The sequence below is a fragment of the Xanthomonas sp. DAR33341 genome, from assembly GCF_003992815.1.
GTDB classification, from domain to species: Bacteria; Pseudomonadota; Gammaproteobacteria; order Xanthomonadales; family Xanthomonadaceae; genus Xanthomonas; species Xanthomonas cissicola.
Map to the genome: position 1 here is coordinate 1 of NZ_QEYV01000023.1, position 55,916 is coordinate 55,916.

51 protein-coding genes, 6 tRNA genes, 1 other RNA gene and 3 pseudogenes (1 of these 61 running past the window's edge) are annotated in these 55,916 nt (G+C 64.2%); 45 read left to right on the forward strand and 16 right to left on the reverse strand.

The genetic code is table 11. The annotated features are described in order from the left end of the window. Positions 1-2 precede the first annotated feature (2 nt). The 4 genes from EO156_RS08610 to EO156_RS08625 are packed head-to-tail and all read left to right on the forward strand — an operon-like array spanning position 3 to position 3,651. Positions 3-1,739 carry a terminase ATPase subunit family protein gene (locus EO156_RS08610; RefSeq protein WP_126936743.1) on the forward strand — a complete coding sequence of 579 codons (1,737 nt, stop codon included), beginning with the start codon at positions 3-5 and terminating at the stop codon, positions 1,737-1,739. Continuing rightward, entirely contained in the window at positions 1,739-2,761 is a 1,023-nt protein-coding gene (locus EO156_RS08615) for a phage portal protein (protein ID WP_126936744.1), read from the forward strand. The genes EO156_RS08610 and EO156_RS08615 overlap by 1 nt, the downstream gene beginning before the upstream one ends. Positions 2,762-2,786: 25 nt before the next feature. Continuing rightward, the gene (locus EO156_RS08620) at positions 2,787-3,032 is read left to right on the forward strand and encodes a Com family DNA-binding transcriptional regulator (RefSeq protein ID WP_053503138.1); all 246 of its coding nucleotides are present in this window, start codon (positions 2,787-2,789) and stop codon (positions 3,030-3,032) included. Continuing rightward, positions 2,950-3,651, forward strand: a complete 702-nt coding sequence (locus EO156_RS08625) for a site-specific DNA-methyltransferase (RefSeq protein ID WP_126936745.1) — start codon at positions 2,950-2,952, stop codon at positions 3,649-3,651. Before EO156_RS08620 ends, EO156_RS08625 begins: the two co-directional genes overlap by 83 nt. A gap of 172 nt (positions 3,652-3,823) precedes the next feature. On the opposite strand, the gene EO156_RS08630 is transcribed toward EO156_RS08625, so the two are convergent. Beyond that, the gene (locus EO156_RS08630) at positions 3,824-4,240 is read right to left on the reverse strand and encodes a GNAT family N-acetyltransferase (protein WP_078585598.1); all 417 of its coding nucleotides are present in this window, start codon (positions 4,238-4,240) and stop codon (positions 3,824-3,826) included. A 427-nt stretch (positions 4,241-4,667) separates the two neighbouring features. Between EO156_RS08630 and EO156_RS08635 the strand changes: the two are divergent. Beyond that, positions 4,668-5,001: pseudogene (locus EO156_RS08635) on the forward strand (DNA methyltransferase); the annotation flags it as partial. Between the two features lie 166 nt (positions 5,002-5,167). Here the strand turns inward: EO156_RS08635 and EO156_RS08640 are convergent. Continuing rightward, positions 5,168-6,067 carry a trypsin-like serine protease gene (locus tag EO156_RS08640; protein ID WP_026007262.1) on the reverse strand — a complete coding sequence of 300 codons (900 nt, stop codon included), beginning with the start codon at positions 6,065-6,067 and terminating at the stop codon, positions 5,168-5,170. Positions 6,068-6,547: 480 nt separating this feature from the next. On the opposite strand from EO156_RS08640, the pseudogene EO156_RS08645 reads away from it, so the two are divergent. Beyond that, positions 6,548-7,092, forward strand: a pseudogene (locus EO156_RS08645) (DNA methyltransferase); the annotation flags it as partial. A 116-nt stretch (positions 7,093-7,208) separates the two neighbouring features. Here the strand turns inward: EO156_RS08645 and EO156_RS08650 are convergent. From EO156_RS08650 to EO156_RS08665, 3 genes and pseudogenes are all read right to left on the reverse strand, one after another. After that, on the reverse strand, positions 7,209-8,330 hold the full coding sequence (locus tag EO156_RS08650) for a RelA/SpoT domain-containing protein (RefSeq protein WP_016851285.1): 1,122 nt from the start codon (positions 8,328-8,330) through the stop codon (positions 7,209-7,211). 1,522 nt (positions 8,331-9,852) lie between these two features. Continuing rightward, positions 9,853-10,050, reverse strand: coding sequence for a hypothetical protein (locus EO156_RS08660; protein ID WP_016851283.1), 198 nt, complete (start codon positions 10,048-10,050; stop codon positions 9,853-9,855). Between the two features lie 215 nt (positions 10,051-10,265). After that, positions 10,266-11,533 (reverse strand): annotated as a pseudogene (locus EO156_RS08665) (PAS domain-containing protein). Positions 11,534-11,778: 245 nt separating this feature from the next. Here EO156_RS08665 and EO156_RS08670 point away from each other — a divergent pair. The 10 genes from EO156_RS08670 (at position 11,779) to EO156_RS08715 (ending at position 21,201) form a co-directional block, all read left to right on the forward strand. Beyond that, positions 11,779-11,863 (forward strand) — tRNA-Leu (locus EO156_RS08670). Between the two features lie 201 nt (positions 11,864-12,064). After that, positions 12,065-13,357, forward strand: a complete 1,293-nt coding sequence (gene tig, locus EO156_RS08675; RefSeq protein ID WP_016851282.1) for a trigger factor — start codon at positions 12,065-12,067, stop codon at positions 13,355-13,357. Positions 13,358-13,449: 92 nt separating this feature from the next. Next, positions 13,450-14,076 (forward strand): ATP-dependent Clp endopeptidase proteolytic subunit ClpP, encoded by a 627-nt coding sequence (clpP, locus tag EO156_RS08680; RefSeq protein ID WP_002806026.1) that lies wholly within the window; start codon positions 13,450-13,452, stop codon positions 14,074-14,076. A gap of 125 nt (positions 14,077-14,201) precedes the next feature. After that, complete coding sequence (gene clpX, locus EO156_RS08685; RefSeq protein ID WP_003483788.1) at positions 14,202-15,488, forward strand: ATP-dependent Clp protease ATP-binding subunit ClpX; 1,287 nt, start codon at positions 14,202-14,204, stop codon at positions 15,486-15,488. A 144-nt stretch (positions 15,489-15,632) separates the two neighbouring features. Continuing rightward, positions 15,633-18,104 (forward strand): endopeptidase La, encoded by a 2,472-nt coding sequence (gene lon / locus EO156_RS08690; RefSeq protein ID WP_003483790.1) that lies wholly within the window; start codon positions 15,633-15,635, stop codon positions 18,102-18,104. 212 nt (positions 18,105-18,316) lie between these two features. Then, the gene (locus EO156_RS08695) at positions 18,317-18,589 is read left to right on the forward strand and encodes an HU family DNA-binding protein (protein WP_002806049.1); all 273 of its coding nucleotides are present in this window, start codon (positions 18,317-18,319) and stop codon (positions 18,587-18,589) included. Positions 18,590-18,600: 11 nt separating this feature from the next. Continuing rightward, positions 18,601-18,675 (forward strand) — tRNA-Val (locus EO156_RS08700). A gap of 28 nt (positions 18,676-18,703) precedes the next feature. Then, a tRNA-Asp gene (locus tag EO156_RS08705) sits at positions 18,704-18,780 on the forward strand. A gap of 94 nt (positions 18,781-18,874) precedes the next feature. Then, positions 18,875-18,951: transfer RNA gene (locus tag EO156_RS08710), tRNA-Asp, on the forward strand. A 279-nt stretch (positions 18,952-19,230) separates the two neighbouring features. Further along, complete coding sequence (locus tag EO156_RS08715; RefSeq protein ID WP_016851281.1) at positions 19,231-21,201, forward strand: peptidyl-prolyl cis-trans isomerase; 1,971 nt, start codon at positions 19,231-19,233, stop codon at positions 21,199-21,201. A gap of 635 nt (positions 21,202-21,836) precedes the next feature. On the opposite strand, the gene EO156_RS08720 is transcribed toward EO156_RS08715, so the two are convergent. Both EO156_RS08720 and gloB read right to left on the reverse strand, forming a co-directional pair. After that, entirely contained in the window at positions 21,837-23,015 is a 1,179-nt protein-coding gene (locus tag EO156_RS08720; protein WP_029828264.1) for a lytic transglycosylase domain-containing protein, read from the reverse strand. Then, positions 23,012-23,779 carry a hydroxyacylglutathione hydrolase gene (gene gloB / locus EO156_RS08725; protein WP_016849285.1) on the reverse strand — a complete coding sequence of 256 codons (768 nt, stop codon included), beginning with the start codon at positions 23,777-23,779 and terminating at the stop codon, positions 23,012-23,014. The genes EO156_RS08720 and gloB overlap by 4 nt, the downstream gene beginning before the upstream one ends. A 12-nt stretch (positions 23,780-23,791) precedes the next feature. On the opposite strand from gloB, the gene EO156_RS08730 reads away from it, so the two are divergent. The 3 genes from EO156_RS08730 to dnaQ are packed head-to-tail and all read left to right on the forward strand — an operon-like array spanning position 23,792 to position 25,671. Continuing rightward, positions 23,792-24,448 carry a hypothetical protein gene (locus tag EO156_RS08730; RefSeq protein WP_003483816.1) on the forward strand — a complete coding sequence of 219 codons (657 nt, stop codon included), beginning with the start codon at positions 23,792-23,794 and terminating at the stop codon, positions 24,446-24,448. Between the two features lie 27 nt (positions 24,449-24,475). Then, the gene (rnhA, locus tag EO156_RS08735; protein ID WP_005913875.1) at positions 24,476-24,928 is read left to right on the forward strand and encodes a ribonuclease HI; all 453 of its coding nucleotides are present in this window, start codon (positions 24,476-24,478) and stop codon (positions 24,926-24,928) included. 8 nt (positions 24,929-24,936) lie between these two features. Further along, the gene (dnaQ, locus tag EO156_RS08740; protein WP_005913877.1) at positions 24,937-25,671 is read left to right on the forward strand and encodes a DNA polymerase III subunit epsilon; all 735 of its coding nucleotides are present in this window, start codon (positions 24,937-24,939) and stop codon (positions 25,669-25,671) included. A gap of 297 nt (positions 25,672-25,968) precedes the next feature. Here dnaQ and EO156_RS08745 read toward each other — a convergent pair whose 3' ends face one another. Beyond that, positions 25,969-26,673, reverse strand: a complete 705-nt coding sequence (locus EO156_RS08745; protein ID WP_003483822.1) for a PP2C family serine/threonine-protein phosphatase — start codon at positions 26,671-26,673, stop codon at positions 25,969-25,971. A gap of 196 nt (positions 26,674-26,869) precedes the next feature. On the opposite strand from EO156_RS08745, the gene EO156_RS08750 reads away from it, so the two are divergent. Then, positions 26,870-26,960 (forward strand) — tRNA-Ser (locus EO156_RS08750). Positions 26,961-27,217: 257 nt separating this feature from the next. Next, a complete protein-coding gene (locus EO156_RS08755) occupies positions 27,218-27,622 on the forward strand; it encodes a DUF6165 family protein (protein WP_003483824.1) in 405 nt (134 codons plus the stop codon). Between the two features lie 183 nt (positions 27,623-27,805). Here the strand turns inward: EO156_RS08755 and EO156_RS08760 are convergent, their stop codons facing one another. Continuing rightward, positions 27,806-28,855: a glycosyltransferase family 9 protein gene (locus tag EO156_RS08760; protein WP_016849055.1), complete on the reverse strand. Its 1,050-nt coding sequence runs from the start codon at positions 28,853-28,855 to the stop codon at positions 27,806-27,808. 20 nt (positions 28,856-28,875) lie between these two features. Here EO156_RS08760 and EO156_RS08765 point away from each other — a divergent pair, with 20 nt between their 5' ends. The 7 genes from EO156_RS08765 to EO156_RS08795 are packed head-to-tail and all read left to right on the forward strand — an operon-like array spanning position 28,876 to position 32,990. Next, on the forward strand, positions 28,876-29,625 hold the full coding sequence (locus EO156_RS08765; protein ID WP_005913881.1) for a 3-deoxy-D-manno-octulosonic acid kinase: 750 nt from the start codon (positions 28,876-28,878) through the stop codon (positions 29,623-29,625). Then, positions 29,625-30,374: an MBL fold metallo-hydrolase gene (locus EO156_RS08770; RefSeq protein ID WP_003483831.1), complete on the forward strand. Its 750-nt coding sequence runs from the start codon at positions 29,625-29,627 to the stop codon at positions 30,372-30,374. The genes EO156_RS08765 and EO156_RS08770 overlap by 1 nt, the downstream gene beginning before the upstream one ends. After that, a complete protein-coding gene (moaA, locus tag EO156_RS08775; RefSeq protein ID WP_016849056.1) occupies positions 30,374-31,405 on the forward strand; it encodes a GTP 3',8-cyclase MoaA in 1,032 nt (343 codons plus the stop codon). The genes EO156_RS08770 and moaA overlap by 1 nt, the downstream gene beginning before the upstream one ends. Beyond that, positions 31,402-31,782, forward strand: coding sequence for a nuclear transport factor 2 family protein (locus EO156_RS08780; protein WP_016849057.1), 381 nt, complete (start codon positions 31,402-31,404; stop codon positions 31,780-31,782). Before moaA ends, EO156_RS08780 begins: the two co-directional genes overlap by 4 nt. A gap of 25 nt (positions 31,783-31,807) precedes the next feature. Beyond that, on the forward strand, positions 31,808-32,305 hold the full coding sequence (gene moaC / locus EO156_RS08785; RefSeq protein WP_026006840.1) for a cyclic pyranopterin monophosphate synthase MoaC: 498 nt from the start codon (positions 31,808-31,810) through the stop codon (positions 32,303-32,305). Continuing rightward, positions 32,302-32,547 (forward strand): MoaD/ThiS family protein, encoded by a 246-nt coding sequence (locus EO156_RS08790; protein WP_016849059.1) that lies wholly within the window; start codon positions 32,302-32,304, stop codon positions 32,545-32,547. Before moaC ends, EO156_RS08790 begins: the two co-directional genes overlap by 4 nt. Then, complete coding sequence (locus tag EO156_RS08795) at positions 32,544-32,990, forward strand: molybdenum cofactor biosynthesis protein MoaE (RefSeq protein WP_016849060.1); 447 nt, start codon at positions 32,544-32,546, stop codon at positions 32,988-32,990. Before EO156_RS08790 ends, EO156_RS08795 begins: the two co-directional genes overlap by 4 nt. Before the next feature lie 380 nt (positions 32,991-33,370). On the opposite strand, the gene ffs is transcribed toward EO156_RS08795, so the two are convergent. Continuing rightward, an RNA gene (gene ffs, locus EO156_RS08800) (signal recognition particle sRNA small type) lies at positions 33,371-33,467 on the reverse strand. A 75-nt stretch (positions 33,468-33,542) separates the two neighbouring features. Further along, positions 33,543-33,635 (reverse strand) — tRNA-Ser (locus EO156_RS08805). A 135-nt stretch (positions 33,636-33,770) separates the two neighbouring features. Between EO156_RS08805 and dnaX the strand changes: the two genes are divergently transcribed. The 4 genes from dnaX (at position 33,771) to EO156_RS08825 (ending at position 37,314) form a co-directional block, all read left to right on the forward strand. Beyond that, positions 33,771-35,840, forward strand: a complete 2,070-nt coding sequence (gene dnaX, locus EO156_RS08810; RefSeq protein ID WP_029828274.1) for a DNA polymerase III subunit gamma/tau — start codon at positions 33,771-33,773, stop codon at positions 35,838-35,840. Between the two features lie 6 nt (positions 35,841-35,846). Beyond that, positions 35,847-36,167 (forward strand): YbaB/EbfC family nucleoid-associated protein, encoded by a 321-nt coding sequence (locus EO156_RS08815; RefSeq protein WP_005913896.1) that lies wholly within the window; start codon positions 35,847-35,849, stop codon positions 36,165-36,167. 97 nt (positions 36,168-36,264) lie between these two features. Then, complete coding sequence (recR, locus tag EO156_RS08820; protein WP_016850004.1) at positions 36,265-36,858, forward strand: recombination mediator RecR; 594 nt, start codon at positions 36,265-36,267, stop codon at positions 36,856-36,858. 105 nt (positions 36,859-36,963) lie between these two features. Continuing rightward, positions 36,964-37,314 carry a histidine triad nucleotide-binding protein gene (locus EO156_RS08825; protein ID WP_003483844.1) on the forward strand — a complete coding sequence of 117 codons (351 nt, stop codon included), beginning with the start codon at positions 36,964-36,966 and terminating at the stop codon, positions 37,312-37,314. A gap of 118 nt (positions 37,315-37,432) precedes the next feature. Here EO156_RS08825 and EO156_RS08830 read toward each other — a convergent pair whose 3' ends face one another. Genes EO156_RS08830 through EO156_RS08845 form a run of 4 tightly spaced genes read right to left on the reverse strand, consistent with a single transcriptional unit; the run spans position 37,433 to position 41,823 of the window. Further along, a complete protein-coding gene (locus tag EO156_RS08830; RefSeq protein ID WP_016850005.1) occupies positions 37,433-37,966 on the reverse strand; it encodes a Slp family lipoprotein in 534 nt (177 codons plus the stop codon). Continuing rightward, positions 37,963-39,915, reverse strand: a complete 1,953-nt coding sequence (locus tag EO156_RS08835; protein WP_016850006.1) for a DUF3488 and transglutaminase-like domain-containing protein — start codon at positions 39,913-39,915, stop codon at positions 37,963-37,965. Before EO156_RS08835 ends, EO156_RS08830 begins: the two co-directional genes overlap by 4 nt. Beyond that, on the reverse strand, positions 39,908-40,864 hold the full coding sequence (locus EO156_RS08840; RefSeq protein ID WP_016850007.1) for a DUF58 domain-containing protein: 957 nt from the start codon (positions 40,862-40,864) through the stop codon (positions 39,908-39,910). The genes EO156_RS08835 and EO156_RS08840 overlap by 8 nt, the downstream gene beginning before the upstream one ends. A gap of 5 nt (positions 40,865-40,869) precedes the next feature. Next, positions 40,870-41,823 (reverse strand): MoxR family ATPase, encoded by a 954-nt coding sequence (locus EO156_RS08845; RefSeq protein ID WP_003483851.1) that lies wholly within the window; start codon positions 41,821-41,823, stop codon positions 40,870-40,872. Positions 41,824-41,860: 37 nt separating this feature from the next. On the opposite strand from EO156_RS08845, the gene EO156_RS08850 reads away from it, so the two are divergent. The 3 genes from EO156_RS08850 to EO156_RS08860 are packed head-to-tail and all read left to right on the forward strand — an operon-like array spanning position 41,861 to position 46,538. Next, entirely contained in the window at positions 41,861-43,714 is a 1,854-nt protein-coding gene (locus tag EO156_RS08850; RefSeq protein ID WP_016850008.1) for a glycosyltransferase family 39 protein, read from the forward strand. Beyond that, complete coding sequence (locus EO156_RS08855; protein ID WP_005920495.1) at positions 43,711-44,706, forward strand: glycosyltransferase; 996 nt, start codon at positions 43,711-43,713, stop codon at positions 44,704-44,706. Before EO156_RS08850 ends, EO156_RS08855 begins: the two co-directional genes overlap by 4 nt. After that, positions 44,706-46,538 (forward strand): hypothetical protein, encoded by a 1,833-nt coding sequence (locus EO156_RS08860; RefSeq protein WP_016850009.1) that lies wholly within the window; start codon positions 44,706-44,708, stop codon positions 46,536-46,538. Before EO156_RS08855 ends, EO156_RS08860 begins: the two co-directional genes overlap by 1 nt. A gap of 287 nt (positions 46,539-46,825) precedes the next feature. On the opposite strand, the gene EO156_RS08865 is transcribed toward EO156_RS08860, so the two are convergent. Beyond that, positions 46,826-47,401: a Maf family nucleotide pyrophosphatase gene (locus EO156_RS08865; protein ID WP_016850010.1), complete on the reverse strand. Its 576-nt coding sequence runs from the start codon at positions 47,399-47,401 to the stop codon at positions 46,826-46,828. A 111-nt stretch (positions 47,402-47,512) separates the two neighbouring features. Here EO156_RS08865 and EO156_RS08870 point away from each other — a divergent pair, with 111 nt between their 5' ends. The 10 genes from EO156_RS08870 to mltG all read left to right on the forward strand — a co-directional run. Beyond that, positions 47,513-48,022, forward strand: coding sequence for a YceD family protein (locus tag EO156_RS08870; protein WP_016850011.1), 510 nt, complete (start codon positions 47,513-47,515; stop codon positions 48,020-48,022). A gap of 97 nt (positions 48,023-48,119) precedes the next feature. Continuing rightward, complete coding sequence (rpmF, locus tag EO156_RS08875) at positions 48,120-48,314, forward strand: 50S ribosomal protein L32 (RefSeq protein WP_003483870.1); 195 nt, start codon at positions 48,120-48,122, stop codon at positions 48,312-48,314. Between the two features lie 90 nt (positions 48,315-48,404). Next, entirely contained in the window at positions 48,405-49,382 is a 978-nt protein-coding gene (locus EO156_RS08880; RefSeq protein WP_016850012.1) for a beta-ketoacyl-ACP synthase III, read from the forward strand. Between the two features lie 241 nt (positions 49,383-49,623). Then, positions 49,624-50,064, forward strand: coding sequence for an MEKHLA domain-containing protein (locus EO156_RS08885; RefSeq protein ID WP_016850013.1), 441 nt, complete (start codon positions 49,624-49,626; stop codon positions 50,062-50,064). 282 nt (positions 50,065-50,346) lie between these two features. Beyond that, positions 50,347-51,291 carry an ACP S-malonyltransferase gene (gene fabD / locus EO156_RS08890; RefSeq protein WP_005920498.1) on the forward strand — a complete coding sequence of 315 codons (945 nt, stop codon included), beginning with the start codon at positions 50,347-50,349 and terminating at the stop codon, positions 51,289-51,291. 82 nt (positions 51,292-51,373) lie between these two features. Then, positions 51,374-52,117: a 3-oxoacyl-ACP reductase FabG gene (gene fabG / locus EO156_RS08895; protein ID WP_016850014.1), complete on the forward strand. Its 744-nt coding sequence runs from the start codon at positions 51,374-51,376 to the stop codon at positions 52,115-52,117. A gap of 204 nt (positions 52,118-52,321) precedes the next feature. Then, entirely contained in the window at positions 52,322-52,561 is a 240-nt protein-coding gene (gene acpP, locus EO156_RS08900) for an acyl carrier protein (protein WP_002814322.1), read from the forward strand. Positions 52,562-52,702: 141 nt separating this feature from the next. After that, positions 52,703-53,938 carry a beta-ketoacyl-ACP synthase II gene (fabF, locus tag EO156_RS08905; RefSeq protein WP_016850015.1) on the forward strand — a complete coding sequence of 412 codons (1,236 nt, stop codon included), beginning with the start codon at positions 52,703-52,705 and terminating at the stop codon, positions 53,936-53,938. A gap of 166 nt (positions 53,939-54,104) precedes the next feature. Continuing rightward, positions 54,105-55,460: an aminodeoxychorismate synthase component I gene (locus EO156_RS08910; protein ID WP_005928098.1), complete on the forward strand. Its 1,356-nt coding sequence runs from the start codon at positions 54,105-54,107 to the stop codon at positions 55,458-55,460. Between the two features lie 60 nt (positions 55,461-55,520). Beyond that, positions 55,521-55,916, forward strand: partial view of an endolytic transglycosylase MltG gene (gene mltG, locus EO156_RS08915; RefSeq protein ID WP_005928095.1) — the start only. It continues 678 nt past the right edge of the window; the window shows 396 of its 1,074 coding nt (coding positions 1-396); the start codon lies at positions 55,521-55,523; the stop codon falls past the right edge of the window.

A 55,916-nucleotide genomic window follows, 5' to 3' on the forward strand; every position in this document is an offset into this window, starting at 1 on the left:
CGATGGACACCCGCAGACAGGCCAAGTTCCTGTACTGGATGGGATGGCGCGTGACCGAAATTGCGCAGGCCATCGGCGAGAACGAGAAGACTGTACACAGCTGGAAGGCGCGTGACGAGTGGGATCGCGCAGACAATGTTGAGCGCATCGGTGGCGCGCTCGAAGCGCGCCTGGTCGTGCTGATCATGAAGCCGGAAAAGTCCGGCGGCGACTTCAAAGAAATTGATTTGCTGCATCGGCAGCTAGAGCGCCAGGCGCGCATCCAGCGCTATCAGGGCGGCGGTAACGAGGCCGACTTGAATCCGGCCGTCGCCAATCGCAATGCCGCGCCGAAGAAGAAGCCCAAGCGCAACGACTTCACCGAGGAACAGATCGAGCAGCTGACCACAGCGTTCGTCGACGGCTGCTTCGACTATCAGCGCGATTGGTACCGGGCTGGTAGCGAGCGCACGCGCATCATCCTCAAGTCGCGTCAGATCGGTGCGACGTACTACTTCGCCCGTGAGGCGCTGATCGACGCGCTCACCACCGGGCGCAATCAGATCTTCCTCAGTGCGTCCAAGTCGCAGGCGCACCTGTTCCGCGGCTACATGCAGCAGTTCGTGCGCGAGACCATCGACGAGACGCTCTCCGGCGGCGACAGCATTGTGTTCCCCAATGGCGCCGAGCTGTTCTTCCTGGGCACCAATGCGCGCACCGCGCAGGGCTACCACGGCAATTTCTACTTCGACGAATTCTTCTGGACCTACGGGTTCAACGAGTTGAATAAGGTCGCCAGCGGTATGGCGATGCACATGAAGTGGCGCAAGACCTACTTCAGCACGCCATCGAGCATGGCCCACGAGGCCTACACGTTCTGGACCGGCGAGCGCCGCAACAAGGGCAAGCCGGCTGCGCAGCGGATCCAGATCGATGTCTCGCATGACGCGCTGGCCGGCGGGCGCCGCTGCCAGGACCGCGCGTGGCGGCAGATCGTCAACATCCTCGATGCCCAGCGCCGTGGTTGCGACCTGTTCGACATCGATGAGCTGCGCGAGGAATACAGCCCGGACGCCTTCGCCAACCTGTTGATGTGCGAGTTCGTCGACGACGGCGCCAGCATCTTCCCGCTGGCGATGCTGCAGCCGTGCATGGTCGACAGCTGGGTCGCATGGGGCCAGGACTACAAACCGTTCGCCGCGCGCCCCTACGGCGATCGCGCGGTGTGGATCGGCTACGACCCGGCCGAGACCGGTGATACCGCAGGCCTGGTCGTGGTGGCGCCACCGCAGCTCCCCGGCGGCAAGTTCCGCTTGCTGGAGCGGATCCAGTTCAGGGGCATGGACTTTGCCAAGCAGGCTGCCGAGATCGAGCGCATCACGCGCCGGTACTGGGTGACCTACATCGGCATCGACACCACCGGCATGGGGAGCGGTGTGGCGCAGCTGGTGAAGCAGTTCTTCCCGAATCTGGTCACCTTCAGCTATTCGCCCGAGGTCAAGACGCGCCTGGTGCTCAAGGCGTTCGATGTGATCCACAACGGGCGGCTGGAGTTCGACGCCGGCTGGACCGACGTGGCGCAGTCGTTGATGGCCATTCGCAAGACGATGACGGCCAGCGGCCGCCAGTCCACCTTCACCGCTGGCCGCTCGGAAGAAACCGGCCACGCGGACCTGGCGTGGGCACTGTTCCACGCGCTGCAGAACGAACCGCTGGAAGGGCGCACTGCGCGCAATTCCGGCTTCATGGAGATCTCTTGATGTTGACCGACCAGCTGCCCGCGACCGCGCCTGCAGCGCCAGCCGTGCCCGCACGCACCGAGGCGTTCACCTTTGGTGACCCGACGCCGGTGCTCGATGGGCGCGGCGTGCTGGACTATCTGGAGTGCTGGCAGAACGGGCGCTGGTATGAGCCGCCGGTGGCGCTGGATGGCCTATCCAAGACCACGCGCAGCAATCCGTTCCTGCAGTCCGGGCTGATCTTCAAGCGCAACATGCTGGCGCGGACCTTCAAGCCGCATCGGCTACTGACTCGCGAGGCCTTCGAGCAGCTGTCGCTGGACTGGATCACCCTGGGCAATGGCTACCTTGAGCGCCGTCGCAACCGCATGGGCGGTGCGCTGTCGCTGTCTGCGCCGTTGTCCAAGTATATGCGGCGCGGTATCACCGAGGGCGAGTACTTCCAGGTGCGCACGTGGCATGACGAGCACGTGTTCGAGCCGGGCAGCGTGTTCCAGCTGCGCGAAGCCGATGTCGATCAAGAACTCTACGGCCTGCCCGAGTGGATGCCGGCGATGCAGTCCGCGCTGCTCAACGAATCGGCCACGCTGTTTCGCCGCAAGTACTACAACAACGGCTCGCATGCCGGTTTCATCCTGTACCTAACCGACCCGCAGCAGAGCCAGGAAGACGTGGATGCGCTGCGCAACGCCATGAAGGGCGCCAAGGGGCCGGGCAACTTCCGCAACCTGTTCATGTACTCGCCAGGCGGCAACAAGGATGGGCTGAAGCTGATCCCGGTCAGCGAAGTGGCGGCCAAGGATGAGTTCAGCGGAATCAAGGGCATCACCCGCGACGACATGCTGGCCGCGCTGCGGATCCCGCCGCAGCTCATGGGCATCGTGCCGCAGAACGCTGGTGGCTTCGGGTCGATCCGTGAGGCCGCTGCAGTGTGGGCCGCTAACGAGCTGGAGCCGCTGCAGGCGCGCATGTTGAAGATCAACGACTGGGTGGGCGATGAGGTGATCGCCTTCACCCCGTACGCGCCGCCAGCGACGGCGTAATCCTTTCCCACCGCAAGACCACGCAATGCTCAAGAACCTCCGTTGTGGCGAATGCGCCCGCCTGCTGTGCAAGGCCGGCGCCTTCGACGAAATCCAGATCAAGTGCCCGCGCTGTGGCACGCTCAATCACCTGAAGGCCGAGAGCCTCACCTCCGATCGCCGCGAGCGAATCCAAGAAGGCTCTCACCATGAAAAACCAGCTCCTGCAGGGCGACGCCCTGACCATCCTGCCCACGCTCGAAGCGAATTCGTTCGACGCACTGATCACTGATCCGCCTTACGCGAGTGGCGGCCTGACCGCCGCTGCCCGTGCTCGGCCGCCGTCGACCAAGTACTGCCGAGATGGTGGGCACGCTGACTTCGTTGGTGACGAGCGCGACCAACGCTCGCACCTGAAGTGGATGCACCTGTGGCTATCTGAGTGCGCACGTGTGCTTAAAGACGGCGCTCCGGTGCTGCTGTTCACCGACTGGCGGCAGCTGCCGCTGACCACCGATGCGCTGCAGATCGCCGGCTTCACTTGGCGCGGCATCACCGTCTGGGATAAGACCGAAGGCGTGCGCCCACAACTGGGCCGCTTCCGCAACCAGGCGGAGTACATCGTCTGGGGCAGCAAGGGCAACATGCCGCTGGACCGCCGCGCGCCGGTGTTGCCTGGTGTCATCCGTGAGCCGGTGCGCAAGGCTGACAAGCATCACCTGACCGGCAAGCCCACCGAGTTGATGCGGCGGCTGGTGCGGATATGCGAGTCAGGCGGGTGTGTGCTCGATCCGTTTGCAGGGAGCGGAACAACCTTGGTTGCGGCAGAACTTGAGGGTTATCGCTGGACCGGGGTGGAAAAAACCGAGCACTATGCAACAGTTGCCGGTAGCCGAATCTGCGAAATTTAAAATCGACTTGGCCGTCTTCTTGGACGGCTAAGCTTTACTTGGAGACCAGGTGGCTGCCTGCGTTCTAAGCGCTCAGTGGTGCATGGGGGGCAATAATGCTTAGCCATTATTTCTAAACCTGCCTCACTGCTCGTTTATTAGGCATAGCCTGCAAAGTAATTGGCGTTAACTATCAGCGTCGGCGGCACATACTGATAGAAGCCGGAGCTGTGGGTGCGAATCCATATTGTGCATAAAGTAGGTGGCTAGAGCCTCTAGCGAGTAGGCTGACTTCTGCGTTTGGCAACAGATTGTGCTCCATCCAGTGGTTGAGCCGCCGCATAACCTCTTTGCCAATGCCTTGCCGCTGCATTCTTGGATGTACAGCCATGTCGCATAGCTGAAGGTGACAGCCACCATCGCCAATGATCCGCCCCATGGCGACAAGTTCGCCGCACTGATAGCCGGACACACCAAAGACTGTATTTGGTAGAGATGCCTCGGCCGTCTCTTTTGCTTTTGGACTCATCCCCGCAAGCAGCCTCAATTGGCAATAGTCATCGACCATGGGAGGGGCGTTGTTATAACGCACCAGGATTGAGTTACTCATGGGATACCTCAATTTGCGCTCTTTGACAGCGGAAAATTATGCGGCGCCAACTGGACGTCCGGGAACTATGAAAACTCGATTGATTCGCGAATAAAATCTCTGCTTCGCTTTTAGCGCTTTGGATTTTTATGGCTGTACACGGATTCTCGGGTCGCGCGATGACATGGGCGAAAACATGCGTTGAATTAGGTAATAAAAGTTGGTCAAATTGTATTTATTGTTTATCACGAATTAATTTCTGGGCTGTGCATAAATTAGAAAAAATTCAAGTAGGGGAATAGATGTTTTTGTACACAAGTCGAATATCAAGCACGTGCGGCTCGCATCGTGAGCGCTCAGCGCTGGGGTGCGCATAAACAGAATTCACATACGGCGCTAGTGCGCAGTCGAAACGTGGGAACGGCCAAGGTGTTGCAATGCCAGGCGGCGGTAGCTGCCGCTGACCACCGATGCGCTGCAGAGGGCTGGCTCTACCTGGTGCGGCATCACTGTCTGGGACAAGACCGAAGGCACGCAGCCCCAGCTGCGCCGCTTCCGCAACCAGGCCGAATATATTGTGTAGGACAGCAAGGGCAACATGCCGCTGGACCGCGTTGATGCGGCAGCTGGTGCGGATCTGTGAGTCAGGCGGACGCGTGCTAGACCCGTTTGCCGGAAGTGGAACGACTCTGGTGGCGGCGCAGGCGGAGGGCTACAGTTTTACAGGTGTGGAGATGACTTCACATTACTCTGATGTTGCAAGGGTGCGGCTCAATAACTGATAGGCCTACGTTCGCTCTTCAACCACATAGCAAAGCGCCGCACGGAGGCGGCGCTTTGCTTAGTCAAGAACTCATCCGAGTACCAGAAGGGATGCTGATGATAGAGGCCAGCAGCCTGAGCGCCGACCCGTTCGCCTTCATCCGGAGTGCGCCGCAGCGGTACGCCTCACCCGTCGGTCGGCGCCAATTCCCACCCAGCGTTCTCACCGCCGGGGGAAAGAGGATTGTCGTCGCCGGCAGCGGTTGGCAGGTCGGCCGGAGCGAGGGAGTAGCTATACAGCTCGTGCAGCACCTGTTGCATCGGCGTGTAGTAGACGATAGATCTACCGTTAGGCTCGCCGGAGGAGACGATCCCGATCAGATGCCGGTCATAGGTAACGACTGGGCCGCCGGAGTCGCCGTTGTCGATGCTATTGAGCTCGGACGCGTGGGCGGAACTGATGTGCTCATAACTTGGCCTCCAAATTCCTGGCGTGAGAGAGAAGCCTTGCCATACGCATCGGACGCCCGTGCGCCAACCGCTTGTGCAGAACTGCCCGTCAGGCGCGTTCGACCATCCGTTAACAGGAAGTCGTGCTTCCCGCCCGGCGCGGGGCATGAAAACTTGATTGTTCGCCCGGGGGATGTAGGACTGGATCGGATTGCAGAACGCCGCGCTGCCGTGGGAGGCGCAGTACAGCGACGATGGACCCGGCTGGGGCGAAACTCGCACTAGCTCAATGTCCGAGGTTGCCGACTGCCACACGACGTTGCCGATAGCCGCGGTACCCACGTGGATGGTCGCGTACAGTGGCGCGCAATGCTTGGCCAGCACGATCCATCGTGTGGCACGTTGATACGGCGTCAGTCTGTGGAAGATGCTCGTGGGCACCAACACCGCTCCTACGGTGCATGATCCAAAGGGCACGCTGACCTTCGAGCCGGAGATGACAGGGAGGACAGCGCGATCGGGATTTCGAGGTGCCACGACGCCCGGGGTTTGCGCCGTGGCGACCGAGGATGCGAGGGTGGTGACAATGGCGAATGCGAGGGCTGCCACATGCTTTTGCAGTGGTCGGATTTTCATCAGGGATCGAGTTCTCTCGGGGTTGTTGGGATCGGGGGAAGTGGTGATTCGCGAGGCCCATTCGCGCATTGATAGACTAGGTGGTGTCCCTACGGTGAACAGGAGCGAATGGTGAGCCGTATAGCCATCTCTTGTTGCCACCGACGCACAAGACGATGGAGTCCCCTACGTTCAATTTCGTTGGTGTTGTTGCGAGGTTGCCATCATCGGCGGCTTGGCTGGCGCCGCACTGCTTGCTTGCGAACTGTGGCATCGTGGAACGAAGGGGCGAGTAGTGCGAAGTCGGCTTCGACAGTACTTCCGCGAGTAACGCACCGTCACAGCCTGGGATAGACACAGCGCTGGTCGACTTGGCGCGACGCTGTGGCATGCAGGCAGCGCCTTTCTACATTGCCCGCGCCCAGGAAATCGTCGACCTGCAGAACCTCCGCCCCTGGGTGGCTGCGACCTTTGTGAGGCTTCCGAAGCGAATTCGGGCGCACCGATCCGGCTTACGCCGGCGGCGGCCTCAATGCCACCGCGAGCGCAGAGCCGCCGTCACAGAAGTATGTTCAAGGCGGCGCCCAACTGGATGTCCACTTCGGAGGCGATAAACGCGATCAGGGATCACACCTGAAGTGAATTCACCCGTTGTCATCCGAGTGCGCGCGCATGCTCAATGACGGCGCGCCGGTGTCGCTATTCACCAACTGCCGGCAGCTGCCGCTGACCACCGATGCGTTGCAGATCGCCGGCTCACGTGGCGCGACATCACCGTCTGGGATAAGACTGAAGGCGTGCGTCCACAGTCGGGGCAATTCCGGAACCAGACCGGATACATCGCGTAGGGCAGTAAGGGCAATATGCCGTTGGATCACCGTGCGCCGGTGTTGCCTGGCGTCATCCGTGAGTCGGTGCGCAAAGCCGATAAGCATCACCTCACTGGCAAGCCTACTGAGTTGATGCGACAGCTCGTGCGGATCTGCGAGTCAGGTGGGCGCATGCTCGACCCGTTTGCTGGTAGTGGCATCACGCTGGTTGTCGTCTAACTTGAAGGATACCCTTGGACGGGGATCGAGATGACAAGTAACTACTTCCAAGTCACTAGCGCCAGGCTCGGGCTTTCTTGAACTACTGTGCCGGGCTTGTCCCGGCCTCAAGCCTATCGCGAACGGGGGCGAGCAAAGCCTCGACGGTACTCCGCATCACGGATTGCTAGACCTCTCCCCCTCCTCTCGAAGTTGCAGATATAACGTAGGTAGTTCAGGAATATAGTTGCGTCAAGGAAGTAGTTTGGATAGGTCTGTCGTAGTTGTTCAACGCTACCCCCAGCTACTAGCACCGGATCGATGGATTGTCCCTGAGCGGCTCGATATTCCTCTAACGAATATGCTTCAGTTGCGGCCTCAAGTTGGTCATTTGAAAAAGACTTGATGTTAAGCACTCGGCGGGAGGTATCAAGCACAATGAGGTGATAGCCAGTAGGTGACTTTCCCATTCCGTGAATCTTGTCTGCAGCTACGATAATTCCCTTGAGGCGCATCAGGACATTCAAATCGGCCTCTGCTCGGAATAAGCGCTCCCTGATAGAGCTTTCCGTTTCACTTCTGAGCTGGTCGTGCACAGGGGTCTGCTCGATTGACGCGAATGCAGCGCTTGCAAGTTGGAAGAATTCGCCCCAACGCCTGTCAGCCCGTCCAGCCTTGATTGCTTGATTGAAGAAGGTGTCTACCGTTTCGACAGCAGTGGCCCAGGCGTGTTGGACCTGCGTTCGGAATTGCAACTCAACATGTAGTCCGTTGTAACCAGGCACTTTTGAGTTTTCGTAGCGGTATACAAGATGAATGCTGCGATAGCCATCATCCTTTGGCGTCATAACGTAGTCGTGGATGCTGCGCAGCTCGTGGGAGAAGCGTGACTTATTTTCATATGCCTCTCTCAGCATTCGAAGGCGACGCATCGATGAAACAACGGCCCTCAATCCAGCAATGTCCTGCATTCGATCCAGGCTCATCGTGTCGAAGCGTTGGAGCTTGCTCACGATTGACGGAAGGCGCTTTAGGCGTTGCCCTACCACCGACTTAGGAACAGGCATTCCAAGAGCTGAAAGCTTCATTCGCAGCGTCGACTGGAAAGTGTTAAGCGGGTATGCGTGCGCAGCTCGCCAGTTGGTGATGATTGGCATTGCCTGCATAAACGTCTCGGGTTGCAGCCTTGCTTCGCGCAAGGCATTACCGGCGCGACGGACCTGACCTCTGGTGTACTGCGGAGTTTGATACGCCATGTTCTCTTTCCCTGAGCATTTGCCTGGGGATGCTACATGACAATCTATGTGCACGCGGCAGACGTTGAGCCTATTGCCTTGGCTCCTGGTATGACGAGTTCCCAGTCCCCGCCCAGCCGCCCAATGGGCGGTTTTTCTTTGGGCACGGAACGGAGCACAGGCTAGCCATGCCAGTGGGCCGGTGGCTGAGCATTTGAAGTTGGCTGTGATCACTCAACGAGGCGGGCGCAGATTGAACAGCACCCCTGCTCCTGGCGCGCGCAATCGTCGCCCCGCCACGCCTGCGGTCTTCATACGTGGTTTTCGCTGCACCCCGGCAGTGTGACCCTAGGCCTCGCTGCTGTTACCGATCCGTGCGATTCAAGGTGGCCTCTCTTCCCTGCAGATCCCTGCGCGCCTGGGGTCTTTGTGTGGCGGTGCGGCTGCATTCCCTGTCGTTAGGCCTCTCGGCGCATTGCGGCACATGACCATCGGAATCAGGTAATCGGTAATCAGGGGCGTCAAACAGGGCCTAAGCGACTGATCGCATTAGGAAGTTTGGGATTACCTTTTGGGGTGATTTAAGGTAATCCAGACCTCCATAAGAAGTTATGTGATTGAAAAATAAGGCTATTTTCTGGGGTCTGGATTACCTCCCCAAAAGGTAATCCCATCACCTCCAAATTACCCTTTAATTACCTTTGATATTTTTGTATAAGTTATTGATATGTATAGCAATATTTGCATTTTTGGCGGCGGATTACCTAGATTACCTCGCTCCCGTGGTCGTCTAAAAAATTGAGATTGGGACGCGATAGAGTGGGTTGCCATACCCACTCGCTAACACCGGATCCCCGCAATGTCACTGGCCCCCGATGCCCTGCAGACGCACCCCGATCTCGTCGACGCGGCAGGCCGGAAGCGCAGCTGGCGTGTGGCCAGGGCGTAGTCATGCTCGAGCGCGATCGCCAGTGGGCTAACGAGCACGACAGCCAGCAGCACACCTTCTATATGTTGGTGGCTGCCGCATGAGCGCGATCAATGCCGGCGATGAGCCTGTGCTGCCGCCTGGCTTCCGGTGGGACAAGCCTTGGCAGAACGCCAAGGGGCCGCCCACAGCGCTTTTTCTAGAGGGTGAAGAGGTGGCCAGGATGGTTCAGAAAGTCACGGGCGAGTGGTATGTGGTACTAGAGCGCCACAGGCCAGCGCCGCCTGGCGAACCCTTCGCGCCGTTTGTCCAGCGCGACTGCAGCAGCTTCGACCAGGGACGACGTGGCACCGCTATGTGGGCCGCGCGCCACGAGGCGAGGATCCGAGCTGAAGTGGCTGGCCGGATGCCGCGTTCCCGGGCGACCTAGGGCGAAGGGCGGTGACCGCAAGGACCGGGAAAATTGACCGGACGCTTACGCGCGCACTAGGCCTCCCGCGTCGGCCGCTGGGGAAAATAAGTGACGCAAGCTACTGATTCGTAAGCTCAGTAGTGCTAACTCTTAATCAATAGGTCCAAGGTTCGAATCCTTGACGGCCCACCAAATAAAAGCACTTAGGCACTGCCTAGGTGCTTTTCTTTTTCCAGGATTGAAAGCGGCGCGCGCGCTCGTTGGGCCTGCTGTAAACGAATCGAGGCCAGCGATAGGTTGGCGTCGCGACGGCGGTGCTGCAGCTTCGCGATAGCGCCGGCATCGCCAACGTCTGATTTGGATACCGATGGCTCTTCAAGCCTTTGGGCGACGATCATCATCGAATGCCTGGCTGGGGTGCGATTGCCGCAGCCGGCGTCAGCGATCGAACCCTGGTCACATCGTCAGCGATGCCGGAAGTATCGCCGTGCGCCACTGCAGCGCCACGTCATTGCCTGTGGTGAGCGCGTGGCGCGACGCGCTCTGCGGTCTGCAAGCAATTGCCGCAGGCAGCCATGTCACCAGGGCCTGCGTGTAAGGCCAGCAATGCAGGCGTCTAGCTTCGCTGCACGCGCGGAAATGCCAGCACGAAACGCGCGCCCTGGCCAGGCGCCGAGAAGACTTCTACAAAACCGCCGGCCTGGCGCACAGCGCTATAGACCTGCGCCAATCCCAGGCCGGCGCCCTTGCTGGCGTGCTTGGTGGTGAAGTAGGCCTCGAACAAACGCGCCTGCACCGCGCTGTCCATACCGTGCCCGCTGTCGGCGACGGCGAGGGTCATGTAATGCCCTGCCGGTTTGGCCAGTTGCGCATCTTCTTCAGTGACGAAGGTTTCGCCGGTTTCCACGCTGATGCTGTCGCCGCTGGCACAGGCATCGCGGGCGTTGATCACCAGATTCAGGATGGCGCGCTCCACGGTGTGACGGTCGACCATGGCACAACACCCGCCGTTGCCGGTGTGCAGCCGTAACCGCAGTTCTGCGCCAACCACCTGTTGCAGTAACGGGCTGAGCTGTTCTGCCAGTTCGGCCAGATCCACCGCTTCGGGGCTATAGGGGTAATGGCGCGAGAAACCGACCAGGCGCCGCGCCATCACCGCGCCGTGTTGAAGCGCCGCGTCCGCAACGCTGAGCAGCTTGGCATCGTGGGCGTCGATCTGCGCGCGCTGCACGACCAGATTGATCGCCGATGTGGCGGCCTGCAGCACGTTGTTCAAATCGTGGGCCACGCCGGCCAGCAGTTGTCCTACCGCTTCGCCTTTCTGCGCCTGCTCGGCGATCTTCTCGGCTGCCTTCTGTGCGGCGCGCGCGATGTCCAGGTCGCCTTCGATGCGCTCGTGCGAATCGCGCAGGCTGTGCAGCTCGGTCGACAGCGAGGTTTCGCGTGCGCGCGCCAGCATCAGGCGTTGGTGGAAAACGCGCGTTCTGCCGTCAGGGTGCTGTCCAGGGTGTGAAAGGCTGCTTCCAGCGCGCGGCGGTCGGAGACATTCTTGCTCACCGCCAAGATGGCTTCGACCTTGCCTTGCTCGTCGAACAATGGGCTGGTGACGACCTGCCAGGTCTGGCGCACGCCGGCCAGGTTCACGCAACTGGCCTCGAATTCCCGGGTTGCGCCCTTCGCCGCCGCGGCCATGGCTGCATCCACCATGGCTGCCGCTTCGGGTGGCCAGAGTTCGCGCCACGGGCGGGCAAGAATCTGATCCGCAGAACTGGCCCCAAGTCCGACCAGCCCGTTGAGATTGACCGACGTGATCCGACCGTCCAGATCGATCTCTTTAATGCAATCGCGCGACAGTGCCACGATCTGGCGATATCGATCTCGCATCGCGACTGGTGCCCTTGGGCTGAAATTAACGGAATTTTCGCAAATCCTGCTGCTGCGATGTACTGGTGGACAATACGGGCTTTGTCTGGATGCAGGCGGGGACACTGCACTCCCTTGTTCGGGCAGCGCCTCAAGTCTCCACGTGAGGCCATCACCGTGCCCATCGCGTAGTCACACGCTTCGGGCTTCTCGGCGCTTTTTCTTTACGGGCATCCCTGCAACAATAGCCGGGCATCTACGGCATTGCGAAAGTGGCGGAATTGGTAGACGCACCAGATTTAGGTTCTGACGCCGCAAGGCGTGGGGGTTCGAGTCCCCCCTTTCGCACCAACGCCGCGCGGCCGTGTGGGTTCCGGTCGCTGCACTTCCTGAAAACCGGTCGTTTCTGTCCGTGAGGCCGCTGCGTGCATGCCGCTGGCAGCGGCCGCCGTTATCGGCGAAACTACAAGGCTCGGCGGCATTCTCGCCATCCGTCAACCCGCATCTTCCATCTCGTGCCGACGCTGTGCGCTGTCGGTGGCAGGAGTCAACATGCAAGCATCGATCGAATCCACCGGCAATCTGGAACGCCGACTGACCTTCACCCTGCCGCAGGAGCGCCTGGAGACGCACGTCGGTGGCCGCCTGCGCGAGCTTGCGCGGACCACGCGCATCAAGGGCTTCCGTCCCGGCAAGGTGCCGACCAAGGTGATCGAGCAGCGCTTCGGTCAGCAGGTGCGTGCCGAGGCGATGGAAGGCCTGCTGCGTGAGACCTTCGATTCGGCCGTGCGCGAGCACTCGCTGCGTCTGGCCGGCAACCCGCGTATCGATCAGGGCGAGACCGATTTCGACTTCGTCGCCACCTTCGAAGTGGTACCGGATTTCGGCGACATCGACGTGACCAAGCTGTCGGTGGTGCGCGCGACCGCTGAAGTGACCGATGCCGACATCGACCAGATGATCGAAAACCTGCGCCTGCAGCGCCGCACCTGGAATCCGGTCGAGCGCGGTGCGCAGGTCGGCGACCTGGTGGCGCTGGAGACCTGGTCGCAGGCCGGCGACGAGCGCCTGCCCGCCGAAGGCGTGGAGACCGGCAGCAGCGTGCTGGGTTCGGGCGTGATGTTCGACCAGATCGAAAAGGGCCTGGAAGGCCTCACCAAGGGTGAAGAAAAGACCCTGACCGTCGATTTCCCGGCCGAATGGCGCGTGCCGCAGCTGGCGGGCAAGACCGTGCAGGTGCACGTCAAGGCGCTCGAAGTCTCCGAGCCGGTGTTGCCGGCAGTGGACAAGGACTTCATCAAGAGCTTCGGCGTGAAGAGTGGCGATGCCGAGCAGTTCCGCGCCGATATCCGCACCAACCTGGAGCGCGAGCTCAAGGGTGCGCTGATGAACCGCCTGCGCCGCGAAGTGGGCGAGCAGCTGATTGCCGCCTACGCGCATGTCGAAATGCCGCCGCGTCTGGTCGAGAGCGAAGCGCGTTCGATGCTGGCCCAGCAGGTCGAGCAGGTCCGCCGCAGCGGTCGCGATCCGGGTCAGGTGCCGGCCGACGCGCACCAGGGATTCATGGATGCCGCCGCCAAGCGCGTGCTGGTCGGTCTGCTGGTGGGCGAAGTGGCGCGCCGCAACGAATTGCGCCTGGAATCCAAGCGCGTCAGCGAAACGCTGCGTCTGATCGCTTCGACCTACGAAGAGCCGGAACAGGTCATTGAGATGTACCGCAACGACCCCCAACTGATGAACGGGCTGCAGAGCCGCGTGATGGAAGAGCAGGTGATCGACTGGATCGCCGAGCGCGCCCAGCACACCGAGCAGTCGCTGTCGTTCCAGGACGCCATCCGCGTCTGATCCGGCAGTAAGAGAAGAACCGCGCCCGCAGTCAGGGGTGCGGATGTCGAACACGGGCAGCGGCACAGGCCGCTGCCACAACGGGAAGACTGATGAGCATTGTGACCAAAGCCCTGAACCTGGTGCCCATGGTGGTCGAGCAGACCAGCCGTGGCGAGCGTGCGTACGACATCTACTCGCGTCTGCTGAAGGAGCGTCTGATCTTCCTCGTCGGTCCGATCGACGACCATATGGCCAACGTGATCGTGGCCCAGCTGCTGTTTTTGGAAGCGGATAACCCGGAAAAGGACATCAGCATCTACATCAATTCGCCCGGTGGCGTGGTCACCGCCGGCATGGCGATCTACGACACCATGCAGTACATCAAGCCGGACGTCAGCACCATCTGTGTCGGCCAGGCCGCCTCGATGGGCGCGCTGCTGCTGGCCTCGGGTGCGGCAGGCAAGCGTTACGCGCTGCCGAATTCGCGCGTGATGATCCATCAGCCGCTGGGTGGCTTCCAGGGCCAGGCGACCGATATCGATATCCACGCGCGCGAGATCCTGACCTTGCGTTCGCGCTTGAACGAGATCCTGGCCAAGCATACCGGCCAATCGCTGGAGACCATTGCGCGCGACACCGAACGCGACAATTTCAAGAGTGCAGTCGATGCGCAGGCCTACGGCCTGGTGGATCAGGTGCTCGAACGTCGTCCGGAAGAGTCGATCCAGCCGTCTTGATCTTCAAGTCATTGAAATTGCAGGAAAAACCGGCAGGGTCGGGCGGGGCGAATGTCCTCCCGGCCCTGTGCTATTCTCGAAATCGAACCCCCGTGCATCGGGTGGGGTAACTGGGTAACAGAAGCATGAGCGAAGACCGCCAAGGTCGTTCCGGCGACAGCAACAAGATTCTCTACTGCTCGTTCTGCGGTAAGAGTCAGCATGAAGTCCGTAAGCTGATTGCCGGTCCCAGCGTATTCATCTGCGATGAGTGCGTTGAGCTGTGCAACGACATCATCCGCGAGGAACTCGAAGAGAAGGCGCAGTCGGCACGTTCCAGCCTGCCCAAGCCGCGCGAGATTCTCGAGGTACTGGATCAATACGTGATCGGGCAGCTGCGCGCCAAGCGTACGCTCGCGGTAGCGGTGTACAACCACTACAAGCGTATCGAGAGCCGCAGCAAGAATGATGATGTGGAGCTGGCGAAATCCAACATCCTGCTGGTCGGCCCGACCGGGTCGGGCAAGACGCTGTTGGCCGAAACGCTGGCGCGGCTGCTCAATGTGCCGTTCACGATCGCCGATGCCACCACGCTCACCGAAGCCGGCTATGTCGGCGAGGACGTGGAAAACATCATCCAGAAGCTGTTGCAGAAGTGCGATTACGACGTCGAAAAGGCGCAGCAGGGCATCGTCTACATCGACGAGATCGACAAGATCTCGCGCAAGAGCGAGAACCCGTCGATCACCCGCGATGTGTCCGGTGAAGGCGTGCAGCAGGCGCTGCTCAAGCTGATCGAAGGCACGGTTGCCTCGGTGCCGCCGCAGGGCGGCCGCAAGCACCCGCAGCAGGAATTTCTGCAGGTCGACACCAAGAACATCCTGTTCATCTGCGGCGGCGCATTCGCCGGCCTGGACAAGGTGATCCAGCAGCGTTCCAACGACGCTGGTGGCATCGGCTTCGGCGCCAAGGTCAAGAGCAGCGAGCGCAAGCAGGAAGTGGGCAAGATCCTGGCCGAAGTCGAGCCGGAAGATCTGATCAAGTTCGGCCTGATTCCCGAGTTCGTCGGCCGTCTGCCGGTGGTCGCCACGCTCGAAGAGCTGGACGAGCCGGCGTTGATCAAGATCCTGACCGAGCCCAAGAACGCCATCACCAAGCAGTTCAAGAAGCTGTTCGACATGGAAGGTGTGGAGCTGGAGTTCCGCCCCGACGCCCTGTCTGCGATCGCCAAGAAGGCGCTCAAGCGCAAGACCGGCGCGCGTGGCCTGCGCACCATCGTCGAATCGGTGCTGCTGGACACGATGTACGAGCTGCCGTCGCAGGAAAACGTCAGCAAGGTCGTGGTGGATGAGTCGGTGATCGAGCACAAATCCGAGCCGTATCTGATCTACCAGGCGCAACCGGCGCCCGCCAAGGCTGCGTCCGGAGACTGAGTCCGTTGGCCGCCACGCCAGGCCTCGGCCTCGCTGGCGGATAACCGCTTTCCGAACGCTACTTGCAACACTTCGCCGATGGCCCCATAACGGGGCCATCGGCTTTTTACTGCCCCAAAAACCCCCATTCCTGCGGAGTGCCCCATGGCCCAGTCCCAACCAGAAGTTCTCGATCTGCCGGTGTTGCCGCTGCGCGACGTGGTGGTGTTTCCGCACATGGTGATCCCCCTGTTCGTCGGCCGCGACAAGTCGATGCGTGCGCTGGAAAAGGCGATGGAGGCGGACAAGCGCATCCTGCTCGTCGCGCAGAAGTCGGCCGAGACCGACGACCCGGCTGCCGGCGATCTGTATACCGTCGGTACCCTGGCGCAGGTGCTGCAGCTGCTCAAGCTCCCCGACGGCACCATCAAGGTGCTGGTCGAGGGTCTGTCACGGGTCACCGTGGACAAGGTTGTCGAGCAGGACGGCGCATTGCAGGGGCAGGGCACCGAAATCGAAGCCAGCGACGCGCGTGAGCCGCGCGAGGTGGAAGCGATTGCGCGGTCGCTGATGTCGCTGTTCGAACAGTACGTCAAGACCAATCGCAAGCTGCCGCCGGAACTGCTGCAGACCTTGGCTGGCATCGATGAGCCTGGCCGTCTGGCGGACACCATCGCCGCCCACATCGGGGTGCGTCTGGCCGACAAGCAGCGCCTGCTGGAGATCACCGACATCGGCGAGCGGCTGGAATTGCTGGTCGGCCTGGTCGATGGCGAAATCGACGTGCAGCAGCTGGAAAAGCGCATCCGCGGCCGCGTGAAGTCGCAAATGGAAAAGAGCCAGCGCGAGTACTACCTCAACGAGCAGATGAAGGCGATCCAGAAGGAGCTGGGCGACCTGGACGATGCACCTGGCGAGCTGGAAGAGCTGGCGCGCAAGATCGCCGAGGCGGGCATGCCCAAGCCGGTCGAGACCAAGGCCAAGGCCGAGCTCAACAAACTCAAGCAGATGTCGCCGATGTCCGCTGAGGCGGCCGTGGTGCGCAATTATCTGGACTGGCTGCTGGGCGTGCCGTGGAAAAAGCGCACCAAAGTGCGCAAGGACCTCAAGGTTGCCGAAGACACGCTGGACGCCGATCACTATGGCCTGGACAAGGTCAAGGAGCGCATCCTCGAGTACTTGGCGGTGCAGTCGCGCGTGAAGCAGATGAAGGGGCCGATCCTGTGCCTGGTCGGTCCGCCGGGCGTGGGCAAGACCTCGCTCGGGCAGTCGATCGCCAAGGCGACCAACCGCAAGTTCGTGCGCATGAGCCTGGGCGGCATTCGCGACGAGGCCGAAATCCGTGGCCACCGCCGGACCTATGTCGGTTCGATGCCGGGCCGCCTGGTGCAGAACCTCAACAAGGTCGGCAGTAAGAACCCGCTGTTCCTGCTGGACGAAATCGACAAGATGTCGATGGACTTCCGTGGCGACCCGTCGTCGGCACTGCTGGAAGTGCTCGATCCAGAGCAGAACAATTCGTTCAACGACCACTATCTGGAAGTCGATCTGGACCTGTCGGAAGTGATGTTCGTCGCCACCTCCAACTCGCTCAATATCCCGGGCCCGTTGCTGGACCGCATGGAGGTGATCCGCATCCCCGGCTACACCGAGGATGAGAAGCTCAACATCGCCACGCGCTATCTGGTGCCCAAGCAGATCAAGGCCAACGGCTTGAAGCCGGAGGAGATCGAGATCGCCAGCGATGCGATCCAGGACATCGTGCGGTATTACACACGTGAGTCGGGTGTGCGTAATCTCGAACGCGAGGTGGCCAAGATCTGCCGCAAGGTGGTCAAGGAAATCGCGCTCGCAGGTCCGCAACCGGCGGCCAAGAAGGCGGTCGCCAAGAAGGGAAAGCCGAAGGCGCTGGTCACCGTCAACGCCAAGAATCTCGACAAGTATCTGGGCGTGCGTCGCTTCGACTTCGGCCGCGCCGAAGAAGAGAACGAGATCGGTCTGGTCACGGGTCTGGCATGGACCGAAGTCGGTGGTGAGCTGTTGCAGGTCGAGTCCACGTTGGTGCCAGGCAAGGGCAACCTGATCCTCACCGGCCAGCTCGGCAATGTCATGAAGGAATCGGCATCGGCTGCATTGTCGGTGGTGCGTTCGCGCGCCGAGCGACTTGGCATCGATGTGGATTTCCTGCAAAAGCAGGACGTGCATGTGCATGTGCCCGACGGCGCCACGCCCAAGGACGGCCCAAGCGCAGGTATCGCGATGGTGACCTCGCTGGTGTCGATACTGACTCGGGTGCCGATCCGCGCCGATGTGGCGATGACCGGCGAGATCACCCTGCGCGGGCGGGTATCGGCAATCGGTGGCTTGAAGGAGAAGTTGCTGGCGGCCCTGCGCGGCGGCATCCGCACCGTGCTGATCCCCGACGAGAACCGCAAGGATCTGGCCGACATCCCGCCAAACGTGACCCGCGATCTGAAGATCGTGCCGGTGAAGTGGATCGACGAGGTGCTCGATCTGGCGTTGGAACGTCCGCTTGCGCCGAAGAAGGCCAGCAAGGAAAAGGCACGCAAGGCGGCCTCGCGCGTGACCGTGCGCGGCAAGTCGCGTAGCACACCCGGTACCCGCGTCAAGCACTAACGAGGGCTGTCTGAGCCTCGTCAAAACAAGCCAAAACCCGCGTCGTTATTGGGTTTGGCTTGCGTGCTGTTGGGGGCGCTGGTATAAATGCACGACTCGTGGGCGCGGCAAATGTGATGCGTCATGCGATACCACTTGTGTCGGGTTCTTCGCTTACGGCAAGAGCGCCGATTGTCGATTCCGCGGCATCTGCCGCAAAGGGAGTTTCAAGAATGAATAAAACCGAATTGATCGATGGCGTTGCCGCTGCCGCTGACATCTCCAAGGCTGAAGCTGGCCGTGCTGTTGACGCGGTTGTGAGCGAAATCACCAAGGCACTGAAGAAGGGCGACGCCGTCACCCTCGTTGGCTTCGGTACCTTCCAGGTTCGCGAGCGCGCTGAGCGCACCGGCCGCAATCCGAAGACCGGCGACAGCATCAAGATCGCTGCTTCGAAGAATCCTGCATTCAAGGCTGGTAAAGCCCTGAAGGATGCAGTAAACTAATCGACTCGCTGGGGTGCTTAGCTCAGCGGTAGAGCGTCTCCCTTACACGGAGAGGGTCGGGGGTTCGAAACCCTCAGCACCCACCATTAAGCACCAGGCAAACGTTTCAAGCGCGGAGCGGTAGTTCAGCTGGTTAGAATGCTGGCCTGTCACGCCGGAGGTCGCGGGTTCGAGTCCCGTCCGCTCCGCCAGTTACACGCGAAGCCCCTGAGCAATTGGGGGCTTCGTTTTCTCCACGACATTCGTGCTGCGAACGGAATGGAGGCAGACGTCCAAGTTTAAAGCGGAGCGGTAGTTCAGCTGGTTAGAATGCTGGCCTGTCACGCCGGAGGTCGCGGGTTCGAGTCCCGTCCGCTCCGCCAGTTATACCAAGCCCTCGGCCTTGTGCCGGGGGCTTTTTTTTTTGACTGTCGGTAATGGATGCGGGTCCATCCTGGCATGGCGGTGCGGCGTACTGCCGCGCATCCTGCAGCGGCGCGCTCTGCTGCGTTTGAAGGCGCTTCGGTATGTGGCTCTGGCTTGCGCCGTTCACCCTGGGGCCGATTGGATGCGCCACGACGCCGTCGTCACGGGCATTGGGCTGGGTGCCTGGCGCCAAGCGCGTTACACTGCGCGGCTCGCCCACAGGCCGTGATTTGCCAATGCTGCAGAAACTTCGCGACAAGACGTCAGGCTGGATCGCTACCGCCATCCTGGGGTTGCTGATGATTCCGTTCCTGTTCGTCATCGACAACAGCTACCTCGGCGGCATTGGCGCCAACAATGTGGCCAAGGTGCAGGCGCCGCCGGCCTGGTGGAAATCGGCGCCGTCGTGGTGGCCGGTCTCTTTGCTGTGGCAACACCATGAAATCAGCACGCAGGATTTCCGCACGCGTTTCGAGCAGGCGCGTATGCAGGAGCGTCAGCGTCAGGGCGAGAAATTCGATCCGCGCAGCTTCGAATCCCGCGAAAACAAGCTGCAGGTGCTCGATCAACTGGTCGACGAACAGGTTGTGCGACTGGGTGCGGAAGACGCCGGAATCGTCATCGGCGATGCGACCGTGCGGGATTACATTGCCAACATTCCCGCATTCCAGGTCGATGGTAAGTTCAGTCCGGACCAGTATCGCGCCGCACTCGCGCAGGGCACGCCGCCGCGCACGCCAGCGCAGTTCGATGCGTTGGTGCGCGACAGCCTGCAGCAGTCGGTGATCCCGCAGGCGGTGGCGGAGTCCGGCTTTGCCACCACGTCCGAGTTCGAGCGCCTGCTCAAGCTGATGGGTGAAACGCGCGATGTGGAGTTGGCGATGCTGCCGCCGCCGGCCGCAGATGCTGCGTCGGTGAGCGATGCGCAGATCAAGCAGTGGTACGACGGGCACACGCAGGATTTCCGCCAGCCGGAAACCGTGACGATCGAATACGTGGAGCTCAACGCCGCCACGATGCCGCCAGCCACTGCGGCCGACGAGGCCACGCTGCGCAAGCGCTATAAAGACGAGAAGGCGCGCTTCGTCGAGCCGGAGCAGCGTCTTGCGTCGCACATCCTGATCAGTGCCGGCACCGATGCAGCCGCGCAGAAGGCTGCCGAGGCAAAGGCTGCCAAGCTTGCCGCCGAGGCCAAGCAGACCGGTACCGACTTTGCTGCACTGGCGAAGGCTAATTCGCAAGATCCCGGTTCCAAGGATGCCGGCGGCGACCTGGGCTGGGTCGAGAAGGGGACGATGGTCAAGCCGTTCGAGGACGCGCTGTTCTCGATGAAGGCTGGCGAGGTGGTGGGCCCGATCAAGAGCGAATTCGGCTACCACGTGATCCTGCTGCGTGAGGTCAAGGGCGGCCAGGGCAAGTCGTTCGAGCAGGTGCGCGACCAGCTGGCTGCCGAGCAGCTCAAGGCCGACGCAGATAAGGCCTTTGCCGATGTCAGCGGCAAGTTGGTGGACCAGGTTTACAAAAACCCCACCGCACTGGAGCCGGCGGCCAAGCAGGTTGGCCTGCCGGTGCAGACGCTGGGGCCGTTCTCGCGCAGTGATGCCAGCGGTGTTGCCGCCAACCCGGCTGTGCTGCGCGCGGCGTTCTCCGAAACGCTGGTGCAGGACGGCACGGTGAGCGACCCCATCACCATTGCGCCGAACCATAGCGTGGTGCTGCGTGTGACCAACCACACCGCCGAACAGGCGTTGCCGTTGGACAAGGTGCGCGACAAGGTGACGGCGGCAATCCGCGCGGACCGTGCCGAGAAGGCCGCCGCTGCTGCTGCCGATGCCTTGCTGGCACGCGTGCAGAAAGGCGAAACGCTACAGGCACTGGCCAACAGCGAGAAGCTGCAGGTGCAGCCGATTCCGGGGCTGCCGCGGACGGCGCCGATCCCGACCCCGGCTGCGAACCGTGCGATCTTCAGCGCGCCGCGACCGACCGAAGGCAAGCCGTCGGTTGGCAAGGTGGAGTTGGATGGCGGGCGCTTTGCTGTCTTTGTCATCAGCAAGGCGACGCCGGGCGATCTAAAGCAGATGCCGGCCGAGCAGCAGACGATGCTGCGCGAGCAGTTGAGCCAGATCGACGGAAACAACGCTGCGCAGGCTTACGTCAAGGAAATGCGCAAGCGCTACAAGATCCAGATCGAAGAAGCCCAGCTGTAAGGCTGGATCATCGATTGGTGAGAGCAAAGCCCGGGCAACCGGGCTTTTTCTTTGGGCGTTCGTGGTGGAAGACGCAGTCCGGCTGGCGGGCATCCCCAGTCAAGCTCCCGCGCGGCGCGTATCGATTTGCCGGCGGTGTCTGCGCGCCTTACGGGAGCTGCGATTCCTGCGCGCAAGTCGCGGGGTGGTCGGCCGGTTCCCTGACGATCTGGCCGCCGTCGCTGCTGACGCTCGATTGTGCGACGGCGCGCGCGGGCAGCGGCCCTGAAAGACATGCGAGGTGTCGCGCTGATGATCTGCGGTGGTCGGGTCAGTTGAATGGCTGGGCGTGATTGACTCAACGAGGAGCGTCGCCAATGTCATGGCGCGCATTGCGTAGGGTCTGCAAGATCGATTTTTGCCGGAGCTCGGCTCGCACGTGGAGCGCCAAGTCGGCTCCCCGGCGCGACGCGCAGCAGGTGCTAACTGCACGTTTGCAACCCGGTAACTCTCAACATCCATCTTTCGCGACCGAAGCGGCCTGACGAAAAAGGCTGGGTTGGTGAGCGAAGTTCAGGATCGACGCGATCATGCTGGCGGCCGCCTGCCTGCGCGTACGACAGCGTCCAAGGTTGCGCCGCACCTCGGCGCATCGCTCAGGGCGAGTCGTCGAACGACAACACCATGCCAGGCTTCAGAATGGCGCTTTTGTCCAGGCCGTTGGTAGCGAGTAGCGTCGTGACGGTGATGCCATAGCGGCGTGCGATCGCCCAGGCCGATTCGCCATTGCGCACGGTGTGGGTGCGTGCTGGCGAGGTCGACGCCTTGCTGGCTGCAGCGGCGACGGCTGTGGGCGCGGCAGTGCTGCTGGCGGCGCCAGTTTCCATCTCCGCAGATGCGACCATGGCGCTATTTGCACCGGGCTGCGGCGGCGCAAGCGGCGCGAGCACGTGCACACCGCGCGGTGCGGCGCGTGCGCCAGCGAGGGCGGGATTCAGGCGCGCGAGCAATTGCGGCTCGATCGCGCGCTGTCCAGCCCAGGTGTTGAGGCTGGTGCCTGCCGGTAACGCATGTTCGGTGAGGACGGGCACCGAGCGATCCAGCGAGGTCAGCAGGTTGCCCTGCTGCTGCGCGTGATCGAGCACGCAGGCAAGCGCGTGCAGTTTTTCCACATAGTCGTAGGTGACCTTGGACATGCCCGGCAATTCGGACGGACGCGCGTTTTGCGCGTTCATCCCGGCGCTGCGCATCGCCTGCAGCACGCGGTACTCGCCGGCGTTATAGGCCATCAGGGCCAGGCGCCAGTCTCCGCCGAACATGCCGTAAAGGGTTTTGAGATAGCGTACCGCCGCAGTGGTGGAATCCACTGCCGACAGGCGTCCGTCGTACTGCGCGCCGACCGGCACCTGGTGGTTGCGCGCGGTGGTTGCGATGAACTGCCACAAGCCTGCAGGGCCGCTGCCGTTGCGAGCCCCGGGGCGGTAGCCGCTTTCGACGAACGGAATCAGCGCAAATTCGGTCGGCATGTCGGCCTTGCGCAATTCATCGACGACATAGCCGAATAGCGGCAGGACATCCTGCGCATCGTCTGCCAAACGTGCCGGGGCGCGCGAAAAATGCTGTTCCCAGCGGGCATCGCTATGGGCGCTGTCGCAGCCCGGGTCGGCGCGTCCGTCGAGGAAGGCCGAAAAAATCTCGCGCCCGTTGCGGAGGCCTGGCGCGCTGGCCTGCGCGGCCTGACCACCTGCGGAGGCGGAGCTTGCGTCGTTGGGCGATGCGGCTGCCGGTGCAATGGCCGAACACGCGGCCAGCACTGCCAAAACCAGGCGCCTCATGCCCGAAATTCGTCTTTCCAGCGCCGAAGTTCGGCAAAAATATCCACTTCAGAGGAAAGTGCGCTGGCTGCGCGTGGTGCCACTGCAGCGCGGATCTCGGGGTGGCTGGTGCGTAAGAACGGATTGGTGGCCAGTTCACTCTTGAGCGAAATCGGCAGGGTAGGACGGGCTGCATGACGCATGGCCTGGGCTTCCTGTTGACGGCGCTGCAAGGCAGCGTTGGTGGGATCGACATGCAGCGCGAAGGCCGCGTTGGCCAACGTGTATTCGTGGCCGCAACACACAAGCGTTTCGCCAGGCAGGGAGGCCAGGCGCTGCAACGAGTCGAACATCTGGGGAGCGGTACCTTCGAACATCCGCCCACAGCCTAGGCTGAACAGCGTATCACCGCTGAACAGGTGGCCGTCAGCGAGAAAGGCGATATGGCTGCGGGTGTGGCCCGGCACCTCGATCACCTGGAACTCGACATCGAGCAGGCGCAAGCGCTCGCCGCGACCCACATGATGCGCGTTGGTCGGGATGCGTTCGTCGGCCGGGCCGAACAGCGCCAGGTCCGGCCAGCGCCGCTGGAGTTCGGCAACGCCGCCGATGTGGTCGCCGTGGTGATGGGTCAGCAAGACGGCGCTCGGCACCAGGCCCTGGCGCTGCGCGGCAGCCAGGACAGGCTCGGCTTGACCGGGGTCGACAATGATGGCGCGGCCATCTGCGGCGACCAGCGCCCAGATGTAGTTGTCGTCGAATGCGGGCAGGGCGATCAGTCGCATAGAATTGGGACCATGCCTGCCCCGCCATTCTCCCGTCAAGCTGGCGTCTCATCCTGGTTTGAAACCGGCGCGGGGCGCGGCTTGCTTCAGCTGGAGCGTCGTCTGGCGTTGGAAGCGCTGCAGACACGGCCGTCGCAGCCGTGGTTGTGGCTGACGCCGACCGCCGACATGCCGGCGCGCGAGTTGCTGCAAGGGCGCGGTTTGCGGCTGCATCGCAGTGCCGGCCGTTTTGCTGGCGACGCGCGCTGCGCGCTGCCGTTTCCGCTGCCGACCGAGAGCCTGCAGGCGATCGTGGCGCAGCATGCGGTGGTTGGCGGGGCGGCGGACTTTCTGGCCGAATGCGAGCGTCTGCTGATGCCCGGCGGCCGCCTGTGGCTGTTCACGCTCAATCCAATGAGCCCCTACCGCTTCCGGTGGGCGCGGCGCGGGCCGGTCGCGTTGCGCCCGGATCGCTGGCGCCTACTGGCGCAGCGTGCCGGGCTGCACAGCGTGCAGGCGGAGCGTTATCTGGGGCCGATCTGGCGCCCCAGCGGCGAGTCCACCGACCCCGGCCGGGCGCCCTGGCGCGCGGTGTATCTGCTGGAAGTGGAAAAGCGCGCTGCCGCGGCGATCGGGCCGACGCCAATCGCCTTGCCTGCCCGCTGGCCACAACCGGTGGCCACGATCTGACCTGTTTACGTTCAACTCTGGAACCTGATGAAATCCATTGAAGTGCATACCGATGGCTCCTGCCTCGGCAACCCCGGCCCGGGCGGTTGGGCGGCCTTGTTGCGTTACAACGGCCGCGAAAAGGAGCTGGCTGGCGGTGAGGCGGTGTCGACAAACAACCGCATGGAATTGATGGCGGCGATCATGGCGCTGGAAACGCTGACCGAGCCGTGTCAGATCGTGTTGCATACCGATTCGCAGTACGTGCGCCAGGGCATCACCGAATGGATGCCGGGATGGGTGCGACGCAACTGGAAAACCGCCGGGGGCGATCCGGTCAAAAATCGCGAGTTGTGGGAGCGGCTGCACGCGGCCACGCAGCGCCACCGCATCGATTGGCGTTGGGTGAAAGGCCACAATGGCGACCCGGACAACGAGCGCGTCGACGTGCTCGCCCGCAATCAGGCCATCGCCCAGCGCGGTGGTCTTGCGACATCGTAAGAGGACACATGCGTCAGATCATTCTCGATACCGAAACCACCGGCCTGGAATGGCGCAAGGGCAACCGCGTCGTCGAAATCGGCGCGGTGGAGCTGCTGGAGCGGCGCCCGAGCGGCAACAATTTCCATCGCTACCTGAAGCCGGACTGCGACTTCGAGCCGGGCGCGCAGGAGGTGACCGGGCTGACCCTGGAATTTCTGGCCGATAAACCGCTATTCGGCGAGGTGGTGGACGAGTTTCTCGCCTATATCGACGGCGCGGAACTGATCATCCACAACGCCGCGTTCGACCTGGGGTTTCTGGACAACGAACTGGCGCTGCTGGGCGATCACTACGGGCGCATCGTCGAGCGCGCCACGGTGGTGGATACCTTGATGATGGCGCGCGAGCGCTATCCGGGGCAGCGCAATTCCCTGGATGCCCTGTGCAAGCGTCTGGGCGTGGACAACTCGCATCGCCAGTTGCACGGCGCCTTGCTCGATGCGCAGATCCTGGCCGATGTGTATATCGCGCTGACCTCGGGTCAGGAGGAAATCGGGTTTGCCAGTGCCGACGCCGGCCAGCAGGCCGACGCCGCGAGCGGCATGATCGCGTTCGATCCGGCGCTGCTGTTGCCGCGTCCGCGCGTTGCGGTGACCGCTTCCGAATCGCAGGCGCACGAGGCGCGTCTGGCGCAGTTGCGCAAGAAAGCGGGGCGTGCGTTGTGGGATCCGCCGGTCGAAGAGATTGCCGTCGCCGGGTAAGGCGTCGGACCCGAGGCACATCGCCGCCGTTGGTCGGCAAAGGCGGTGCATGTGCGCACCTGGGTCGTCCGTTGCGGCGATGGCTGCATGCGCGCACGGCAGGTGTACACAGAACACATCGGCATGTAGTGACGTGCGATGTTCGTCGGTGTGGCTCTGCTTGCCGTCAGAGTGGCTGGCAAGGCGTGACGAACGATGGCGACGTTTCGTCGCAGAAACCAAGCGGCCACATGGGGATTGAACGATGGCTGGCGGTCGCTGCGCTTTGTTGCGCAACTGTCCGCTTGCGCGCAGCGCTCAGTAACTGCGCACCAGGATCGCGGTGATGTTGTCCGAACCGCCGCCATCCAGTGCGGCGGCGACCAGGCATTCCACGCATTCCTGCGCGCTGCAATCGGCCTGCGACAACGTGGCTGCGATGGCGGCATCGTCCACCTCTTCGGTCAGGCCGTCGCTGCACAGCAGTAGCTGCATGCCGGATTTGAGTTCGCCTTGCATGATGGCGACATTCAGGTGCGCCGGGTCGGTCACGCCGAGTGCCTGGGTCACCACGTTGCGATGCGGGTGCGCGCGCGCCTGCTCGCTGGTCAGCGTGCCTTGGGCGATGAGCTCCTGCACATAGCTGTGGTCCTGGCTCAGCTGCGCCAGCCGGCCATCGCGCCACAGGTAGGCGCGGCTGTCGCCAACCCAGGCCACTTCGAAACGCTGGCCGAGTACGCGCGCGGCGACCACGGTGGTGCCCATCGGCAGGGTGTCGTTGCAGCGGCGCGAGGTCTTGATGATCTCTTCGTCGGCGATGCGTACCGCCTGGGCGAGCGGGGTCCCGGCGCGAACTTCTCGCACGATGGTTTCGCGCGCCAATGCGCTGGCTACTTCCCCGCAGGCATGCCCCCCCATGCCGTCGGCGACCAGCCACAATCCCAGCTCGCTGTCGCCGTAATAGGTGTCCTCGTTGAGGTCACGGCGCAGGCCGACATGGGTGAGGTGTCCGAATTCGAGCATGGGGCCGGGTCGCCAAGAAGAAGATGCACCACCATCATCGCGGCCCGGCCGGTTAGCGGCAACACGCCGCGCGCGGGCGTCGCAGCACCGGTTCACGCCTGGACGCGCGCTGCCCCTGTCGACGCCGGCCCGGGCCGCTTGTGGCGGGGGCCATGTGCCCGTATGATGCACGGCCCCAGGACACTGGGGACCATCTGGAGAGGTGGCAGAGCGGTTGAATGTACCTGACTCGAAATCAGGCAGGCGTTTATAGCGCCTCGGGGGTTCGAATCCCCCCCTCTCCGCCAGATTGAGGCGAGCAGTTGTGCCAGTGCCGCGTGAGTTTCGCCGGCGGCATTGGGGGGGTGAGGAGCCCCGGGTTCGACAGGCAGCGCAGCTGCCTACACGGCGAAGCCGCCCGCAGGGCGAAGGCACGTCGTGCCGCGTGAATCCCCCTCTGCCGCCAGATTCGCATCGGCCCCCGCAAGGGGGCTTTTGTTTATGTGTAGCCGTCGCCGGCCGCGGCGATGACTACAATCCGCCCGATCCCCGTTGGAGGCCTGTCATGTCCGAGATCCTGGTGCCCGTGTCGTTTGGTGAGCTGCTCGACAAGATCGCGATCCTGCAGATCAAGTCCGAGCGCATGCGCGATGCGGCCAAGTTGGCCAATGTGCGCAACGAGCTGTCTGCGCTGGAAACCAGCTGGATGGCGCATCCGGCCGCCGGGCACGACATCGTGCGCCTGCGCGCCGAGCTCAAGGCCGTCAATGAGCGGCTGTGGGTGATCGAGGACGACATCCGGCTCAAGGAGCAGGCGCAGAGCTTCGACGATGCCTTCGTGCAGCTGGCGCGCAGCGTGTATATCGAGAACGACGAGCGCGCGCGCATCAAGAAAGAGATCAACCTGGCGCTGGGTTCTTCGTATGTGGAAGAAAAGTCCTATCAGGACTATCGCGCTACCGGCGCCTGAGCGCGCCGGTTGACCGATCGCGCTGGCCGCCTGGTCGGCGCCATCGCCCAGTCATGGTGACTGGCATTAAGCGATTGGGCGGTGCCTGCGGTTGTGACGTCGGCGTTGATTGGCGGTATCTGCACGGTGTCTGGCAGTCAGCATTTTTGAATGCAATGCGCCTTCAATCGCGGTGCCGAATCCCTAACGCCGATGGTCGGCGCGATAACGCTCAAAGGCGGCGATCGCGTCATCCACGGTGATCAGCGACATCACCTCGTCGAATTCGATCTTCCTTCCCCAGCTCAGCTGGTCGGCCGGTTTCTGCAGGAATTTGCGCGCAGCGGCGTCGTAACGGTCCACGCAATAGCGCACGTCCGAGTACGGGCCGCTCCGTCGCGGGTTGCTGGCGGCATGCAGGCCGAGCACCTTCGTGCCCATGGCGTTGGCGATATGCATCGGCCCGGAATCCGGCGTGACCACCAGGTTCGCGCGCGCAAGCAGTGCGGGCAGCTGTTTGAGGGTGTCCTTGCCAACCAGATCCAGCATCGGCGTGCGTGCGGCTGCGACGATGGCATCGGCAGTGCTGCGTTCCAGGTCGCTGCGGCCGCCGCACAGCACGATCCGCCAGCCCTGCGCGGCGGCATGATCGGCCAGCGCGGCATGGCGATCGGGATACCAGTTGCGACGCGCGTGGCTGGAGCACGGCGAAATCATCAGTACCGGGCGGCCATCGTCGTCCCATTGCGCGCGTGCCCAAGTGTGTGCCTCATCGGGCACCGGCAGGTCCCAGCGCACCTGGGTCTGGCGCAGGCCCAGCGGCTCGGAAAAGCTGCCGATGGCGTCGAGCACATGGATGCCAGGGCGGTCGGCAATGCGCTCGTTGACGAACAGGCCGTGCAGGTCCTTGGAGCGGCTGCGGTCGTAGCCGATGCGTCGCCGCGCCGGCACGAAGGCCGACAGCACATTGGCGCGCAAGGCCACCTGCATCTGCAGCAAGGCATCGAAACGCCCCAGCGGGGCCAGCGACCGACGGAGCGCGCGCATGCCGGCCACGCCACTGCGTTTGTCGTAGGCATGGAACTGCACGCCGGGCAGGCCATCGAGCAATTTGAGCCCGGCCCGGTCGATGATCCAATGCAGTTGGGTTTCAGGAAACCCTGCCTGCAGCGTGCGTACCAGTGGCACCACGTGCGTGACATCGCCCAGGGCGGACAAGCGCAGCAAACACAGCGATGCGGGCGTTACAGCCATGGTGTTGTTAGACTCGATAGATGGTTTCTTTCGATGCCACCGAAGCGCTGGCGCCGTACCGCGAAGGTCGCGGTTATGGCGCCATTCTGTTCGACCGCGAACGGCTGCGGCAAGCCGATGCCAGCCTGTTTTCGCCGCAATCGTGGGGCGACAGGGCGCGTCCGGTGGATGCAGGCGGGCGTGGCGGCGCGTGGTTCGTGGATGCGCCATTCGGCCATAGCGTGTTGCGGCAGTACCTGCGCGGCGGCATGGCCGCACGCGTGAGCCGCGATCGCTACCTGTGGAAAGGGGCGGGGCGCACGCGCAGTTTTGCCGAGTTCCGGCTGATGCGTGAACTGATTAAACGCAAGTTGCCGGTGCCACGTCCGTTGGCTGCCTGCTACCTGCGCGAAGGCCTGGGTTATCGCGCTGCGCTGTTGATGGAGCGGCTGGAAAACGTGCGCTCGTTGGCCGAGCACGCCCAGGTGGCCGGACGCGGTGCGCCGTGGGAGGCGACCGGCCAGCTGATTGCACGCTTCCATCGCGCTGGCCTGGATCATGCCGATCTCAACGCGCACAACATCCTGTTCGATGCCGGCGGGCATGGCTGGCTGATCGACTTCGACCGCGGCGTGCTGCGCATTCCGGCCACGCGCTGGCGCGAGCGCAACCTCAAGCGGCTGCATCGCTCGCTGTTGAAGCTGCGCGGTAACCGCAGCCGCGAGGACGTCGACAAGGACTATGCGCGCCTGCATCGCGCCTACGAACTGGCCTGGGGCCGGGGCTACTGATGGACTGGGCCTTGCGGGTGCAGGGAGTCGGCAATGCGTCGGCGGTGGCGCTTGGCTCGCCGATGGCCACGCTCGAGCGCGCCGGTGCGCCCTGGCTGACCATCGATTGCGGCAGCGAGGGGCTGACCGCCTATCAGGCCCACTATGGCCAGCTGCCACAGGCAATCTTCATCACCCATGTGCATCTGGACCATGTCGGTGGGCTGGAACGGGTGTTCGTCGACAGTTATTTCTCCGAGCGCCGCGGACGCACGCGCCTGTACGTGCCAGCGCCGGTGGTGCCGCTGCTGCAGCGACGCATCGCCGATTACCCGAACGTGCTGGCCGAGGGCGGGGCGAACTTCTGGGATGCGTTTCAGCTGGTGCCGGTCGGCGATGCGTTCTGGCACGACGGCGTGCGGCTGGAAGTGTTCCCGGTACGCCACCACTGGCCCGAGACGGCTTACGGACTGCGTCTGAAGGGCGCGCTGGTCTGGACCGGCGATACCCGGCCGATCCCGGAAATGCTGAAGCGTTATGCGGACGACAGCGAGCTCATCGCACATGACTGCGGCGTTCACGGCAACCCGTCGCATACTGGCGTGGACGATTTGGAGCGGGAATACCCGCAGGACCTGTTGAGCCGCATGCTGCTGTACCACTACGCCAGCGACGCCGACGGCGATGTGCTGCGTGCACGTGGCCACCGCGTTGCCGTGCCCGGTCAATACCTCGCGTTGGCGAACCCGACCGCCGCGACGGTGCCCTGATGGGCGCCTTGCTGCAGCCGGATCTCGTGACGGCGCCGATGCAGGACCGCTACGGCCGCCCGCTGCGCGATCTGCGCCTGTCGGTGATCGAAGCCTGCAATTTCCGCTGCGGGTACTGCATGCCGGCCGATCGCGTGCCCGACGATTACGGCCTCGATTCACAGCAGCGGTTGAGTTTCGATCAGCTGGAAACCCTGGTGCGTGCCTTCGTCTCGGTCGGGGTGACCAAGGTGCGCCTGACCGGCGGAGAGCCGCTGCTGCGTCGCGACCTGCCGAGCCTGATCGCACGGCTGACCGCGATCGAGGGCATCGAAGATCTGGCACTGACCACCAACGGCACCTTGCTCGCCCGCCAGGCCGTCGCGCTGCGGCAGGCCGGGCTGCGCCGCATCACCGTCAGCATGGATGCGCTGGAACCGGCGTTGTTCAGGCGCATGAGCGGCGATCGCGGCGAGATTGCGCAGGTGCTGGCCGGCATCGCCGCCGCCGAGCAGGCCGGTTTTCAGCGGCTGAAGATCAATTGCGTGGTGCAGCGTGGCGTCAACGAAGATCAGGTGCTGCCGCTGGTGGAGCACTTCCGCGGCACTGGGCACGTGCTGCGCTTCATCGAATTCATGGATGTGGGCAGCTGCAATGGCTGGACCCCGGATGCGGTGGTGACCTCTGCGCAACTGCACGAACGCATCCACGCGCGCTGGCCGCTGGTGGCGCTGGACGCCAATTACACCGGGGAAGTGGCCCAGCGCCACGCGTTCGCGGATGGCGCCGGCGAAGTGGGCTTCGTCAGTTCGGTCAGCGTGCCGTTCTGCGGCGATTGCCAGCGTGCGCGCGTTTCGGCAGACGGGCATCTGTATACCTGCCTGTTCGCCAGCCAGGGCCATGACCTCAAGCCGGCCCTGGCCAATGGCGCGCCTGCGCTGGCGACGCATCTGCGCCAGCGCTGGAGCGTGCGTGGCGACCGCTACAGCGAAGTGCGCGCCTCGGTGCCACGGCGCGGCAAGCCGGTCGAGATGTTCTTGATCGGCGGATGAGCGAGGACGCGCTGCTGGTGCAGTTGCGCACGCTGGAGCTGCGTCTGCTCGATCCGCAGCAGCGTGCCGATGTGCAGGTCTTGGAAGCGCTGCTTGATCCGGCATTTGGCGAGTTCGGTACGTCGGGCCATCGGTACACGCGGAGCGAGGTAATCGCGGCCTTGCGCGTCCCCGGTGTCGCTGCCGAGTACTGCGCAGACGACTTCGAATGCGCGCGGTTGGCACCGGATCTGGCGCAGGTGCGCTATCGGTCGATGGATCGCCGGCAGGGTGTTGAGCGGCAGGCCTTGCGCAGCTCGTTGTGGCGCAGGAATGCTGCTGGATGGCAGCTGCTGTTCCATCAAGGCACCTTGTTCACCGAGAATGCCGCATCCTGATGGCCTGTCGTTCGCGTCGTTTCCCATGCCTGCAAAATCCCGTTCCGCACGCCTCACCCATCTGGACGATGCCGGGCTCCCCACCATGGTGGATGTCTCGGACAAGGCGGTTACCGCCCGTAGCGCCACCGCGGAAAGCCGCGTGCGCTTTCCGGCTGCCGTGGCCGCACAATTGCGCGCCAACGGCTTGCGTAGTGCCAAGGGCGGCATCGTGGAGACGGCGGTGATTGCCGGCACCATGGCGGTCAAGCGCACGCACGAATTGATTCCGTTCTGCCATCCATTGCCGATCGATGCGTGTCGTTTCGAGATCGACTGGGCAGGCGAGCAGGTGCTGGACATCCGTTGCACGGTGCGTTGCGTGCATCGCACCGGGGTGGAAATGGAGGCGCTGACCGGGGCCAGCGTGGCCGCGTTGACGGTGTATGACATGTGCAAGGCGTTGTCGCACAGCATGAGCATCGGCCCGACCAAATTGGTGTCCAAGCGCGGCGGCAAGCGCGGCATCGGAGCGGAACAATGACGGTCATGGTGACGGTGCTGTACTTCGCCAGCCTGCGCGAGGCTGCAGGCATTGCCGACGAGCGTGTGCAGACCGGCGCGCAGGATCTGCGCGGCCTGTATGCAGAACTCGATGCACGGCATGGCCTGCGCTGGACGCCTGCGCAGTTGCGTGTGGCTGTCGATGGCGCATTCGCGCGCTGGGAGGATGCGCTGCGCGACGGCAGCGAAGTGGTGTTCATTCCGCCGGTGTCGGGAGGTTGACTGTGAACGAGCAGGTCGCCGCGATCTTTGCGCTTTCCGAGGTGCCGTTGCCGATCGATCAGCTGCGTGCCGGGGTGGAACATCCGCATGCCGGCGCGTTCGCCAGCTTCGAAGGCTGGGTGCGCAATCACAACGAAGGCCGCGGCGTGGCCGGCTTGCGCTACGAAGCCTATGCCGCGCTCGCGCAGGCGGAGGGGCAGCGTGTTCTTGACGAAGCAATGCAGCGATTCGCCATCGTGCACGCGCATTGCGTGCACCGCGTGGGCGAGCTGCGTGTCGGCGAGATGGCGGTGTGGGTCGGCGTCAGCGCGGCGCATCGTGGCGCCGCATTCGACGCATGTCGCTACATCATCGATGAGGTCAAGGCGCGCGTGCCGATCTGGAAGCACGAGCATTACCTGGAAGGCGACGCGGGTTGGTTGCATCCCCAATCGCAACCGTAGCAGGTTGGATGCGGTGCGCATCCGCGCGTGAGCAGGCGACCGGCGTTGCATAAGCGCGCGGCGCAGCACGAGCTGCCTGCTGCTTTTCGCTGGATCAATCGCGCGCAAGTCGATGCTCCGGGCGGCTCGCCTGGAGTCTTTCGAAGTTGGGGTGGTATCCCCGCCGGTTGACCTCGGCGCCCGCATCGCGCCGTGGGAGACGCTAACGCTGCGGGATGCGTGCGCCGTCGCCACGGCGGGCACCAGTGACTGATGGGCTTTTCGCCTCGGCTTGCGAATGAGCGCAGCGCTGCACGTGATGATCGCTGTTGTTCGATCAATCGCGCCCAAGCTGGAGATTCCAGCTAGTTCGCCTGGCATTGTCGAAAGTTAGGGTGGTGTCCCCGCCGGTTGACCTCGGCGCCCGCATCAATCGATACCGTTGCTGCCTTCCGGCCCTGGCGGGATTTTCGATCTAGCGTCGCGAGGGACCGACGGGGCCACCATAAGACGCGGGCCATTGGCATGACCCTGCGATTTGCGGCGTTGGTGCCTTTGCGCAAATCATAAAACTGGCGGAGAGAGGGGGATTCGAACCCCCGAAGCGCGGTTTAGACGCTTACACACTTTCCAGGCGTGCTCCTTCAACCACTCGGACACCTCTCCGTGCCTGCACGACTGTGGTCGAACAGGGCCGCAAATTCTAGCGGTCGCCGGCCCGTACCACAAGCTGAATCTTCCAGCCGCAGTCGTGGAGACCGGGCGTGGCACAATATCGGCTCAAACAAAGCCGGTTGCCCGATGTCTTATCTTGTTCTCGCCCGCAAGTGGCGCCCGAAGCGTTTTGCCGAACTCGTAGGCCAGGAACACGTGGTCCGCGCGCTCAGTAACGCGCTCGACAGTGGGCGCGTGCATCACGCGTTCCTGTTCACCGGCACCCGTGGCGTGGGCAAGACCACCATCGCGCGCATCTTCGCCAAATCGCTCAATTGCGAGACCGGCACCAGTGCCGATCCGTGCGGGACGTGCCCGGCCTGCCTGGACATCGATGCCGGTCGCTACATCGACCTGCTGGAGATCGACGCCGCGTCCAACACCGGCGTGGACGACGTGCGCGAGGTGATCGAGAACGCCCAGTACATGCCCTCGCGCGGAAAGTTCAAGGTCTACCTGATCGACGAAGTGCACATGCTCTCCAAGGCGGCGTTCAATGCGCTGCTGAAGACGCTGGAAGAGCCGCCGGAACACGTGAAGTTCCTGCTGGCCACCACCGATCCGCAGAAACTTCCGGTGACGGTGCTGTCGCGCTGCCTACAGTTCAACCTCAAGCGGTTGGACGAAGACCAGATTCAGGGCCAGATGACACGCATCCTGGCCGCCGAACAGATCGAATCGGATCCGTCGGCGATCGTGCAGCTGTCCAAGGCGGCCGACGGTTCGCTGCGCGATGGTCTGTCGCTGCTGGACCAGGCGATCGCCTATGCCGGCGGCGCGCTGCGCGAGGACGTGGTGCGCACCATGCTGGGCACGGTCGATCGCACCCAGGTCGGCGCCATGCTGCACGCGTTGACCGACGGCGATGGCGCGCGCCTGCTGCAGGTAGTGGCGGCGCTGGCCGAATTTTCGCCCGACTGGAGCGGCGTGCTGGAGGCCCTGGCCGAGGCGTTGCATCGAGTGCAGGTGCAGCAGCTGGTGCCCTCGGTGGCCTTTGTCGGCGACGGCATCGACCCAACCCCGTTTGCGGCGCAGCTGCGGCCGGAAGTGGTGCAGTTGTGGTACCAGATGGCGCTGAACGGGCGCCGCGATCTGTATCTGGCGCCCAGCCCGCGCGCCGGTTTCGAAATGGCGGTGCTGCGCATGCTCGCCTTTCGCCCCGCAGCGGCGGTACCGGCTGGCGGCTCGGATGACGGGCGCGGTGCCACTGCTGGCGGTGGCGCGCGTTCGGCCGCTGCCGGCGGTCAGCTTGCTGCTCCAGTAGCGGCGGCACCGGTGACGTCCGCGCCCGCCGTAGTGGCCGCGCCGACTGCGGTGACGGATACGATGCCTGTTGCGGCTGCGGAGGCGTCCTTGCCGGCATCAGGGACCCGGGCAACTCCGGCTCCCCTTGTCGTGCTTTCTCCCCAAGAGTCTTCTCCGGCCAGTCGCGCGTCTGCAGCCAATGCGCGCAATGACGACACGCCGCCCTGGGCAGTGGACGATGCGCCGGTGCGTGCGCGGGCCACGCCTACACCCGACACGATGGGCGTGCTTGCGCCTGAAGCGGCAATGGCTCCGCCGTCTGCACCCGTCGAGCTCGCGCAACCCGATGGGATTGCGTCTGACGCTGCGGTGGAAGCTCCGGCTTCGGTTGTAGTGCCTTCACCGGCCGCGCTTGTCGAACCCTCGTCGCCTGAAGAGCCAGCGGTGGTCGCGTCAGCGGCAACGGCAGGGTCTGCATCAGACGCGGCAACCGACGCGGCGGCCCTGCTCGATGACGGCCGCATCGCCGATGCCGAGCAATGGCTGGAGCTGGTGACGCGCAGTGGCTTGAATGGCCCGTCGCGCCAGCTGGCCGCCAACGCCGCGTTTATCGGCCATCGCGATGGCGTGCTGCGGCTCGCACTCGCGCCGGGCTTCGAATATCTCAACTCCGAGCGCTCCATCGCCAATCTCGCGCAGGCGCTGGCACCGGTGTTGGGAGGCCCGCCGCGCATCGTCGTCGAAACCGGCAGCGCCGACGTCGAAACCTTGCATGAGCGTGCCAGCCGCCAGAAAGGCGAGCGCCAGAGCGCGGCCGAAACAGCCTTCATGAACGACCCGACGGTGCAGCTGCTGGTTCAGCAGCAAGGCGCGCGGATCGTGCCCGATTCCATCCGCCCTTACGACGAGTAACGACCCATGCGTGGAAACATTGCCCAACTGATGCAGCAGGCGCAGAAGATGCAGGAAAACCTGCAGCGCGCCCAGGAAGAACTGGCCAAGCTGGAAGTCACCGGCACCGCTGGCGGTGGCATGGTCAGCGTGACGCTGACCGGCGCCAAGGAGTGCCGCAAGGTGCGCATCGACCCAAGCATCCTCTCCGACCAGGAGATGGCCGAGGATCTGATCGCCGCCGCCTTCAACGACGCCTCCAACAAGATCGACGCCGAATCCAAGGACCGCATGGGCTCGGCGACCGCCGGCATGCAGTTGCCGCCGGGCATGAAGCTCCCGTTCTGAGCGAGGGAGAATTGGGAATTGGGAATGGGGAATCGCAAGAGCGAATGCGGTCTTGCTTTTCACAATTCCCTACTCCCGATTCCCGATTCCCGGCCCAATGTCCACTCTGCTCGAACAACTGATCGAGGCCTTCCGGGTATTGCCCGGTGTGGGCCAGAAATCGGCGCAACGCATGGCCTATCACGTGCTCGAGCGCGAGCGTGAGGGCGGGCGTCGGCTTGCCGCTGCGTTGGGCAGCGCGGTGGAAAAGGTAGGGCATTGCGTGCAGTGCCGCGACTTCACCGAATCGGAAATCTGCACCATCTGCGCCAGCAGCAGCCGCGACCGGCAGCAGCTGTGCGTGGTGGAGTCGCCGGCCGACCGCCTGGCGATCGAGCACGCCACCGGCTACCGCGGGCTGTATTTCATCCTGCAGGGGCGCCTGTCGCCGCTGGATGGCATCGGCCCGCGCGAACTGGGGCTGGACCGGCTCAGTGAACGTCTGGCTGCTGGCGAAGTGACCGAAATGATCATCGCCACCAACGCCACCGTGGAAGGCGAGGCAACCGCCCATTACCTGGCGCAGCTTGCCCGCCAGCGCGCAGTGCGCCCGAGCCGGCTTGCCCAGGGCATGCCGCTGGGCGGCGAGCTGGAGTACGTGGACCGCGGCACCCTGTCGCACGCCTTCGGCACCCGCAGTGAGGTGCTTTGAGGGCCGGGAATCGGGAATGGTGAATAGGGAATCGGAGACGCAAAGTCAGAAGCACGCGCGGTAAGCTCTTGCGATTCCCCAACCCCGATTCCCTATTCCCATCCCATGTCTGACACCATCTTCGGCAAAATCATTCGTCGCGAAATTCCGGCCACCATCGTCTATGAAGACGATGAGGTGCTGGGCTTCGAAGACATCGCGCCGCAGGCGCCAGTGCATGTGCTCTTCATTCCCAAGCAGCACGCTTTTCCGACCCTGGACGATGTCCCGCCGGAGCAGGCGCTGTTGGTTGGCAAGCTGGCAATCGCGGCGGCGACCTACGCGCGCGCGCAAGGGCTGGCGCAAGACGGCTACCGCATCGTGATGAATTGCCGCGAGCATGCCGGCCAGACGGTCTTCCATATCCATTTGCATCTGCTGGCCGGTGCGCCGCTGGGCCGTTTCGGTACGCCGTGATGGGTCGTTGGGTCATGCGTTGCGGGCAAGCCGCGTAACCAGCGATCATCGCGCACAGACAAAAACGCCGCTCCCTGCGAGCGGCGTTTTTGCGAGTCACGCTTAGGTCAGCGGCGCATCACCACCAGCCGCGGCCCCAACCCCAACCGCCGCCCCAGCGCGGACCCCACGGGTCGCCCCACGGGCCATACGGGTAAGCCGGCACGACTTCCACATCGCGCACGATCGGCCACAGGTAGACCACGTCGGCATTGACCTTGGGCAGCTTGTAGTCGTACTCGCCGATCTTGGTGGTTTCGTAGCCTTCGATCTTGCCGATGAAGGTCACTTCGCGCCCCGGCTCGAACACCGCTGGATCGTAGAAGCCAGAGCGGCAGGCCAGGAAGCGGCCATCGCTGGCATCCACGGCATTACGGTCGGGGCGACCGCTGGCATTGAGCGGGCGCGAGATCAGCTCGAAGCAGGTCTGGCCCTGGCCAGGCGTGGTCTTGATGATCTTGCCACCCCAGCGCACGGGCGTGCCGACTTGGGCGCTGGCGGTGGAATCGCTCGGACTGACCGCGGGGAACTGGCCCTGCAGCGGCTTGGGTGCGGTGGCGCAGGCTGCGAGCCCGAGCACAGCGATAAGAGGAACAAGAAAACGGGTACTCATGAGGAAGCTCCGGTTCGCGGGCGATGCTGCAGCAAGTCTTTCAAGAGAGGGGCGCTGTCCGAATCAGCGCCAGCGTATCGCGCGGCAGCGAAACGTTGGCTGAGTGCCAACAGGGGCGTATTCGGGTGTGAGCGGGCGACACGTTGCGCCCACACACTGGCCGGTTCGTGCGGTTCACGGGCAAGGCCGAGCTTGCGGTAGCGGTGGCTCAGTCGGTGCCAGGCGCGCAGCAACGGGTCGCGCTCACGTTCGCCCCGTGCCAGCAGCCAGCCCATCCACGCCAGCGCGCTCACCGCGAACACGCCGAAGATGGCGGCCAGTTGCGAGGTGTCCAGGCGATCGATGCCGAAGGGTTGCAGCAGCCGTTGCTGGTGATCGGCATCGAAGGACAGCACCAGCTCGTTCCAGCCTCGCCGCAGCCAGTCGCTGACCTGGCCCAGGCTGGCCCATGTGCCAAGGTCGGCGAAGTCGTTGCCGCCGCCGGTTTGCAGGCGATCTTCGAGCGTGTCGTAGATGCGTTCCGGCGCCACTGCGGCGGTGGGGTCCACGCGCACCCAGCCACGCCCGGCCAGCCAGACTTCGGTCCAGGCATGCGCATCCATGCGCCGTACCACCCAGTAATTGCCCAGCCGGTTGTAAGTGCCGCCGGCGTACCCGGTCACCACGCGCGCCGGGATGCCGGCCGCACGCATCAGCACCACGAACGAGGAGCTGAAGTGTTCGCAGAAACCGGCCTTTTGCTGAAACAGGAATTCGTCGACGCTGTTGCGGCCGAGCAGCGGCGTTTCCAGCGTGTAGGCGAATTCGCGGGTGATCCACTGCAGCGCGCGCTGCACCACCGCATCGTCGTTGTTGCCGGCCTCGCGACGCCATTGCCGTGCCAGCGTCAGCGTGCGCGGATTGAAACCGGGCGGCAGGGCAAGGGCACGCTTGCGCAACTGATCGGGCAGGTCGGCATCGAAGCGCGTTGGCGGTGCCGATTGCAGGTCCCAGCGGGTCAGTGCGCTCAACGGACGTTGCGCGAACAGTTCGTAGTCTGGGGATAACTCGGCGTTGGGCACGCCTTGTGTAGGCAGATCCAGCGACACCAGTTGGCGGCGATCGGTGGGCTCGTAATCCAGGCGGTAACGGTAGGTTTGCGGGCCTGCGGTGACCGAAGCGGGCTGGGCGCGGCCGGTCCAGCGCGCGCGCTGCCAGGTGCGGCCGTCGAAGTCCCACATCACCGGGCCGCGCCAGTAGCGCTGTTGCGGCGGCGGCGCCTTGCCGGCGAATTGCACGCGCAAGGCCGGGCTGTCGTCGGCCATCAGGTCGATCCATTCGCCCGGCGACATGTTGTCCGACAGGCCAGGCCGGGAGAGCGCGCGTTCGGGCACGCCCCACAGCGGCGCACTCAGGCGCGGCAGCAACCAGAACGTGGCCAGGGCCAGCGGCACGCCGATGGCGACCAGCTTGCCGATACCGCGCAATTGCAGGCGCAGGGCCGGCGTGGCGGTGTGGTGTTCTTCGTCGGCCAGCCGCTGCATGCTCAGCAAGGCGCTGACCACCGCCAGCAGCGCCAGGCCCATCGTCGCCGGGCCCTGGTCGAGCAGAAAGGCGGCAAACGGTGCGAACAACGCAAAACCCAACAGGCTGCGTGCATCGCGCAGGGTGCGCAGCTCGGAGGTCTTGATCGCCAGCATCGATGCCAGCACCGCGCAGCCGGTGTCGCGGCCGAAGCGCATGCCGATCTGCCAGTACACCGCCGCCAGCATTGCGATCACCAACAACAGCCGCACCGGCGCCATCAAGGTGCCGCGCCAGCTCAGCACGCCGACCAGCACCGCGGCCACCGCGACAGTGGCCGCAAGCAGGCCCGGCAACTGCAACAGCAACGGCGTCAATGCCAGCCAACTGGTGGCCAGCACCCAGGCGCGGCTGGCTTGGCTGATCGGGAGGGTGGGCTCAGTCATGCGGAAGCAGGGCCAGGGCGCGTTGGCACAGGTGGTGGTGCGAAGGTCCCTGCGCGGGACCTAACGGTGGCTGGCCAGGCAGCAGCAGGCGATAACGGCGCCCGTCGCGTTCGGCCAGGTTGACCCAGCGGGCAAGGCGCGCAATGCGGCGCTCATACGGCAGCGCGTTGAGTGCACGCCAGTCCAGTGTGACGTCGATTCCCAGTGGCTGTTCGTATTCGCGCACCAAGAGCGTGTCGCGCCGTGCCGAGTGTTTCCAGGAGATCGTGCGCGGGGCGTCGCCAGCGCGATACGGGCGCAGTTGGTGCAGCTCTTCGCCTTGCGCATGCAGGCGCGTCTTGTTGGGCGAGCCCGCACCATCGGGCAGCGCCGGACCTTGTTCTTCGGGCCTGGGATAGGCCAGCAACGGCGTTTCCGGCCATACCCACGACCAGGCGCGCACCAGGCCCAGCGGCTGGGTGCTGGACAGACGAATGCGCTCGATATCCTGCCAGCCGCGGCGCTGGGTCGGCACCAGCAGATCGACCTCGGCCATATCGTGCTCGATCAACGCACAGAAGCCACTGCGGTCCAGGTGATCCAGGCGCAGCCCGCGTCGTGCGCGGGTATCGCGACGCGCCAACGACACCCGCATGCGCAGCGGTTCGCCGGCGACCACCGGTTCGGCCGATACCGCTTCGATACGCAGCGCCGATAGCTGCAGGTGCGCCATGATGCTGCTGGCGATCCCGGCCGTGGCCAGCAGCAGTGCGAGCAGCAGCGCCGGATTGTTGTTGTAGTTCAGTGCGCCGAGCAGCATCGCCAGCAGTAACGCCGTGACGAACAGCCCGAAGCGGGTCGGCAGCACATAGATGCGCCGCCGATCCAGCACGATCGGCAAGCCTTCCGCGCCCCGCGGCCGCACCAGCAGGCTGAGTCGGCGGACGATGCCGCGCATGTGCGCACGCACCTGAGTCAGTCCACCGGCACGCTATGCAGCAGCGCCTTGGCCAGCGCCGGCCCGGACGACGATTCGGCTTCCGGCACCAGCCGGTGCCCGGCCACAGCCACAAACAGCGCCTGCACGTCTTCGGGCAGCACGTGCTCGCGCCCGAGCAGCAGTGCATAGGCCTTGGCCGCGCGCAGCAAGGCGATCCCGGCGCGTGGCGACAGGCCCACGCGCACCCCGGCATGCTGGCGGCTACGCAGCAACAAGGCCTGCACATAGCCGATCAGCGCATCGCTGGTATGGACTTGGTTGACCACCCCGCGCAGCGCGACCACGTCGGCGTCGCTCAATTGCGGGGCGGCCTGGGCGATCAGTTCGCGCCGATCCGTGCCCGACAGCAGCGCACGCTCGGCATCGGCGCTGGGGTAGCCCAGGCTCAGCCGCAGCAGGAAGCGGTCCAGCTGCGAGTCGGGCAGCGGGAAGGTGCCCGACAGATCGACCGGGTTCTGCGTGGCAATCACGAAGAACGGCTCCGGCAATGCATGCGTCACGCCATCCAGCGTCACCTGCTGCTCGGCCATCGCTTCCAGCAGCGAGCTCTGCGTACGCGGCGGAGCCCGGTTGATTTCGTCGGCCAGCAGCACGTTGGTGAACACCGGGCCGGGATGGAACTGGAACTGCCGCGAGGCGGCGTCGTAGACGGACACGCCCAGCACATCGGCCGGCAGCAGGTCGGAGGTGAACTGCACGCGCTGGAAGCCCAGCCCCAGGCTGGAGGCCATCGCATGGGCGAGGGTGGTCTTGCCCAGGCCGGGCAGGTCCTCGATCAATAAATGTCCTCCGGACAGCAGTGCCACGAACGCCAGCCGCACTTCCTGCGCCTTGCCCAGCAGCAGCGAATTGACCTGGTCTTGTGCGCGCCGCAGCGATTGACGCAGCGCATCGGTTAGCATTTCCGTGGAACGCAGCGGTGTCGACATCACAATTCCGTAGGTGGAAAGAAGAGTGCACAGGGCAATGCAGGGGGACCAACGCGCACATCGCACCTTCGTGATCCTGTGGACACTGGCGACAGCCGTCAAGCTGTTGATCGCCGCACGCTTGCCGCTCTTCGTTGACGAGGCCTTCTACTGGCAGGAAGGCCAGCATCTGGCGGCGGCGTATTCGGATCTGCCGGGCATGACCGCCTGGCTGGCGCGGCTGGGCGTGGAGCTGGGCGGACATCATCTGCTGGCGTTGCGGCTGCCGTTTCTGGCCATTTCCGCGCTGATTCCCTGGTTGATCGCGCATATCGCCACGCGCTGGTTCGGCTCCACGCTGGGCTGGCAGGCCGGCAGCCTGACCTTGCTGATGCCGCTGTCGGCCACGCTGGGCATTCTGGCCGTGCCGGATGTGCCGATGGCATTGGCGGCGGTGCTGTGCATGGATGCCGGTGCGCGCTTGTTGCGCGAGGTCGATGCCACCAGCGCGCTGGAGCTCGCCATCGGCCTGGTCATCGGTGCGCTCAGCCACTACCGCTTTGTCGGGGTGATCGGGGTGGGCTGCATCGCATTGCTGTGCATCCCGCAGGGGCGTGCGGTGATGCGCGACCCACGCATCTGGATGGCGCTGACCGTCGGCGCGGTGAGCTGGCTGCCGCTGCTGTTCTGGAATACCGACCACGACGATGCCGGGCTGCGCTTTCAATTGGTCGACCGGCATCCGTGGCGGTTCCAGATCGGCGGGCTGTGGTTTGTGCTGATCCAGACGGTGGCGGTGACGCCGCTGTTGGCCTGGGCGATGGTCAAGGTCGGTCTGGCCGGCACCCGCAGCGGCGGCGGCTCGCGCGCGCAATGGCGCTATTTCGGCTTGCTCGGCGGCATTTCGACCGTGGCGATCTTCGTGCTGGGCTTCTTCAGCGATGCCGAGCGGATCAGCTTCCACTGGCCGCTGCCCGGCTATCTGGCGCTGCTGGTGGCGGTGCCGGTGATCCTGATGCGCTGGCCGCATCCGCTACGCCGCACGGCGTGGTTGATCGCACTGCTGGGCATGCTCGGCGCATACGGCTACTACCTGGCGGTGTCGGTGCCGTCGATCCGCGCGCATACCGCCGGCGAAAAATACTACCCGCGCAACTTCGCCGGCTGGAACGATCTGGCGGCTGCGGTCAAATCGCGGCTGGCGCAGATGCCGCCGGGCACGCGCGTGTTGGCGGAGAACTTCAAGGTTGGCGCCGAGCTCGGCTTCCAGTTGCACGATGCCAAGATCGAGGTGCTGCGTGCCGCGTTGAACGACAAGCACGGGCGCAGCGCGCAGCTGCAGCAGTGGGGGTTGCTCAGCGACGGTACGCGTGACGGGCAGCGGCTGCTGGTGCTCTCGCCCAGCGATCAGCGCTACCGCGACCTGCTCACGCGTTACCACGCCATCTGCGACATGGTCGGCCCGCTGCCGCCGCCCACTGTGGTCTCCACCGATCACGGCTATCAGCGCTTTCTGCTGTTCGCACTGCCCGCGCAACGCCAGCCCGGGCCGTGCGTGACCCCGGCGATGGCGTGGATCGATGCGCCGCTGCCGGATGTCGCCGTGTCCGGCACGCTTCAAGTGCGTGGCTGGGCCTTCAAGGATGGCGTTGGGCTAGCGAATGTCGAGCTGCTGCTCGACGGTCGCCCGATCGCGCAGGCCACCTACGGCACGCCGCTGGATGTGCGCCCGTACTGGAAAATCTCCACCGACCCGCAGCATCCCAACGTCGGCTTCACTGCAACGCTCGACACCCACGCCTTGCCGCCCGGCACGCACTGGCTGGGCCTGCGCCTGCATGGCCGCGACGGCAGCGTCGAGGATTGGTGGGAGCAGCCCCTTACCGTTTCAGCACCTCAGAGCACGCGATGACCGATGCCATGCCTGTTGCCCATCCCGCGCCGGTGCCCGGGATTCGAATCGCCGTGCTGGTGCCGTGCCACAACGAAGCGGCGACGGTCGCTGCGGTCGTCGGCAATTTTTCTGCCGCTTTGCCGGGAGCGGTGATTCATGTGCTGGACAACAATTCCAGCGATGCCACCGCAGCGATCGCCGCGGCGGCAGGCGCCCAGGTCTGTCGTGTCGCATTGCAGGGCAAGGGCAACGTGGTACGGCGTGGATTTGCCGATGTCGAGGCCGACATCTACGTGTTGGTCGATGGCGACGCCACCTACGATGCCGCCGCCGCGCCGGCGCTGGTGCGCAAGCTGGTCGACGAGCGCCTGGACATGGTGGTCGGTGCGCGGCGCGATCAGCAGCAGGCCGCGTATCGGCCGGGGCATCGGTTGGGCAACGTCTTGCTGACGCGCTGCGCGGGGCTGCTGTTCGGCCGCAGCTTCGACGACATGCTGTCCGGCTACCGGGTGTTCTCGCGGCGCTACGTCAAATCGTTCGCCGCCCACGCGCAGGGCTTCGAGACCGAAACCGAACTGGCCGTGCATGCCTTGCAGCTGCGCATGCCGGTGGCCGAGGTCGAAACCGCCTATGGCGTGCGTCCGGAAGGCTCGCAAAGCAAGTTGAACACCTGGCGCGATGGCTGGCGCATCCTCGTCACGATCGTCAAATTGTTCAAGGCCGAGCGGCCGTTACTGTTCTTCTCGATCGGCTTCGTGCTCAGCGCCACATTGTCGGTGGTGCTGGCGATCCCCTTGTTCGAGACCTATTTCCAGACCGGGCTGGTGCCGCGCTTCCCCACTGCAATTCTGTGCGTGGCGCTGATGCTGCTCGGCTTCCTGCTGCTGGCCTGCGGTCTGATTCTGGATACCGTCACGCGTGGACGGGTGGAGGCCAAGCATCTGGCGTATTTGTCCGAGCCGGGCGTCGGCAGGCTGGTCGCGGTAGAAGACAACAAGGAACGTCGCTGATGGCATCGATTGCGGGCTCTGCACCTGTTGCGCGGCGGCAGCGTGTGTTGCGGTGGGCAGATCGCTGGTTCGGGTTTCATTCGCAGCGCCAGATCGCATCGGCAGTGGTCGCGGTCCTCCTGTTGGGGGCATTGCTGTCGCTTGGCCTGGGGCAGGACGCCAATTGGGATTTGCGCAATTACCATCTTTATATCGGCGATGCCTGGGCAAGCGACCGACTGGGCACGGATCTGGCCCCAGCGCAGATGCAGAGCTATTTCAGCCCGCTGCTCGATGCGATGCATGCCTGGCTGATGCTGCAGCTGCCCGGGCCGGTGGCCGGTGCGTTGCTCGGTGGTTTGCATGCGCTGGTCTTCATCCCGCTGGCGGCGCTGGCGTGGCGGGTATTGTCGAATGAATCCCGCCGCGCGCAGTGGGTGCCGCTGTTCGCGTTGGCTGGAATGTGCAGTGCGGTGTTCCTGTCCGAACTCGGCAACACCATGGGGGACACAGCCAGTGCAATTCCGGTGCTGGCTGCATTGGCGGTTGTGTTGTTGGCGCAGTTCAGGGCGCGCAATGGCTTGCACGTCGTGCATCTGTGGGCCGTTGCTGGTGCGTTGATCGGCCTGGCGGTGGCGCTCAAGCTCACCAATGCGTTGTATGCGTTGGCATTGGTGCCGGCAGTGCTGTGCGACGGTGGCCGCCTGCGCTCGCGCGTGCTCGCGTTGAGTGTGCTGGCGGGCGTTGCGCTGCTGGTGCTGTTGCTGGTGGCTGGCCCTTGGTATTGGCAGGTCTGGCAGCACCTGGGCAACCCGCTGTTTCCGCAGTTCAACGGCGTGTTCAAATCGCCGCTGGCCCAGCCGGTCTCGATCGCTGATGTGCGCTGGTTGCCGCGCACTATCGGCGAGCAGCTCATCTGGCCGCTGCTGTTTACGCTCAAGCCGCAGCGCATCGGCGATCTCGGTCTGGTGCAGGCGGGCTGGGCAGTGCTGTATGGGGTGGTGGCGATTGCTGCAGGGCGTGCGTTGGTGCGTCGTCCGGTGCGTGCTGCCGCTGTCGATCGCACTGCCATCGTGCTGCTGGTGTTCTTTGGCGTGGCGTATGCGCTGTGGCAGGCGATTTTCAGCATCCACCGCTATCTGGTGGTACTGGAGCTGCTGGCGCCGCTGGTGCTGTGGATCGTGTGCCGGCATGCATTTGCCGCGCGCGCAAATCGCAAGGCCGCCTGGTTGATCGGCGCATGCGCGCTGGTTGCGGTGGTCGGCTGGAAGGACTGGGGGCATGAGTCCTGGTCGCGCGAGAGCTTCCAGGTGGAGCAGCCGGTGCTCGGGAATCCCGCAGCGTCCAGTGTGTTGCTGGTCGGCGACGAACCGCAATCCTGGCGCGTGCCGTTGTTGCCGTCGCAGGCGCGCTACATCGGGGTTGCCACCAATATCTCCGAGACCGACCACTACCGACAGCGCGTGCGTGCATTGATTGCCGAGCGATCGCAGCTTTACGCGATGTTGGGGGCGGCGCGTGACAAGCAGCAATTGCGCATCGATCGCATGAATCGCCTGGCGCAGCAGTTCGGCTGGGAGCGTCAGCCGGGATGCACGCGGCTGCGCTGGTTGGTCGCACGCGGTCTGCGTGCCGAACTGGATACCTCACAGCCTGATCGCTGCGTACTGGCTATTCCCAAAGGCAAGGCGCTGGATATCGCAGCCGCAGATCAGGCCGTGCGCGAGGCTGCGCAACAGCGCCTGGCAGCGTACGGGCTGACGTTGGATCCCGCGCGTTGCCGCACGCTGTCCTCGCAGGTGGGGCAGGCCGTCTATCCGTATCAGTTCTGTCAGCTGGCGCTACCGAATTAAGAGCAGCCAACAAGCGCCTGCGCTCACCGCCAGGCGGACGCGGCCGCCGCTCGGTGCTGCATGCGCCACGCGTGCACTGCTGTTCCTGCTCGCCGCCGACACCCACATGGCGACCGCGCGCGACGTGTTATTGGTCGCTCCGAAAGTTAGGTGCGAGCCGGCAGCCTGCGCGCGTTTGCGGGGACACGCAGTTGAGGCTGGAATTCGAGCGCGCGCGTGTTCCAGCAGGCCACGTGCGGCCCTACAAATTGATCCGCCAAACACGCAGTGCTGATCCGTGGCTTACCTCAGGGAATCTGGAATCCCGCCTGCCGCAGCAATCTTGCCAGCGCGATCATCGGCAGGCCCACCAGGGCGGTGGGATCTTCCGAGCGGATCGCGTCGAACAGGCTGATGCCGAGGCCTTCGCATTTGAAGCTGCCGGCGCAATCCAGGGCTGGTTCGGCGTCCAGGTAGCGTTCGATCTCGACGACCGTCAGCGCGCGAAGTTGCACCTCGGTCAGGTCCAGCGCGTGCAGCTGGCGCTCCGGGCCGACCAGGCTGACGGCGGTATGGAAGCGCACGGTCTGGCCAGACATCGCAGTCAGCTGCATCCGGGCCCGCTCGTGCGTGCCGGGTTTGCCCAGCGCCTGGCCGTCCAGGTCGGCGACCTGATCCGAGCCGATCACCCAGGCGTCAGGGAAGCGGGCTGCCACCGTGGCGGCTTTTTCCACGGCCAGGCAGCTGGCCAGTGCGCTCGGGGATTCGCCCGGCCGTGCCTGCTCGTCGACCTCCGGCCGGACGGTGTCGAAGTCGAGCTGCAGGCGGCCGAGCAGCGCGCGCCGATAGACAGACGTGGAAGCAAGGATCAGGCGTGGCATCATGGGGCCGCTGCGAGGGGGGCAGGGGAGTCTGCCGTCCTGCGGGCCGCGCGGCAATCGCATGAATTGGGTCATTTGACAGGGCTGCCGCGGGTCTTTAACATTCTGCGGCTTATGTCCGCGAACGTGCCCGAAATGCTGGATGCTTGGCGGATGGTCGCAGCGCGCAGGCGCTTCGATGGCCGCATCCCGCTATCTGGGATGACCCGTTTGCAGGGAAGCCTTGTCGATACCGACGGCGAATGTGTCTATTCGCTTCAATTCGATCAAGACCCTCTGCTGAAGGTCGCCTATGTCGAACTCAGTATCGATGTGGAGCTTCCGCTGGCCTGCCAGCGCAGCCTGCAACGCTTCCTGTATCCGGTGCAAATCAGACAGCGTCTTGGTTTGATCCGTGACGAGGCCGACGAAGCTGCATTGCCGGCCGAGTACGAAGCGTTGCTGGTGCCGGAAGATGGCATGCTGCGGGCCGTCGACATGATCGAGGACGAGCTGGTGCTCTCAGTACCGGTGGTGCCGGTGGCGCCGGGTAGCGAAGCGATCGACGCCGAATGGGTTCCGACCCAGGAAGAGCAAGACAGGGCCAGTCCGTTCGCGGCGCTGGCAGCGTTGAAGAAACAGTAACCGCCGCTGTTAAGGGCGGTAAGACAGGTCGACGCGGGCGTAGAGCGTGCTGTTCGACTCAACAGACAAGTTATCGAACTAAAGTTGGAGCAATCCCATGGCTGTGCAGAAATCCCGTGTCACCCCGTCCCGCCGCGGCCAGCGTCGTTCGCACGATGCCCTGACCGCCAAGCAGCTGTCGACCGACCCGACCAGCGGCGAGATCCATCTGCGCCACCACATCACCGCTGACGGTTACTACCGCGGCAAGAAGGTGATCGCGACCAAGTCGTCGGCCGTCCAAGAAGATTGATCCGTGGCGCCCGCCGCGTTCGGCGCGGCCGGGTGACTCTCGCTTCTTCAGGAGCCGCCGATCACCGCGGCTCTTGCAATAGGGAACAGTATGAGCAAGCGGATCTATTCCAGAATCGCGGGCACGGGTAGTTATTTGCCCGAAAAGGTGTTGACCAACGACGACATGTCGAAGATTGTCGACACCAGCGATGAATGGATCTTCTCGCGCACTGGCATCCGTGAACGTCACATCGTCGCCGACGACCAGACCACCAGCGATCTGGCGTATTTCGCCTCGCTGAGGGCGATGGAAGCGGCCGGTGTGACCGCCGATGAGATCGATCTGATCGTCATCGGCACCACCACCCCTGACCTGATCTTTCCGTCGACTGCCTGTTTGCTGCAGGCCCGACTGGGTAACATCGGTTGCGGTGCGATGGACGTCAACGCTGCCTGCTCGGGTTTTGTCTACGCGCTCAGCGTGGCCGACAAGTTCGTGCGCAGTGGCGACGCCAAGACCGTGCTGGTGGTTGGCGCAGAAACCTTGACCCGCATCGTGGACTGGACCGATCGCACTACCTGCGTGCTTTTCGGCGATGGCGCCGGCGCGGTGATCCTCAAGGCCGACGAAGAGACCGGCATCCTCAGCACCCATTTGCACGCCGATGGCAGCAAGAAAGAGCTGCTGTGGGACCCGGTGGGGGTCTCGGTGGGATTCGGCGAAGGCAAGAATGGCGGCGGTGCATTGCTGATGAAGGGCAACGACGTCTTCAAGTATGCGGTCAAGGCGCTGGACTCGGTGGTCGATGAGACCCTGGCGGCCAGTGGCTATGACAAGCATGACCTGGATTGGCTGATTCCGCATCAGGCCAACCTGCGCATCATCGAAGCCACTGCCAAGCGGCTGGAGTTGCCGATGGAGCAGGTAGTCGTGACCGTAGATCGCCATGGCAACACGTCGTCTGCCTCGGTGCCGCTGGCGCTGGACGAAGCGGTGCGCTCCGGTCGCGTGCAGCGCGGCCAGTTGTTGTTGCTGGAAGCCTTCGGCGGCGGGTTTACCTGGGGCTCGGCGCTGCTGCGCTACTGACGGTTCTGCTTCCTGCGCCAGGTAGACGCGCACGTCCACTCAGGCGGATTCGTGCATGGCGGGGACACTCGTCTTCCCTTGCGGTGGGGGCAGGCTTGCCTCCTGGTGCCCGGTGTACGTTTTCGGGGGCGCTTGAAGTCCGCCAAGTGCAGCGCACGTTTTTAGGTCGCGTGATTCGCTCAATGCGACCAGTTTGCGGGCTAGCGCGTCGGACAAGCCGGCCGGCAAGTAAATTCAGCGCATGCACCCCGCCCACGATCCTGTCTTCGTCGCCTTGCTCACCGGCAGTTACCAGCGGTTTGCAGGCCGCCCGCTGGTCGCAGATCGACAGATCGAGCCCGATTGGCTGTATCACGATGCGCCGTTCGCCCTTCTTGCGCACGATACCGCTGTAGACCCGCGGTTTGTCTATGCGAACCAGGCGGCACAGCGCGTTTTCGGCTACAGCTGGGGCGAGTTCGTTGGCATGCCTTCGCGGCTATCGGCAGAATTGCCGGAACGAGCGGAACGTCAGCGTTTGCTCGACGCGGTCGCCCGCGATGGCGTCGTCACGGACTACGCGGGTATGCGGATCGCGAAAGATGGTTCCCGCTTCCGGATCGCCGAAGGTGTGGTATGGCAACTCGTCGATGAGGATGGGGTGCTGCATGGACAAGCGGCGACATTCCCGCTGCCAGGCTAGACGAAGCGCAAGCGGCAGCACCGGCTGCGCCCGACCCTTCGGCTTCCTCGCCGGCCTTGCCGGCGCTGGTGCGCCGCCTTGGCAGGCAGCGCTTTCACTATCGAACCCGAACGGCAGCGCGTCAGCGTCACTGCTGCCGTTGTGCGCCCGGCCCGACCAAGCCCGGTGTGCGGTTTTGCGACGTCGCGACACAGTCGCGTGGTCTTCTGCATACGCGGCAGTACAGACGCCGGGGCGATTTCGCACGTATGATCCCGGCTCGATTTTTGTAGGCAGCAACGCGTGACCGAATCCACTCTCGCCTTCGTGTTTCCCGGCCAGGGCTCGCAGTCCTTAGGCATGCTGGCCGAACTGTCCGAACTGCACCCGCAGATTCGCGAAACGTTCGCCGAAGCCTCCGAGGGCGCTGGCGTCGACTTGTGGGCGTTGTCCCAGGGCGGCCCGGAAGAAATGCTCAATCGCACCGAATACACCCAGCCCGCCTTGCTGGCTGCGGGCGTTGCGGTGTGGCGTCTGTGGACTGCCCAGCGCGGGCAGCGCCCGGTGCTGCTGGCGGGACACAGCCTGGGCGAATACACCGCGCTGGTCGCGGCTGGCGCCTTGTCGCTGCACGACGGTGCGCATCTGGTGCGGTTGCGCGGCCAGTTCATGCAGGCTGCGGCACCGGCGGGCGTCGGCGCGATGGCTGCGGTGCTGGGCGCCGAAGACGCCGTGGTGCAGGAGGTCTGTGACCAGGCGTCCGGCAGCGACGTGGTGGTGCCGGCCAACTTCAATTCGCCCGGTCAGATCGTGATCGGCGGCCACGCTGCGGCGGTGGATCGCGCGCTGGGGCTGCTGGCCGAGCGCGGCGTGCGCAAGGCGGTCAAGCTGGCAGTGAGCGTGCCCTCGCACACCCCGCTGATGCGCGAAGCCGCCAATCAGCTCGGCGAGGCGATGGCCGGGCTGACCTGGCACGCCCCGCAGATTCCAGTGGTGCAGAACGTGGACGCGCGCGTGCATGAGGGCAGCACGGCCATCCGCCAGGCCTTGGTGGAACAGCTCTACCTGCCGGTGCAATGGACCGGCTGCGTGCAGGCGCTCGCCAGCCAGGGCATCACCCGCATTGCCGAATGCGGCCCGGGCAAGGTGCTGAGCGGGCTGATCAAGCGCATCGACAAGAGCCTGGATGCGCGGACGCTGGCAACGCCCGCCGACTATGCCGGCGCGCTCGACGCGTGGGCGCACTGATCCAACGCCGCTGCCGGTCGTGCCGGCATCCCTCGACGTTCGCGGCCACGGTTGCGGCGTCCCCCATCGAGGAACAGCAATCATGAGCAAGCCCCTGCAGGGCGAAATCGCCCTCGTCACCGGCGCCAGCCGCGGCATCGGTGCGGCCATTGCCGATACCCTGGCCGCCCACGGCGCCACGGTCATCGGCACCGCCACCTCGGCTTCCGGCGCTGCGGCGATCGGCGAGCGTCTGGCCGCCCACGGCGGACACGGTCGTGAACTGAACGTCACCGACGCGGCTGCAGTCGATGGCGTGATCGATGCCATCGGCAAGGAGTTCGGCGCCATCTCGATCCTGGTCAACAACGCCGGCATCACCCGCGACAACCTGTTGATGCGGATGAAGGACGACGACTGGCAGGCGATCGTCGACACCAACCTGACCAGCGTGTTCCGCACCTCCAAGGCGGTCATGCGCGGCATGATGAAGGCGCGCAAGGGCCGCATCATCAATATCGCCTCGGTAGTGGGTGTGACCGGTAATCCTGGGCAGACCAATTATGCCGCCGCCAAGGCCGGCATCATCGCGTTCTCCAAATCGCTGGCCAAGGAAATCGGCTCGCGCGGGGTGACCGTCAATGTGGTGGCGCCCGGTTTCATCGATACCGACATGACCAAGGCGCTGCCGGACGAGGCCAGGACCGCCTTGCTGCAGCAGATTGCGCTGGGTCATCTGGGCGAGCCGGAAGACATCGCCAATGCGGTGGCGTTTCTGGCCGGCCCGACGGCCCGCTACATCACCGGTGAGACCCTGCACGTCAACGGTGGCATGTACATGCCGTAAGCGTGCGGCGCCGGGAGGCGCTAAGTGGCTGATCGGCCGGGAGTTGTGATGCAATGCAAGGCCCGGTCGCTTCCACTACACTATCCAACGCGGCCATCGCAGCGTCGATGGCGTTTTGTGAGTCCCTCACAGGAGCACCGCACATCCGTGTGCGGGGATCCTAAAACTCGAACCACCACTACTCCAGCTGGAGCGATATCCCCAATGAGCACCATCGAAGAACGCGTCAAGAAAATCGTCGTCGAACAACTCGGCGTCAAGGAAGAGGAAGTCACCACCAGCGCATCGTTCGTCGATGATCTGGGTGCCGACTCGCTGGACACCGTCGAGCTGGTGATGGCGCTGGAAGAAGAGTTCGAGTGCGAGATCCCGGACGAAGAGGCCGAGAAGATCACCTCGGTGCAGCAGGCGATCGACTACGTCAAGGCTCACGTCAAGAGCTGATGCGTTGTTCCTGATCGTGGCGGCGTGCATCAAGCCGCTGCCGCATCAGACATTCCATGGGGCCGCTGATGCGGCCCTGTGTTTTTCAAGTGTCACCCGCAAACCCCAAGCACCGTCCGTTCCGTGGTGAGGAGATCTGCAATGAGTCGTCGTGTTGTCGTTACCGGCATGGGCATGGTGTCGCCGCTGGGCAATGATCTGGCCACCAGCTGGGACGGAATCGTCCACGGCCGCTCAGGCATTGGCCCGATCACGCAGATCGATGCCTCGCAGTTCACCACCAAGATCGCCGGTGAAATCAAGAATTTCGACCCCACGCTTTTTGTGTCCGCCAAGGACGTCAAGAAGATGGATTCGTTCATCCACTACGGTGTCGGCGCCTCGTTCATGGCGCTGGACGATTCCGGACTGGAAATCGACGAAAGCAATGCCGAACGCGTGGGCGCCATTCTCGGCTCCGGCATCGGCGGGCTGCTCGGCATTGAAGAGCAGACCATCAAATTCCATGAGGGCGGCGCGCGCAAGATTTCGCCGTTCTATGTGCCCAGCACCATCATCAACATGCTGCCCGGCCAGGTGAGCCTGATCAAAGGCCTGAAAGGCCCGACGTTCTCGGCGGTATCGGCCTGCGCCACATCCAACCATTCGATCGGCACCGCGATGCGCATGATCCAGCACGGCGATGCCGATGTGATGCTGGCTGGCGGTGCCGAGCGCGGTTCGTCGCCGAGTTCGGTGGGCGGCTTTTGTGCGATGAAAGCGATGTCCACCCGTAACGACGACCCGGCCGGCGCGTCGCGGCCGTGGGACAAGCAGCGCGATGGCTTCGTGCTGGGCGACGGCGCCGGCGTGCTGGTGCTGGAGGAGTACGAACACGCCAAGGCGCGTGGCGCACGCATCTATGCCGAGCTGGTCGGCTTCGGCGCCAGTTCCGATGCGTTTCACATGACCGCCCCCAGCGAAGACGGCGAGGGCGCGGCGCGCAGCATGGCGGCAGCGATGCGCGACGCCAAGCTCAACCCCGAGCAAATCGGCTACCTCAACGCGCACGGCACCTCCACGCCGCTGGGCGATCTGGCCGAAACGATGGCGATGAAGCGCGCGCTGGGCGATCACGCTTACAAGACCATGGTGAGCTCGACCAAGTCGATGACCGGGCATCTGCTCGGCGCGGCCGGCGGTGTGGAAGCGATCTTCTCGGTGATGGCGCTGCACACCGGCATCATCCCGCCGACCATCAACCTGGAAGAGCCAAGCGAAGGCTGCGACCTGGATTACGTGCCGAACGTGGCGCGCGAGGTGCAGGTGGATGCGGTGATGTCCAACGGCTTCGGCTTTGGCGGCACCAACGGCACGCTGGTGTTCAAGCGCGTTTGACCCCGCATATCGGTCGCGTGGCGTCATCGGCGCGCGACCTGCCTGGCTGTCGCATGCACTGCCGGCTTGCGGGTTGATGTTCAATCCTGCGATCAACCGTTGATCCACTCCTCGCGCGTGCTGCGTACGGCAGCGGTGCGTCCGTATCTCACGCCATGCCGGACCGATGACGCTTACCCGATCACTGCACGCGGACATCGACCTGCTGGCGCTGCATCGGCTGTCACCGCAACGCTATCCGGCCCTGCTGGAGTCCAGCGCTTCCGGCACCGAGCATGGTCGCTGGGATGTGCTGCTGCTGGCAGAGGGGCCATGCCTGCGGCTGGATCCGGACGGATGTACGCGCGATGGCGCTGGGCGGTTGCTGGAGGGCGGCTTTCTGGCGGCGCTGGATGCCGCCTGGCAGGCCGAGCGCGTGCCGCACGACGCGGCAAGCCCATGGCCGTTTCGCGGCGGTTGGGCGGTGCTGCTGGATTACGAACTTGCCGCGCAGGTCGAGCCGATTCTGCAACTGCCCACGCGCCGCGATGGCGTGCCCACCGCGCTGGCCTTGCGCGCGCCGGCAGCGGTGCTGCGCGATCGCCTGCACGGGCGCTGTGTGGCGCTGGCAGAGCCGGGCCGCGAGGAGTTGTTGCAGCAGATCGGCGACGACCTTGCTGCCTGCGCCGCACTGCCGCCGCTGCCTGCCTGGGCCGGGCCGCTTGCGGTGGACGAAGAGGCCCCCGAGCGTTTTACCGGGGCAGTGGAGCGCGTGCTCGATTACCTGCGTGCCGGCGATGTCTTCCAGGCCAATATCTCGCGCGCCTGGCACGCGGCATTCGCTGCGGTGGTCGATCCGGCCGCGTTGCATGCGCGCCTGCGTGCGGCCAATCCGGCGCCGTTTGCCGGCCTGTTCGTTGCCGCCGGGCGTGCAGTGGCCAGTTCCTCGCCAGAGCGGCTGGTCTCGGTACAGGGCGATGTGGTGCAGACGCGCCCGATCGCCGGCACCCGCGCGCGGTTTGCCGGGGACGACGATGCCGCACGTATCCGGGAGCTGGTCGGGCATCCGAAGGAGCGCGCCGAGCACGTGATGCTGATCGATCTGGAGCGCAACGACCTGGGCCGCATCTGCGCGCCGGGCACCGTGGAGGTGGACGAGTTGATGTGCGTGGAGAGCTATGCGCATGTGCATCACATCGTCAGCAACGTGCGCGGGCGTCTGCGCGCCGGGGTAACGCCCGGTGAGGTGATTGCCGCGGTGTTTCCCGGTGGCACCATTACCGGTTGCCCGAAGGTGCGCTGCATGCAGGTCATCGCCGAGCTCGAACAAACTGCGCGCGGCGCCTATACCGGTGCATTCGGCTGGCTCAATCGTGATGGCGACATGGATCTGAATATCCTGATCCGCACCGCCGAGGTGGCCGGTCACCAGGTGCATTTCCGCACCGGTGCCGGGATCGTGGTGGATTCGGATCCGCAGCGCGAGCTGGATGAAACCCGCGCCAAGGCGCGTGGCGTGTTGCGTGCGATCGAGCAGACATGAGCGCTTCAACGGGACATCACCGGCGCGCGGTATCCTGCGCGGCGCAGGGGCAATGACGAGGTGGGTGTGGCGGTGACTGGCAAACGCGGATGTCTGGCCGTGCTGGGTACGGTAGTGCTGCTCGTAGCGCTGCTGGCGATTGCCGCCGTGGTGGCGTGGCGGCATTACCTGCACTTCGCCGATACCCCCGTGCCTGCGAGCGCGCCCAGCGTGGTGATTGCGCCCGGCGATTCGCTCAAGGCTACATTGCGCAAGCTGCGCGCTGCCGGCCTGGCGCAGGGCACCGAGCTGGAATGGCAGCTGCTGGCGCGCCAGGTCGATGCGGCCGGCAAGCTCAAGGTGGGCGAGTACGCGCTGTCGCCAGCGCTGTCGCCGCGCGAACTGCTGACGCGCATGCGCCAGGGGAGGGTGATCCAGTACCGCTTCACGATCGTGGAAGGCTGGAATTTCCGTCAG

Coding starts and splice junctions, on each gene's coding strand:
- acpP (WP_002814322.1), top strand. CDS start 52,322: ATGAGCACCATCGAAGAACGCGTCAAGAAAATCGTCGTCGAACAACTC.
- EO156_RS08865 (WP_016850010.1), bottom strand. CDS start 47,401: ATGATGCCACGCCTGATCCTTGCTTCCACGTCTGTCTATCGGCGCGCG.
- EO156_RS08640 (WP_026007262.1), bottom strand. CDS start 6,067: ATGAAAATCCGACCACTGCAAAAGCATGTGGCAGCCCTCGCATTCGCC.
- EO156_RS08760 (WP_016849055.1), bottom strand. CDS start 28,855: ATGGCTGTAACGCCCGCATCGCTGTGTTTGCTGCGCTTGTCCGCCCTG.
- recR (WP_016850004.1), top strand. CDS start 36,265: ATGTCCACTCTGCTCGAACAACTGATCGAGGCCTTCCGGGTATTGCCC.
- gloB (WP_016849285.1), bottom strand. CDS start 23,779: ATGCGACTGATCGCCCTGCCCGCATTCGACGACAACTACATCTGGGCG.
- EO156_RS08850 (WP_016850008.1), top strand. CDS start 41,861: ATGCAGGGGGACCAACGCGCACATCGCACCTTCGTGATCCTGTGGACA.
- EO156_RS08815 (WP_005913896.1), top strand. CDS start 35,847: ATGCGTGGAAACATTGCCCAACTGATGCAGCAGGCGCAGAAGATGCAG.
- EO156_RS08695 (WP_002806049.1), top strand. CDS start 18,317: ATGAATAAAACCGAATTGATCGATGGCGTTGCCGCTGCCGCTGACATC.
- EO156_RS08730 (WP_003483816.1), top strand. CDS start 23,792: ATGCCTGCCCCGCCATTCTCCCGTCAAGCTGGCGTCTCATCCTGGTTT.
- EO156_RS08845 (WP_003483851.1), bottom strand. CDS start 41,823: ATGTCGACACCGCTGCGTTCCACGGAAATGCTAACCGATGCGCTGCGT.
- moaC (WP_026006840.1), top strand. CDS start 31,808: ATGCCTGCAAAATCCCGTTCCGCACGCCTCACCCATCTGGACGATGCC.
- EO156_RS08835 (WP_016850006.1), bottom strand. CDS start 39,915: ATGACTGAGCCCACCCTCCCGATCAGCCAAGCCAGCCGCGCCTGGGTG.
- dnaX (WP_029828274.1), top strand. CDS start 33,771: ATGTCTTATCTTGTTCTCGCCCGCAAGTGGCGCCCGAAGCGTTTTGCC.
- dnaQ (WP_005913877.1), top strand. CDS start 24,937: ATGCGTCAGATCATTCTCGATACCGAAACCACCGGCCTGGAATGGCGC.
- EO156_RS08830 (WP_016850005.1), bottom strand. CDS start 37,966: ATGAGTACCCGTTTTCTTGTTCCTCTTATCGCTGTGCTCGGGCTCGCA.
- clpP (WP_002806026.1), top strand. CDS start 13,450: ATGAGCATTGTGACCAAAGCCCTGAACCTGGTGCCCATGGTGGTCGAG.
- moaA (WP_016849056.1), top strand. CDS start 30,374: ATGGGCGCCTTGCTGCAGCCGGATCTCGTGACGGCGCCGATGCAGGAC.
- lon (WP_003483790.1), top strand. CDS start 15,633: ATGGCCCAGTCCCAACCAGAAGTTCTCGATCTGCCGGTGTTGCCGCTG.
- EO156_RS08860 (WP_016850009.1), top strand. CDS start 44,706: ATGGCATCGATTGCGGGCTCTGCACCTGTTGCGCGGCGGCAGCGTGTG.
- EO156_RS08770 (WP_003483831.1), top strand. CDS start 29,625: ATGGACTGGGCCTTGCGGGTGCAGGGAGTCGGCAATGCGTCGGCGGTG.
- EO156_RS08625 (WP_126936745.1), top strand. CDS start 2,950: ATGAAAAACCAGCTCCTGCAGGGCGACGCCCTGACCATCCTGCCCACG.
- clpX (WP_003483788.1), top strand. CDS start 14,202: ATGAGCGAAGACCGCCAAGGTCGTTCCGGCGACAGCAACAAGATTCTC.
- EO156_RS08660 (WP_016851283.1), bottom strand. CDS start 10,050: ATGATGATCGTCGCCCAAAGGCTTGAAGAGCCATCGGTATCCAAATCA.
- EO156_RS08615 (WP_126936744.1), top strand. CDS start 1,739: ATGTTGACCGACCAGCTGCCCGCGACCGCGCCTGCAGCGCCAGCCGTG.
- EO156_RS08610 (WP_126936743.1), top strand. CDS start 3: ATGGACACCCGCAGACAGGCCAAGTTCCTGTACTGGATGGGATGGCGC.
- EO156_RS08910 (WP_005928098.1), top strand. CDS start 54,105: ATGACGCTTACCCGATCACTGCACGCGGACATCGACCTGCTGGCGCTG.
- EO156_RS08855 (WP_005920495.1), top strand. CDS start 43,711: ATGACCGATGCCATGCCTGTTGCCCATCCCGCGCCGGTGCCCGGGATT.
- EO156_RS08630 (WP_078585598.1), bottom strand. CDS start 4,240: ATGAGTAACTCAATCCTGGTGCGTTATAACAACGCCCCTCCCATGGTC.
- EO156_RS08780 (WP_016849057.1), top strand. CDS start 31,402: ATGAGCGAGGACGCGCTGCTGGTGCAGTTGCGCACGCTGGAGCTGCGT.
- EO156_RS08620 (WP_053503138.1), top strand. CDS start 2,787: ATGCTCAAGAACCTCCGTTGTGGCGAATGCGCCCGCCTGCTGTGCAAG.
- EO156_RS08715 (WP_016851281.1), top strand. CDS start 19,231: ATGCTGCAGAAACTTCGCGACAAGACGTCAGGCTGGATCGCTACCGCC.
- fabF (WP_016850015.1), top strand. CDS start 52,703: ATGAGTCGTCGTGTTGTCGTTACCGGCATGGGCATGGTGTCGCCGCTG.
- rpmF (WP_003483870.1), top strand. CDS start 48,120: ATGGCTGTGCAGAAATCCCGTGTCACCCCGTCCCGCCGCGGCCAGCGT.
- EO156_RS08745 (WP_003483822.1), bottom strand. CDS start 26,673: ATGCTCGAATTCGGACACCTCACCCATGTCGGCCTGCGCCGTGACCTC.
- EO156_RS08650 (WP_016851285.1), bottom strand. CDS start 8,330: ATGGCGTATCAAACTCCGCAGTACACCAGAGGTCAGGTCCGTCGCGCC.
- EO156_RS08880 (WP_016850012.1), top strand. CDS start 48,405: ATGAGCAAGCGGATCTATTCCAGAATCGCGGGCACGGGTAGTTATTTG.
- EO156_RS08885 (WP_016850013.1), top strand. CDS start 49,624: ATGCACCCCGCCCACGATCCTGTCTTCGTCGCCTTGCTCACCGGCAGT.
- EO156_RS08765 (WP_005913881.1), top strand. CDS start 28,876: ATGGTTTCTTTCGATGCCACCGAAGCGCTGGCGCCGTACCGCGAAGGT.
- EO156_RS08720 (WP_029828264.1), bottom strand. CDS start 23,015: ATGAGGCGCCTGGTTTTGGCAGTGCTGGCCGCGTGTTCGGCCATTGCA.
- fabG (WP_016850014.1), top strand. CDS start 51,374: ATGAGCAAGCCCCTGCAGGGCGAAATCGCCCTCGTCACCGGCGCCAGC.
- tig (WP_016851282.1), top strand. CDS start 12,065: ATGCAAGCATCGATCGAATCCACCGGCAATCTGGAACGCCGACTGACC.
- EO156_RS08755 (WP_003483824.1), top strand. CDS start 27,218: ATGTCCGAGATCCTGGTGCCCGTGTCGTTTGGTGAGCTGCTCGACAAG.
- rnhA (WP_005913875.1), top strand. CDS start 24,476: ATGAAATCCATTGAAGTGCATACCGATGGCTCCTGCCTCGGCAACCCC.
- EO156_RS08790 (WP_016849059.1), top strand. CDS start 32,302: ATGACGGTCATGGTGACGGTGCTGTACTTCGCCAGCCTGCGCGAGGCT.
- EO156_RS08870 (WP_016850011.1), top strand. CDS start 47,513: ATGTCCGCGAACGTGCCCGAAATGCTGGATGCTTGGCGGATGGTCGCA.
- EO156_RS08825 (WP_003483844.1), top strand. CDS start 36,964: ATGTCTGACACCATCTTCGGCAAAATCATTCGTCGCGAAATTCCGGCC.